The sequence below is a fragment of the Pedobacter sp. WC2501 genome, from assembly GCF_052682415.1.
In genome coordinates, this window is sequence record NZ_JBQZFI010000001.1 from 5,072,519 (window position 1) to 5,130,189 (window position 57,671).

A 57,671-nucleotide genomic window follows, 5' to 3' on the forward strand; every position below is an offset into this window, starting at 1 on the left:
TAGAAATCCTTGGCAAGGTTGATTCCCTTTAAACTGATAATATTAGGTTTACGATCTACATCCAAACACCCTTGGTAAGTAATCTTACCACCTTTCCCATCAGAATAAGTTTCACCTGTTATAGGATTACTATTATCGGAAGCTTCAATATGATTATGGCAATTTAGAATATTATTCCTACAAACATAATCACCACATTTATTATAAGTTCTTTTGGCGTAATCGGTATTTTGATTATTCTTCGTAATCACCACTTCTTTAAGTTTGATGCCAGCAGCCGAAGTGATACTTTGATAATCATTATTTATTACTTTAGCTCTTGTATCTGGAAGTTCAAAGTTTTGCTGTACAATGTATTTCGTGAGTTCTTCCTGCGGGTTATTTATGTGAAGCGAATACAAATCATATCTATCGGTAACCATTCCCAGCCAAACCGGTGTTTTCTGTTCTTTAATCAGGAGATGATCAAATGGAATACTGAATCTGCCTGCACTATCTGTATCCAGAAAATTAAGGTTTTCCCCGGCTATTGTTGTTAAGCCCAAGGGGCTAGTCAATAACTTCTTTCTTCTGGTAATTTCACCATGGTAATCAAAACTCGAAAGCACTTCCTTTTTATTAACAACCTCTTCTTCAGGCCACTTATATCTTCTCCAGGTTTTAACCAAAAATACATCATTCAGATAATCCTGATCCACATACTTTAAACCCATCGGTCGGCTAGGAATTGGTTTTAAATGTTGTTGTAAATAAAAATAATCCATAATGTTCTGGTTATTAACAACTGAAATCCTATTGGCTTGGGTACACGAAATAGAAACTAGTGCCGTCAACGGAGCTTCATTTTTGCCGGTTACATTCAATTTTAAATTCACCTGATCTCTTGTATTATACTCATTTTTATCTGTGGATAATTCGATCTGATTAAGCTGATCATAATGTGCAAAGAAAATCCTTTCGGCCATTGGGCGATAATTGCTATCTAAAATGGTGACGGTATTTAACCCAATTGGCACGGAATCTAATTTAAACCTTATATTTTGGGTTTTGTTAGCCGCTAATATCAAATCGGCGTGCAAAAAAACATCAGCGAAATTATGCACCAGAACATGAACTTTTTGATTATTATTGGCCACCAGCTGTAGCCTGAAATCATTTTCGGCTATTGCTGTACCTGCTGTTAAAACAGCTCCATGTTTTAATGCCGCAGGTAAATGATAACTGTTACCTTCCTGTTCACTTGCAAAAAGTTTAACGTAATATTTTTTTGATGGCTTTGGACAGATCGAAAATGAACCAAGCCCTGTAGAATTGCTCTGGAGGGTATCAATTACCATGTCATTTTCATACAGAATACCCGTTGCTTTTATTGCATTGCCTTCCAGGTCTTTAACTTCAAAACCTACTTTCGAGGTTAAGCGGTCTACCAGGTAACCTCCTTCGGGGTAAAATTGAATCTGATAATTAGACCGGTTCCTTACCGGAAGATTAAACTTGATGTATCTAATATGTTTACCTTTTTTGATGGAGACATTAAGTTGATTATTATCCGCCGTAATTTTATCCGCAGGAAAGTTAATCATCAGTTCACCGATTACACTACTTTTAGCTGAACCGGTGAGCAATGTTTGTTTATCCTTACCGATATGATATTTTATTTCTGCATTTTCAACGAAACGGTTGTCACTGGATAAAATTTTCAACAATGCTATCCCATTTTTGCTCTGCTCATCATAAGCTTTAAAAATAGAAACATTGGCCGTTAATGGATTTACAGTAGTAGATTTAATGACAATGGGCTGCACAAATTCTCCATCTGGCTGTTTATCCTTTTTAATATTGGTATTCGCCACAAAACGATAGGAACCTCCCGGCAGCGAATCAGGCAAGGTAAGCGCACCGAACGCAAATCCTTTTTCAATCAAAAATTTATCCTGTATTACGACGCTACTATCACTATTATTGATAAGCGATAAATAAAGTGTATGGTATTGATCTAAGTTGGTAATGTTTTTTAGCAAGTACCCGCTAAACCAAACCTGATCGTTATTGGTATAAACGGTTTTATCGAAATGGACAAACAAATTAGATTGAGCCGTTTTTAAGCCATAGCGATTAATATTTAACACCACACTATCAAGCTTTACATCCTGCGCTTTTGCCTTTACTAATAAAAGCACAATACAGGTAAAGAGAATTTGAAATTTTGAAAGCATATTTGGATGATATAGCTAAAAATCGAAATTTTTAGCTAGAATCTCAAATTATCTCCAATTAGTGACATAATTTTCAGAACAGTTAATGAAGATTATATGATTTAAAACTTTTAAATTTTAACTATTCCATGCTTCACCGCATACAAAGCCAATCCTGTCCGGCTTTTTAACTGTAATTTTTCGCACAAAGAATTTCTATACCCATCAATGGTACGCGGACTCACAAACATTTCTGCTGCAATTTCATTGTACGTCTTTTCGGTACAGGTATATTTCAGAAACTCCATTTCCCTTTCAGTAAGTTTTACGAAGTCTGATATTTTCGAATTTGTAGCTAACGAACTGAGCGACTGCATGACTTTCCTCGTAACCAGTTCATTATAAAAATATCCTTTGCTGATCACCTCGTCAAAAGCACGTTTAAGTTCTTCAGGCTCGGCATCTTTGAGCACATAACCTTTGGCACCATTGGTAATCATTTTAATAATGGCAGTTTCTGCATCCATGGTACTCAAAGCAAGTATGTTTACTTCAGGATGATTTGTCCGCAGCCACGAAGCTGTGCTATATCCATCCATCTCTGGCATGTTGATATCAAGTAACACGATATCAGGTACATCGTATATTCTTAACTGCCTGATAAAATCTTTTCCGTTAGCAGCCTCAAACAATATGTTGTAGGATGGGAAATAGCTGATTAGAGCGGCCAACCCTTTTCTAAACAAAACATGATCATCAACTAGGGCTATATTTTTAATCTGGTCAGACATAAGGAATAGTTAAGGTAATTTTAGTTCCATTATTAATCACACTGTCGATTGTAGCTTCTCCCATAATCAGTGTAGCGCGTTTTACAATATTCTGAAGCCCCAACCCAGTCTCAATTTTCTCTTTTTCACCTGCACTAAAACCAACACCATTATCCTCGATGGTTATCTTTAGCTGTTCCGAAAAATCAAATCCAATATCGATTTTAGTGGCTTGGGCATGTTTTAATATATTTTGTAAACTTTCCTGCACAATCCGGAAGATGATGATTTTCTTCTGTTCTGCAATCTGCTGTTCGTTACCAGTTACCTCAACCTTGCAAACAATAACTCCTGCCCTGCCTATGCGCTGTAATTCCTGTTCTACCGCCTGCAACAAACTTAACTCCTGGATGCGGCTTGTACTTAAACTTTTTGCGATATCACGTAAATCGGTAAGGGCATTGCCCACATTTCCTTTAATTTCAGTGATCAATGATTTATCACTGGTTTCTTTTTGCTCCAGAATGCTCAATTGTAGTTTAGCCAAACTTAGTAACTGCCCAACATTATCATGTATTTCCTCACTTATCGTTTCAAAAGTCTGCTCCTGCATTTCCAGCCGCGATTGCAATAATTGCTCGCCATATTGTTTTTCGAGTTCTCCTCTCTCTTTTGCATACTGGAATTTCTTTTTCTGAAAATAGAGCATAAAGAAAACGATCGCACTACTAAGTGCAAAAAAAATAATTATACTGGGTATAATTACAAAGAGGACTTCTCTGTCTTGATCGTTCTGCATAAAAAGGCATAGGCAAATAAACAATACATAATGATATTAGTAATCAAATTTAATTTCTTTAGTTTAACGGCTAGTTGCTCGTAATTTTCCGTCAGATAGTGGAACATCCCCATATACGGCACAACGCAGGTGTAATAAACAATTAAACCTATGGCAATCCAGAATTCGCCCTCATTAAAAAGTGATGTAGTTTCTTCTGAAGTTAATTTTTCGTAGCAATAAATAAGTGCAAAGAATATAATAAATGTTCCGCCAAACACAAAAGCATAGCTACTCCACTGTAATATGTTAAAACTGTAAAAACTAAATATATACCAAAGAACCGGGAACATAAATAAGAACATTTTTATTACTTTTTGTAAGTAAACATTTTTGACAATCTGTTTAAAGAAATAGGCATAAAATATAAATTCCACCAAAATAAAAAAATTGTATTGAGGCAGCGTATTTCCCTCATAACCAAAATCTTGTTTAAAGAAAAATACACTAATTTCGAGCAGAAAAGTATAAACACATAACAAAGCAACCGTTTTAAGTTGCTTTGTTAATTTGGGTTGCAGGCAGATACCTGCTACCGAGGAAATTGCTAAAGAGACGAGATATAAATACTTGAGATACATAAATTTAAATATTTATCTAAAATAAGTATTTACTATTGATCTGAAACATCAAGTGCTGCCTTATTATCTGTTGATGGAGGTGGAGTGGGATCTCCGGTATCCATTGTATATAAGTTATTTATTCTATTTATTAGTTCCGCATATCTTTTATCTTTCAATGCCAATAATACAGCATTCCATTTCTGATTATCATATGGAGGAGAAAAGAGTTCCGTCCAAGTATCATCTCCAACAAAAAAAGATTCTCCATTTCGATATAATGTTGCAAATTTTCTAATTAACAAATATTCCTCTTCTTTGTCATCTTTATAAATCTCAACACCTTCTTCATCAGTAAATACAAAAATTACTGTTAGACGCTGCTTATACTTTTGTGGTATTTTTGCGCCTAAAAAACCATCTACAAAATCTTCATTAGTGTAAGAAACTAGTTTTATTTTTAAACCAGCCAATGAATCCTTGTTTAATTGTTCAATTATCATATCTCTTAGCTCTGTAGTTTTATTTAAGTCAAACCACACATGTTTTGTTTCATAACATTTCGCTTCCTGATCCTCAATACTTAGAGTACTTTTTAATTGATACCTTTTCCCATTCACCTGTTGATAGTTTGCTATCCATCTTTCGGCATTAGCTTGAAGAAGCTCATCTATTACAGCACCATTTTTTTTATAATAAGTACCTATATCATGTTTATTAGATGTAGGTGCAAAAATAAAATTAAATCTCCCGCAGTTTTTTTTATCCGCAGCCTCTATTTCGTCTATTTTTTTCCCGAAAGATCCAAAATAGATGCGCAGGCCATCAACATTTCCTGATTTCAAAAATTCACTTATTTGATTCGATAATGCACCTGCCTGCGGAAAATATACTTCTTGAATTTCAGATGCCGCCCCATCTCCTTTCGCAATTTGATTTAGTATGCTAAACTTTTTTTTATCAAACCAATGTTCCCTATCATCACTGATACTTTTTGAAACATAAATACTTGGTAGATCTTTAATTGTGTTTAGGAAAGGATGTAGTTTAAATGCTTTTTTCTCTTTCATAGCTTTTAATTTAGTTTGAGGTTTATAAAATAACTTATACCTAAATATACACTAACCTTATTTGAAATAGAAAATCGAAAAATTGCTAAAAACACTTACAACAAACTTATTTTAAAGCGTTAAAACGCCCAGAATCGCTTCTATCTCAATTTCCGACAATTCTACTTACTTCCATTTATTTCAAAATACCGCGATTTTACGGTAGCGTATTGCGCTTTTCACGCGTATAAATTCTATTGTTTTAACGCTTGATTCGGATATAACATCCATGGTAGTTTTGGATAAGAAAAATAGTCAGACTAAATACCGGCCATTTTTAACAAACCTTACTCCAAACCTAAAACCAAAACCATGACAAAACTCTCATTAAACAAAGTCGAATCTTTTATTAAAGATCTCGATGAAAAGCCTGGACTAAAACAGGAATTTGACGAAAATCCTAAAGATACGCTAATTAAAAACACTGCTTTAAATCCTAAAAATGATGTTTGGATATATAGGCTGGTAGTAATAGCCCTGAGTCTGGTGTTATTGATTATAACTACAGGAATTTTGGTCAATATCGATGCGGTACAAAGATCAAATAATGTAATTACCATTATCACTTCTTTAGGCTCGGCAGCTATCGGCGCATTAGCTGGTTTATTGGCTCCATCACCCGGAACAGAAGAATAGTCTTAAACATTAAAGTCCTATAAAAGAATTTCAAGCCAATCATTTAATTAAATCCAAGCATGACAAAAGGAATTTCACTACACATTGGTCTCAATTACGTAGACCCAATACATTATTCAGGCTGGGACGGCAAACTTAATGCTGCTGAATATGATGCGAACGATATGTATCTAATAGCAAAATCTCAAGGAATACAAGCCTCTAAATTAATTAGAGCTGCAGCAACAAGAAATGCTGTCATTTCGACAATTAGGAATGCTGCAACGATATTAACTAATAATGATTTATTTGTGATCACCTATTCTGGGCACGGTGGACAAGTACCAGATGTAAATGGAGATGAAGATGATAGCTTAGATGAAACATGGTGCTTATTTGACGGTCAGTTAATTGATGATGAGTTGCATGAACTATGGGCTTTATTTCAAAAAGGAGTACGTATTTTAGTTATATCTGATAGCTGCCATAGCGGTACAATTACAAAAATGGCAATGAACTTTACCCAGTTGGTTAAAGGCTTTACGAGAAAATTTATGCCAGATGAAATTGCAGCAACAACATATTTCAATCATCAAGAATTTTATGATAATATCCTCAAAAAGATCATAGGTATAGATCCAGAAAACATCAAGGCAAGTGTGAAATTAATTTCGGGATGTCAAGATAACCAATATTCTTATGATGGTCCTTTTAATGGTCAGTTTACCGGAGCGTTAAAAAAAGTTTGGAACGGTGGAAAATTCAGTGGTAACTATTTGTCTTTTCATAAACAGATTATGAATTTGTTACCAGTCGACCAAACACCGAATTATTACAATATTGGTCAGCAAAACCTCCCTTTTGATAATCAGAAACCATTTCTAATTTAAAAGATTATGAAAAAGATAATTTTATTTATTTCACTCTTTTTGATAACAGCATCATCAATAAGGGCGCAAAAGGCTCTGGATTTTCATGGCCAAAAAATAACAGACTCAAGAATCTATATTATTTTAAATGGTACAGAAGTAGAATGTTTCACACACAGTACAACACAAGATGGTAAATTCAAAATTAAAAACAACGAGAAATTCTCTTTAATGAATGGAAATAACTGCAATATTTATATGGATTGGCTAAATCCGCTGAAATACCAAATTGTTTGGAAAGATAGCACCTCAATTGATGATAGAGATAAGGTGGTTAAAGATTTTGTCTATTTATTAGCAAGTCAATTTGGAACCACATTAACTAGTCTGGCTAAATCTAAAAACATAGAAGAATTGAAAAGGTCGGCACAAACTCCTAAGAGCAAAGGAACACCCTTGTTGGGGCTTGACAAAGGATTTAACAGCTTAGATTTGACTTCATTATTTATTCAACTAAATTTGAGTATTAAAGATTTAACTGAAGATGAAAGAAAAAAGATAAATGAGTTAATACCCTTTTTGGTTATGTTAGATGAAGCTAATAATAAGAATATACCTAACGAGTTAGATAACCTATTTATCGAACTTTTTAATGAAACTGATCCTATTGAAGCTAAAAGCAAGGTTGAAAAATATAAAACCATAAACAAAAACTATGAATTATATTTCAAAAACGATATTGAGACAAATCTCGAATTAATTGGAAATAAACTTGCTGAACTAAAAATATCAAACCAGCTGCTTAATTCATTGGTTAACTTATCTGTAAACAAATTTATCAATGAAGTAAGGTCAAACCTAACAAAGAACAAGGCTTTGGTAAATAAGTTAAATCCAGTAATTACACTCGTTAATAATTCTTTACAAGACAAATCAATCAATCTACTAACTGCAAATTATTATAAGATAAAAGACATCTCGTTCAATGATGGCGAAAAGCTAGAAACATCAGTCAGAATTTCACAATTTAAGTATGACGATGAAAACAAAGATTTTATTAAAGAAAAAGATATTGTTTCAAAAAAAATGCTTTTTGAAAAATATGATTTCTTTGCCATCACTGTTAGTACAGGGCTATTTTATACGAGCAGTACATTGAAAGGCTATGGAGTATCAAATAATGGAAATGGTCAATTTAATATTGTTGAGGACAATATAACAAAAAATGGTGTTGCTCCGGCGTTATTCCTAAATTTCAATTTTGGGGTAAATTCCAGATATTTCTCTCCCTTGATCCAACTGGGCATTGATCCAACTAAAAAAAGGCCTCTTATGTTAGCAGGTGGGGGATTTTCCATACCTAGTGCGAGAATTGCATTTTCAGCAGGTCCCATTTGGACCTGGAACCAGAGTTTGAACAAGCTTTCTGTAGGAAAAACTATAGATTCAACGACGGATCTTGAAAAAGACATCAAATATAAATTTGAGATTGAACCAAAAGGTTGGTATTTAGGAATACAATATAATTTCTGATAATATATTTAAAGTTTAAAGTATCAAACCACCCCAAACAACGCTCCACCCTCCTTACCCATTTCATCAATCTTAGCCTCTACCACTCCATCCTTGATCAATTCGGGTGCGTGGTGGGGCTTTTTTCGTGCATCAATAATCATCGAACCCTTACAGCCCCAATGTTTATTGATCGTAAAATCGTTAATACCATAAATATCTGCTGCCGGATTACTTCTTGTAAAAGTTACCCAAACAAAGTTATCAATCGTTGCAGCGGTAAATTCAGCGTCATCGGCCAATATAATTAACGGCAAGCCTGATAAATCCTGATCTATCAGGGCCATGTTCAGCAACGCTATTTCTGCAGCTGTTTTCTCTGGATTCAGGTATTTATTAGCCGCTAAAACCAAAACGCCTGGCATGGCAATTTTGGGTTGATAAAAAGCATCACTTAGTTTCAATCCTTCAGGAACATGGCTCCACAATTCTCTTTTTTGATTTCCTGCGGCAGCAATCACCACTTTAGAACCACTGTTTAATCCATCTCCACTGTAATCCAGCGTATCAATGGTGGTATTGGTATAAAAATGGATGTCTCTGGTCAAATCTATCCGCTCTAATATATGTTTGATGAAATCTTCAATATGATGTGTACTCAGTTGCTGATTATCTTCTTTAGCCGATATAAAAAGGTACTTGGCTAAACTCAACTGGTTTTTACCCAGAATGTGGTTGGCAATGGTTAAAATCTCCTGTGGTCTTCTTTCTTTTAAATATGGCGTATAACGTTCGCTACCAATGGCAAAAAGCAATGGATGCACACCAGCAGCATCAACCGCATGAACTTCTTTTAAACCATGTATTTCCTGCGGAATGGCTGAACCGGTAATCTCATGAATCAAAGCGCCAAAACTGGTATCCTCCTGCGGTGGGCGACCAACCACGGTAAACGACCATATTGCATCTTTTTTATGATACACATTGTGCACTTTCATTAAAGGAAAAGGATGCGTTAAACTGTAATAACCAAGGTGATCACCAAAAGGTCCTTCTGGTTTGTTTTCGTTGGGATAAACCGTACCGGTAATGATAAAATCGGCATCAGCAGAGATACAGAAACCTTCATCATCATAAAAATAACGGAAGCGCCTGTCGCCAAGAGCACCAGCAAAAGTCATTTCTGACAAACCTTCAGGCAATGGCATTACTGCGGCCAAAGGATGGGAAGGCGGACCTCCGACAAAAACACTCACTTTTAAAGGCTGTCCAAGGGCGTTCGCTTTCGATTGGTGCACCCCTATCCCCCGGTGGATCTGGTAGTGTAAACCAATTTCTTTATCCTGAATATAATCGTTTCCGCCTAACTGAATGCGGTACATCCCTAAGTTGGCATTTAATACACCCGGTTTATCTACGTCTTCGGTATAAACCTGTGGCATGGTAACAAAAGGGCCTCCATCCATCGGCCAGTTTACTATCTGCGGTAACTGACTGATGCTTGTTTTCAAAAACTTATTTTTCGCGGACGGTGTTTTTAAAGGCAGAGCCGATAAAGCAGACATTGCCGAGCCTGCGTATTTGAATGGATTTTTTAACGCCTTTATAGGATCGTTCCTCAAAGAAACCAATTGCTGCACTTTCGGTAGGGTATCTCTAAAAATGAATTTTGATCTTTCTAAAGTTCCGAACAGATTAGAAACCGCAGGAAAAGGACTTCCTTTAACTTTTTCGAATAACAGTGCTGGTCCTTGATTTTCGTAAACCCTCAAATGGATGGCAGCCATTTCTAAATGAGGATCTACTTCTTCTTTGATTCTAATTAAATGACCGTGTTTTTCCAGGTCTGATACACATTCTGCTAAACTTTTGTATGCCATGTCCAAAGATAAATAATTAGACTTTCTATGAAACAAAAAAGCCCCATATAAGCAGATTTTACAATAAAGCTACTTATATGAGGCCTTTACCTACCAATACTCAGTTATTTTTTTCCGGCAAAAGAACGTAACATCCAGGTATTTTTTTCTTTAAACTGCATAAAACGGTTCACCATATCGTTAGAACCATCGTCTCCGGCAGTATCAGTAGCTTCTAAGAGTTCTCTTTCTAATTCGATTAATGCAGCCATATCATCTAAAATAGCATCAACCATATCAAGGTCTTTCATACCAATGGTATCAATCTCTTTGATTTTAGATTCTTTAATATAATCAGCAAAACGGCTATGCGGTGCTTTACCTAAGGTTAATACACGCTCAGCAATTTCATCGATGGTTAGCTGTGCATTGGTATATAACTCTTCAAACTTAACATGAAGTGTAAAAAAATTCTGACCTTTAATGTTCCAATGGCAACCTCTTAATTTTTGATAATGAATGTGGTAATTAGCCAAATAATCATTTAACAGATCTACAACTGGTTTAACTTCTTTCTCGTTTAAGCTTATTTCTTTAGCATCCATTTTGTTATTATTTATAGTGTTTTTGTTGTCAACGTAACAAACCAAATTTATAAAAGTTTTACTCATTTTGTCTCTTGAACAATACGTTATTTATTAAATCGTTTAATATTTAACAAAAACAAAACAAGGATATTATAAATATTTGTATATGAATTACATATCAATTCAAAAAAAATAAAATCATCTTAGTTTTACTTAAAAACCAAAAGCTCAACTTAAGATGGTTAACAATATTATTCGTATAATTGCTCCCTTTCACTTAGAAATTTAGATAAAAATAATGCATAAAATATATTTATCTGCTGTAGTGTTATTTGCACTTAATATTGCAAATGCCAAAGCTAACACAGCAAGAGACTCTATCGGTGTAGAAAATAATAAAGGCAAAAAACTGATCGTTCACCAAACCGTAGCAAAAGACACTTACTATTCTATCGGAAGAAGATACAATGTATCGCCAAAAGATATTATGGCTTTTAACGAAAACAAATATCTACAGGTTGGTGTGATCATCAAAGTCCCTACAAATATTCCTTTTACAGCAACAGGATCATCTAACAATACGCAGACTCAAATTGCTGCAACTGGCAATGTGATTGAGCATACCATTAAGCCAAAGGAAAATTTAAATATGCTGGCCGAAAAATATGGTACAACCATAAATGAAATTAAGGCTTTAAATAACTTAAAAGGCAATAATTTAAGCATCGGTCAGGTTTTAAAAATACCAGCAAAAAACGGAGCGCAGAACGCAGCAACTGAACCGGTTACGCCGCCTGTGAAAAATAATACAGAATCACCTGTAAGCAATACTCAGGCTTCGGATCAAACCATGATCGAGCATACCGTTGCGCGTAAAGAGTTTTTAGGGAAAATTGCCGAAAAATACGGTACTACGGTTGAAGAAGTAAAAAAAGCAAATAATCTTTCGGGCAATAACCTCAGTATCGGTCAGAAACTTAAAATCCCGGCGACAAAAAACATCGACGAAACTAAAGTAGTTTCAGCTGCTGTAGAAGAAAAGCCGACACAAGAGAATAAATCCAACGATACAGCAGGTACACACACCGTTTTAAGGAACGAAACCATTTTCACCATTGCCAGGCAATATGGCGTTACAGCCTATCAGATCAGAACAATGAACAATCTTCCTGATAATGCCATTGCTATCGGGCAGGTTTTAAAAGTTCCTGGTGGCATCATTGCAGATGTTCAGGTACCCAAAGAAAAGCAGGCTGAAACCAAAACAAAAGAAGTACCGGTAGAAGCTAAAGAAGAAAGTTTTATCCATACGGTAGCCACTGGCGAAAACATTTTCTCTATAGCTAAAAAGTATAACTTAACGGCTTATCAGATCAGAACAGCAAATAAACTGGATGATAATAACATCAAGGTAGGCCAGAAACTGATTATTCCTAAACCACCGCAACCTAAATCGGTAAATGATTTATCAAAAGAAGAACAGGAAAATGAACCAGACAGTACTATGGTTAAAGATCCTAAACTTCGCCGCGATCCGAGCGTATATGGTTTAAGTCAGATCGAAGAAAAAGGAGCCGCAGTTTGGATTGAAGATCAAGATATGGACGGAACAAAAATGTTGGTTTTGCACCGTACAGCACCTGTTGGCAGGGTAATTAAAATTACCAACCCAATGACCAACCGCACTACCTTTGCCAAAGTTGTTGGTAAATTTACAGAGAACGAATCCACAAAAGATGTTATCATTGTAATGACTAAAGCTGTAGCCGATTCACTGGGCGCTTTAGACAAACGTTTTTTCTGCAATTTAACTTATAGTGCTCAATGAGTTCAAACAAAAAGCCTTTTATAATTGGTATTGCCGGTGGTAGCGGATCGGGCAAAACATTTTTCTTAAACTGTTTTCTTCATCATTTTAAACAGGATGAAGTAACACTGGTATCACAGGATGATTATTACATCCCTGCCGGAGATATGACACAGGAAGAAAACAAATTATACAATTTCGATCTTCCCTCAACCATTGACAGCGAACAGTTTTTGAGAGATATTAAGCAATTAATGAGCGGTGAAGTGGTTTATAAAAAAGAATATAACTTTAATAACCCTTTGGCTGTAGTTAAAATACTGGAAATAAAATCAGCACCCATTATTATTGTAGAGGGGCTTTTTATCCTCCATTTTAAAGAAATCGCGGCTTTACTGGATCATTCCATTTTCGTAGATGCGGATGAACAGGTTGCTTTAGACCGCCGTATCAAACGCGATGGTTTAGAACGAGGTTATCCGGAAGATGACGTATTGTACAAATGGCACAACCATGTAGTACCCGCTTATAAAGAATACCTGCTACCCTACCGCGAACAATGCAATAAGGTAGTAATGAATAATACCAATGAGCCCGACGAAATTATCGCCATCACAGAAGATATTTCGAATGATTTGAGGAATAGTATTTTGGTGGATATACAGTAAACACCAGAGAAGTCAAGTTTTAAAAACTTGACTTCTCTTTTTTGCGAGGAATCTTCATGCCTTGATAGGGTTTAAAATCCCCATTAAGATTAGCTTCGCTGAGCACTTCGTGGTTCCCGCCTGCGCGAGAATGACGATCATTCTAATTGCCGTGGTTTGTGTCGCCACAAACCACTAATTAATCCAGTCTCATTTCAGGAATTTCACCTTCTACAACCAACCTACCTGCCGTAGATTGCTGTATAAATTCGATACTCACGCCAGGTGCACGCTCCAAAAGTTTAAAACCACCTTCAGGCAAAATATCCAAAACCGCCAGCTCAGTTACAATTTTTTTAATACATTTCACACCTGTTAACGGCAAGGTACATTTTGGTAACAATTTACTTTCACCAGCTTTGTTGATATGCTGCATGGCTACAATGATGTTTTTGGCCGAAGCGACCAAATCCATTGCTCCTCCCATTCCTTTAACCATTTTACCCGGAATTTTCCAGTTAGCAATATCTCCGTTTTCTGAAACTTCCATTGCACCAAGAATAGTTAAATCTACTTTTTGTGCGCGGATCATCCCAAAACTCATGGCCGAATCAAAAATAGATGATCCTGGCAATGTGGTAATGGTTTGTTTCCCTGCATTAATTAAATCAGCATCTTCTTCCCCTTCAAAAGGAAATGGCCCCATGCCCAGCAAACCATTTTCAGATTGTAATACTACATTAATTCCCTTTGGAATATAGTTGGCCACCAGTGTAGGTATGCCAATGCCAAGGTTAACATAGTATCCATCTTTTATCTCTTTAGCGATACGCTGTGCGATCTCTTCTTTTGAAAACATAAATTTTAAATGTTTGATTTTTGATTGATAGAATGAATGATGTGTTAATCTGCTATTGTACCTCAGACTTCCTCACCGTGCGCTGCTCAATTCTTTTCTCGTAGTCTTTGCCCTGAAAAATGCGGTGCACATAAATACCAGGAGTATGAATATAATCCGGATCTAATTCGCCGGCTTCCACCAATTCTTCTACTTCTGCTATAGTGATCTTACCTGCCATAGCCATTACCGGATTAAAATTACGGCTTGTAGACCTGAAGATTAAATTCCCTGCAGTATCGCCTTTCCAGGCTTTTACAATAGCGAAATCAGCATCAAATGCGTATTCCATTAAATAATCCTTACCATCAAAATTACGTACCTCTTTACCTTCTGCAACTTCAGTTCCTACACCTGCGGGCGTAAAAATTGCAGGCATGCCATATCCCGCTGCAAGACAACGGGTAGCCAAAGTACCCTGAGGAATAAGGTCTACTTCCAGTTCGCCGCTTAACAACTGCCTTTCAAACTCAGCATTTTCACCTACGTAAGAAGAAATCATTTTTTTAACCTGACGCTGTTTTAGCATCAAACCAATACCAAAATCATCAACACCTGCATTGTTTGAAATGCAGGTTAAATTTTTTACCTGTTTGTTCACCAAGGCATTTATACAATTTTCTGGAATACCACAAAGCCCGAAACCACCAAGCATTAGGGTCGCACCATCTGATATATCTTTGATCGCCTCTTCAGCTCCAGATACCACTTTATTTATCATTTTATGAATTTTTGGTTAGTCCGCTAAATTACAAATTGCCTTCAAAAATGCAGCATATAAAATTTTTTAAATCTATTAGGAATACAAATTGATTGGAATTAATCTAAATAACTATTACCTTTGTGTTGCAATGATTTACGAGAGAGAAGAAAGCCTGTTTATATTACCTACTGACCCTGAATTCCAGAAGGGGATGGGATTTATCTTAAGCTGCACGGCTGAGCATAAAAAATGTTGTGAGAAATTTAAAAAGGGCAAACGCTGCAAAAAGTGCCCTGGTAATAAAAATAAATAATCTTATTTCGCAATTTCAATAATTTTATCATCATTCCCATTACTGGTACAGAAATAGATCTTTCCTTCCGGTGATTGGCAAACAGCTCGTATTCTTCCATACGTATTCACATAAAAATCTTTAGTCGCTATAATTTTCGTTTGTGCATCATCTAATTTTAACTGCATCAGTTTGGTTCCTTTTAACACCGCTAACAACAACGAATTTTTAAATTGCGGAATATAATCAGAATTGTAATACGCTAAACCGCTTGGTGCGATCGTTGGTGTCCAATTGATTAAAGGCTCTGCAACATTGTTCAAACTGCAGAACGATTGTTCGCCACTTTCATTACAAAAACCCTTGATGTTTGGCCATCCATAATTCCTTCCTTTTTCGATAATATTTATTTCATCATCAGAATCCGGTCCATGTTCAGAAGAAAATATTTTGCTGCCCACCTGAACCAATCCCTGCGCATTACGGTGTCCTAAACTCCAAACTGGATTATTTGGGTAAGGATTATCTGCGGGAATAGAACCATCTAAATTGATCCTTAAAATTTTGCCTGCCAGTGAATTTACATTTTGAGGATTGGCTGTATCGGATCCATCACCGGTACTGATAAACAATTTACCACCGCTGATCAATAAGCGTGAGCCATTGTGTATGGAGGCAGCAGGAATCTGATCGAGTAAAACTAATGGACTGGTTAAATTCCCTCCGCCATAAGTATAACGGACCACTTTAGCCTTATAAGTGCTACCATATCCATAAACCACATAAACATAAGGGTTAGCCGTAAAATCAGGATGTAAGGCCATTCCCAACAAACCACCCTCTCCATTGGTACGTACTTCTGAAATAGTTAATAAGGGTGTAATTTGACCTGTAGAAGGATTCAAACGGCTGATTTTCCCAGCTTTTTCAGTAAACCAGATGAAATTATCTGATCCGTAAACCATTTCCCATGGAAGACTTAATCCTGAAACAACAACTTTTGATTTTAATTCTACATCAGGCAGGGTACCTGGATTTTCATTACCATTGTCAGTCTTTTTGCAAGTTATGGTAAATAATACCACAAAAAGGCAAAGTAAGATTTTTTTCATAACCGTAACATTTTAAAAATAACATAGTTACGGTTATAAAAGTTTTAGTTTTTCTGTATTGCTGTCAGATGTTACCATCTGACAGATTTCAAAAAAAATACTTAATGCCGGATGGTAACATCCTGCACCACAACTAAAGATTTCTCCACTGCGGTCGAAAGGACGATTACACGAGTATTTCCCCCTTACCATCATCCTTGCGCAGACGGGATCTTAGACTCAAGTATTATAAAGCGTTAAGATCCCCAATCAAGTTGGGAATGACGCCTACGTGAGACTTTCATATAGTAAAATACTACAGCAATATCTCCATACGTTGCACTCAGTCGTCGAGATGAAGCTTCTTGGATAGCTCTTCTCAAATCTCACATCTCAACTCTAGTATCTCCCAACACTAATTCAAATACACATAGGTAATGCCGTCTCCGCCCCTATCAGCATGTTCATCCTCCATTCTGTTTACCTGACTATACTTCCGTAAATACTCCCTGATCATTTTCCTCAAAATTCCATCACCTTTACCATGGATCAGTTTAATAGAGGGAAAACCTAGCATAATGGCTTTATCCAGGTATTTTTCAACTTCGAACAGGGCATCTTCTGTGCGCTTCCCACGAAGATCGAGTTCAGCCCTAAAGCCAGAGACTGCCTCATTCATGCGTCCTGCAAAAGAATTGGAGCTGCTCTGAACCACTTTTTTAGCTTCCCGGTTACTCACCTTTTGTACTCGGTTCTTTTTAACGGTAGAACGTAAATCGCCAATAGCCAAAACCAGTTCATTGCGGTTAATTTCTAAAACCTGACCGATGGTTTCACTATCCGTAAATTTCACCAAATCACCAATTTCAATTTCACCGCCCACCACTACCTGTACCGGCTTAGGGCGCTCTTTCGGAATTGTATTTTTAACCAGTTCGCGTTGCAGGTTTTGGCGAAGTTCTTTAGTTACTTCCTTATCAGCCTGTTTTTCCTTGATCTCGGCAATGGTATTTTCTACCAGTTTATTGGCATTTTTAATGATGTTCTGCGCCTCTTGTTTCGCTTCCTTAATCAGATTTTTTTTATTTTCCTCTAAAAACGATTTTAGCTTTTCATTTTCCGCAACCAGGTTCTTGGCTTTATTCTGCTGATTGGCCAAACTTACTTTCGCATCATAAATATTTTTCTTCTCTCTTTCCAGATCCACAAGCATTGTATCAACCCGGTTCTGGTTAGATCCTGTTTTCTCTTTCGCCAGCTGGATCACTTCTTTTGGTAAGCCAATATTCTGTGCAATTTCGAAAGCGTAAGAACTTCCGGGTTTGCCCATTTCTAAAATGTAAAGCGGTTTCATCTTTGCATTATCAAAAAGCATCGATGCATTTTCCAATCCAGGTGTATTTCCTGCAAACAGCTTTAAATTAGAATAGTGGGTGGTAATTACACCTCTCACCTTTTTATTGTTTAACACCTCAAGTACAGCTTCAGCCATTGGTCCGCCAAACTGCGGATCAGTACCTGTACCAAACTCATCAATCAATACCATTGTTTTTGGCGAAGCGTGCTCTACAAAATAACGCATCTTTTTAAGGTGCGCACTGTAAGTACTCAAATCACTTTCTATCGATTGGTCATCGCCAATATCTGCAAAAATATTCTCAAAAATACCAACTTCACTATTGGCGTCAACAGGAATTAACAGACCTGTCTGTAACATAATCTGCAAAAGGCCAACCGTTTTCATACAAACCGATTTACCACCAGCATTCGGCCCTGAGACCAAAACTACACGCGTTTCAGCATCGATATGGATATTTAATGGTGTAACCGTTTTTCTTTCGGCTGCAAAAGAAATTGATAATAAAGGATGCCTCGCATTAATCAGTTTGGTTTTCGGTTCCTTTAATAATCCAGGCATTTCCGCTTCAATATCTAAAGCAAATAATGCTTTTGCACGCACAAAATCAAGCTTGGTCAAGAAACCATGGTAAGAAAGCAATAATGGCGAATACGGACGAAGATCGTCTGTTAATGCAATTAAAATCTTGATGATTTCGCGGCGCTTGTCAAATTCTAAATCGCGTAACTTATTATTTAAAGTAAAAACCTCTTCCGGCTCAATATAAACCGTTTGCCCTGTGGCCGATTCGTCGTGCACAAAACCTTTAAGCTTGCGTTTATTCTCGGCCAAAACCGGGATACACATCCTGCCATCGCGGATGGTTAAACTGCCATCGGCAACCCAATTATTGGCTATAGCTTGCTTGTAGATTGAATCCATGCGCTTACGCACATCTTGCTCCGCCTTCGAAATAGCTGAGGTAATCTCCTGTAATTCTTTCGATGCGTTGGGTTTAATCTTTCCTTTGGCATCGATTACGGTTTCTATTTTACGCAGGATGTTTTTTTCAATCGGCAGGTGCTCAAATAAAGCTTCCAATGTTGGGTATACTTCTGCGCGCTCTTCGAAGAAACGGAGAACAGAAAAGACAGTTTGCAATGAAGTATATACCTGAAACCATTCATCTTCTAAAAGATAAGTTCCTTCAACCCGGATTTTTTCAACCAGCGATTTAATATCAAAAAAGGTATTGATCTGTAAGGGTTCCTGATTTTGCAGGATGCTCTTAAACTCGTTTGTTTGACGTAAAAATTTATCAATCTGATCAAAACGATTCATCACTTGCATCTTTTCCACCATCGTTTGGCCCATAGGGCTTAAACAATGCTTGCTGATCAGTTGCCTGATTTCCACAAAACCTAAACGTTCTAAACAATTTTCGGGATATAACATATTATTGTACTACGGCTGGTGCAGGCATTGCGCTCGCTACCCCAGCTTTTTTTATATTGATAAGAGAATCGGCCTGTTTTTTCTTTTTGGCAATTGCCGCCACCGCTTTAACCTTTGATAAAGAATCCGGTTTCATTTTTTTTCTAATCGCAAGAGAATCGGCCTTAAATTTCTTTGCTATTACCAACGAATCAGTTTTAAATTGTTTTTTCCTAATCATTAAATCGGCTAGCTCCGTTCCTTTTTTTTGCTTAGCCAACATTTTTTGAATGTTTTTATACATAGCTTCAAGCGCTACAGGATTGGTATTATACCAGAGTAAACTTTTATTGTATTGGACAGAATCGGTACCAAATTTTTTATAAATCCCTTTATAATAACCTGCAGCTACCTTCTTTGCAGAATCTACTACATAAATACTGGAAAGATACCCATCAACAATGTGCATATCGTATAAAATCTTTTCCATCTTATCAGGTTTAATAATGCCATCAGGTATACCAGGCTTACATCCAAACCATAATATAGCTGTCATTAAAACCCATATTAATCTCTTCATGCTTAATTTAAATATTATTTTTTGCCCAAATTGCGACAAGGTTATTAATTTTACCAAAAATAGTTATAAATGAGCATAGCTGATAATCTTAAACAATATAAAAGCGAAGTTGAATCAGATGGAGTAAAACTGATTGCAGTTTCAAAAACACAGCCAATAGAATCAATTTTAGAAGCATACCATGCCGGACAACGCATTTTTGGAGAAAACCATGTACAGGAAATGGTTGATAAAGAAGCGCAACTCCCTAAAGATATCGAATGGCACCTCATCGGCCACTTACAGACCAATAAAGTAAAATACATTGCGCCTTTTGTAAAACTGATACACGGAGTAGATAGTTTGAAACTGTTGCAGGAAATCGATAAGCAAGCGAAAAAAAACAAACGCATAATCGATTGTTTGTTACAGATTTACATTGCTGATGAAGACACTAAATTTGGACTTGGCTTTGACGAAGCGATCGAACTTTTGCGTGATGAAACATTTGCTGAATTAAAAAACATCCGGATTGTCGGATTAATGGGAATTGCCACCAATACTAAGAATGAAAAACAGATTACGATCGAATTTCATGAGTTAAAAGTATTTTTTGACGGCATAAAAGTGAGTTTCTTCCGTAAAGAGGATTCTTTTAAAGAAATATCGACCGGAATGAGTGCAGACTATAAAATCGCAATTGAAGAAGGAAGTACGATGGTACGTATTGGTAGCAGTATTTTCGGAAAAAGAGTGATCAAACATTTCAAAAACGATATTTCGGCCAACTAATATGGATTTCAATATCAGATTTGCAACTGCAGAAGATTGTCCAAGAATATTGGAACTGATTAATGAGCTGGCCGTTTATGAGCGGGCTCCTGAAGAAGTAACGGTTAGTCTGGAGCATTTTATTGATGCCGGTTTTGGTAAAAATCCTGTATGGAAAGCTTACGTAGCAGAAGTAAATGATACGATTGTAGGTTTTGCATTATACTATACACGTTACTCAACCTGGAAAGGATGCAGATTATACCTCGAAGATTTTATTGTAACAGAAGAATTCAGGGGAAAAGGCTTGGGCAAAATATTATTCGAAAAAGTAATAGAGGAGGCTAAAAATGGCAACTACAGTGGCATGGTTTGGCAAGTAATGGATTGGAACGAGCCAGCCATCAATTTTTACAATAAATATAAAGCACACTTAGAAAGCGGCTGGTTAAATGCAGCCCTATCTACAGAACAAATCAAGGCATTTTAATATGGATATTTTTAAATTTGGAGGTGCCTCGGTAAAAGATGCGGCAGGTGTTAAAAATCTGGCCAATATAGTTCGCGATTATAAAAAAGGGAATCTGCTGATCGTAATTTCTGCCATGGGCAAAATTACCAACAGATTGGAAGACCTAACCCATGCTTTCCTCTCACAAAATGATGAGGCACATGCAATTTTTGAAGAAATTAAACATTTCCATTTTAGCATCATAGACGAACTATTTCAGGGGAAACACCATCCGGTTTATGATGATGTAGCTAATACCTTTGTAGAAATCGATTGGTTGATTGAGGATGAACCTGATAACAATCCTGATTATATTTATGATCAGATTGTATCCATTGGTGAAATAGTTTCTACTAAAATTGTGGCCGCCTGGTTAAATGAAACGGGGAATAAATCACTTTGGGCCGATGCACGCAACTATATCCAGACCGATAATACGTATAAAGAAGGTAAAGTAGACTGGGCAAAAACCAATCAGATTATCCAGAGAGACTTAGTACCACTTTTAACCGATAATATCATTGTAACACAAGGCTTTATTGGCGGAACGAGCGAAAATTACACCACAACATTAGGTCGAGAAGGTTCTGATTATTCGGCAGCGATATTTGCTTCCTGTTTAGATGCCGCTGCATTAACCATCTGGAAGGATGTTCCCGGGGTATTAAATGCAGATCCCAAATGGTTTGATGAAACGGAAAAAATAGCACAGCTTTCTTATCATGATGCCATTGAGCTTACTTATTACGGCGCAACGGTAATCCACCCAAAAACGATAAAACCACTTCAAAACAAAGGGATTCCACTTTTTGTAAGGTCATTTATCCAGCCAGAAGGCTCTGGGACAGCAATTACCAAAGATAATAACCCCTTACCTATCCCCTCTTTTATTTTTAAGATAAACCAGGCACTGATTTCTATTTTCCCAAAAGACTATTCGTTTATTATTGAAGAAAATCTGAGTAATATCTTTGAACTTTTCCATACACATAGGATCAAAATCAATACCATGCTTAACTCTGCGATCAGCTTTTCGGTAAGTGTTGATGATCATCCTGTTCATATTGAAAAACTGATTAAAGATCTTTCGGAAGAATTTACCGTAAAATATAACAAGGGCCTGGAACTGGTTACCATCCGTTATTACAACCAGCAAACCATCGATCGTGTAACAGTTGATAAAGATATTTTATTAGAGGTGAAGAGCCGGCACACCTGTCAGATGGTGATGAAAAATAAATAGTTAAAAGTCTGGGGTCCGAAGTCGGAGGTCCGAAGATAGGTAACATCTCAATACTTGCTACTTAATACCTGATACTACTCTAAAACAATGAACAATAAACTTTTAGCCAAAGCCGTACAAGATTATATCAGCGCCAATTTAAATGCCGATGTAAATCAGATTGCTCTGGCAAAAAGTCCGTTCGAAGGTATTAGCCCAGCCGAGCTTGCCACACAAATTGCTGCAAAAAAGAAATCGGAGAAGAAATTACCAAACTGGTTCCATACAGAAAACATTTATTATCCGCCTGTACTATCCATCGAACAAACCTCTTCTGAAATTACCGCAAAATACAAATCAAAGCTTGTTAAAGGCGAGACATTGATTGATATTACCGGAGGCTTCGGAATTGACAGTTATTACTTTTCGCAAAAGGTAAAAACAGTTACACATTGCGAAATAAATCCCGAACTATCTGCCATAGCCCAGCATAATGCACAGGCTTTACATGCAACCAATATAGCATTTAAAGCAGTAGATGGCATTGCGTATATTCAAAATAGCGATACTACTTTTGATACGATCTATGTAGATCCAGCCCGAAGAGCTGAAAAGGGTAAAGTTTTTATGTTAAAAGATTGCACCCCAGATATTGCAGGCCATCTGGACATATTATTAGAAAAATCTTCCAGAATAATTGTTAAAACAGCCCCACTGCTTGATATTTCAGCTGGATTGGCCGAATTGAGCCAGGTGAGTGAAATACACATTGTGAGTATAAAAAACGAGTGTAAAGAACTTTTATGGGTAATTGATAAAGATTATAGCGAAGACACGAAAATTATAGCTGTAACGCTAAATAACGAGATTGAAAAATATTTTTCGTTTTACAGGCTGGCTGCTAACGGAGCTGTACAATTTGCCGAAAACTTAAGTACTGGTGAATATTTGTACGAACCGGATGCCGCCTTATTAAAATCAGGTGCTTTTAACTTAATCGGTTCCACATATCAACTTATCAAATTACATCCTCAAACGCAACTATTTAGTGCTGATGTAATCAAAACAGATTTTCCTGGACGTATATTTAAAATCGAGGCCATATTAAACACAGGAGAACTGAAAAAGGAGACAAATTTAAAGGGTAATGTAATTGTTCGTAATTACCCTGCAAAACCGGAAGATTTAGTAAAGAAATATAAAATCAAGTCAGATCAGGAACAATTTTTGATTTTTACAAAGTTGGGCAACGGAGAAAATATCGTTGTTAAAGCTTCAATCATTCAATACTATTAATTTCTATTCTGAATTAATGGGTTGTCATTCTGAACGCAGTGAAGAATCTTTTCCGAAAAAATATTAAATCAAAACCAACTACTTTTTTTTGGAAAGCAGGCTCCGAAGCTTTTGGGATCTCACAGTCCCGCACCCGCTTCTGCAAATGAAAATATCGGCATCCCGCTAAGATCGGGTTTAGCTGGCTTAAATAGTACAGCTATTGTTTGTAAAATAAACCCGACAGACAGCGTTATCCCGATTGGATTATTATATTTTATCTATAGAGGATTTCAATCGGGATTAAGCAAATGGCGGGACTACCGAAACAGAAGCACTACAACTGCTGCTTTTCAAAAAAAATAGGTCAGAACCCATTACATCATATTATTAAGTTGTGATCCTGAACGCAATAAAGAATTTGCGCGTAGGGAGTAACTAACATAAAACCAATCGACCTTTGTGCTAAGGTATGGTCTGGAAGCCAGTATTCATAGGTCAGGGATTCTTCACTACGTTCAGAATGACAAACAAGACACTATAAAATACAAAAAGCCCTTCTCTCGAAAGGCTTTTATAGGGGGTGAAGAAATAATCGTTATATTATTGCTTAAACTTTTTTAACGTTTACTGCCTGTAAACCTTTTCTGCCTTCAGCTACTTCAAATTCTACTGTGTCGTTTTCTTTCAAGCTTTCAATTGCACCTAAAACATCTTTAAAATGTACAAATAAGTCTTTATTGTCTTCTTGTACAATAAATCCAAAGCCCTTTTGCGTATTAAACCACTTAACTTTTCCGGTTGCCATAAAAAAATAAAAAATTGTATAAAATAAATAAACCTTTTACGCTTTGATCAGCATTTCATTCAACCAATTGATAATTAAAAATGGGATAAACAATTAGTTAGAGCGTTAATATTGAAACAAAACTACCAAATATAATAATTTGCACCTATAATGCTTCTCCTTTTTGGACGTTTAACAAGAATGTTGCGTTTCAAAAAGCATGTTGCTCAAATTATTTATTCGGTTGAGGTGTAGTACGTAAATATGGCTTGATTACCTGATGTCCTTTTGGAAATTTAGCCGGAATATCTTCCGTTTTGATGCTGTTAACCACAATTACATCCTCTCCATCTTTCCAATCTGCCGGCGTAGCTACACTATAATTTGCAGTAAGCTGTAAAGAATCAATCACGCGTAACACTTCATTAAAGTTTCTTCCTGTAGATGCCGGATAAGTAATGATTAATTTCACTTTTTTATCAGGACTGATGACAAACAATGATCTAACAGTTAATGTTTCTGAAGCATTCGGGTGGATCATATCGTAAAGGTTGGCAACCGTTTTATCCGAATCTGCAATAATTGGAAACTCGACAGAAGTATTTTGAGTTTCGTTAATATCATTAATCCATCCTTTATGCGACTCCGCAGAATCAACACTCAATGCCAGAACTTTAACATTTCTTTTCTCAAACTCGCCTTTCAATGCAGCAGTTCTACCCAGTTCAGTAGTACAAACTGGCGTATAATCAGCTGGATGAGAAAAAAGCACGCCCCAGCTATCGCCTAAATAATCGTAAAAATCTATTTCGCCAATAGAGGTATCGGCCTTGAAATTCGGTGCGGTATCGCCTAATCTTATACTCATGATATTATTAATTTAATTTTGACTTTAACAAATCTAAACAATACTATAGTAAATACATAGATTTAATATTAATTTCAGACCTCGAAATTACAAATCCAATAAAAAACCCTGAAGAATTTAATCTACAGGGTTTAAGAATATTAATTTGTTTGGGGTATTATTTTTAATATGCCTTAATCATAAATACATAATCTTGTATTTTTTCGATCTGTTTTGTACGTTTTAAACCAGAAAGTAAGCTCTTTTTGTTGGCAGAAAGTTTATTTATACCCAATGAATCCTGGGGAATAGCCCTCATAGCCTCTAAAATATATTTTGATTTAATGGCAAAAGCTGCGCCTTCAGTCTGATCTGGTTTACCACTGATAATACCAACCAAATTTCCGTTATTGTCTAAAACCGGACCGCCACTATTACCCGGATTAACCGAAATGGCTACCTGATACTGAGTGGTATCTCCAATAAAACCATTTTTAGAGCTCACATAACCCTCTCCAAGTACAGCATCGTCTTTTGGATAACCCAAAGTGTATACAATTTCGCCAATGTTACTGGTATTTCTTTTAATGGTATAAGGAATAGAAGATAAGTTACTGAAGTGTTTATCGTTTATTTTAAGAATTGCGATATCGTTCTGAGGATCTGTATAAATCGATTTTACTTTAAATGATTCTCCTTTACTGTTTTGAACATATAAAGAATCGGCGCCATTAATGATATGCAGGTTAGTTAAAATGTAACCATTGGTAGAAATGGCAAAACCAGTCCCACCAAAACTATTCTGAGTACTTGGCTTATCAGAAGTTGCATTGTTATGCTTAATATTTCTGATTAAGCTATTTTGTGTTTTAATGGCATTATTTACCCGATTACTTAATTGTCTGTAGCGCTCTGCCTGTTGAGTACTATGCTGAATAGAGTAGATAGAAACCAGAGAAAGTACAACAAAAGATGCGGCCACTGCAATTGCCGATTTATGTTTCCGCCACAATTGAACTACACGTGAAGGATGAGGCCTAAGTGTAGTAGCCAAACCTTCCACATCAATTTCTGAATGGATATGATTTAATTGTTCTTTTAAGCGCAGCTGTTCTGCAAATGTATCCATAGATGCTAAAAAGAACTTATGTGAAACTACCTTATGATCTACTGTGGCATCATTAAGACGTAACTGTTCAAAAGCTTCCATTTCCTGTGCATTAAGTTTACCTAAAAGATAATCTTCAATAATTGCATCTAACTCCAAATCGTTTCTCATTTCAAATTATGGTTGAAAAAATATTTTCTTTAACCTTTGCAGGCATTTATATTTCTGCGTTTTTGCATTATCGGTATTGGTATAACCAAACTTTTCGCAGATATCCTGCATGGATAAATTGTGGATATAAAAATCCTGAATAATGGTTTTACAAGGTTCGCCCAGGTGATCAAGTGCCGATTGCATTTTTGCAAAAGAAGCGTCTTTCTCTTCATGGTTTTCTACATCTTCTTCAACAGCAAATACATCTTCATAATCGGTAATATTACCGGCTTTTTTACTGTTCAGACTAAGTTTTTTTAGCCAGATACGCCTGCAAACCGAATAAATATAGGTTTTCAGCTTGCTGCTGAGCTCAAAATTACCAGCCTTAATTTTGTTATATAAAATTATTATGCCTTCCTGATAAACATCTTTTGCATCATCTTCATCACCGTTATTGTTTAGGATAAACTGCAAAACCATCGCATAATACGCTTTGTATAACTTGTTAAGTGTATCTTCTGAGTTATTTAGAATACCTAAAATAACCTCTCTATCTGTTGGAACTGAACTCTTTAAACTGTTATTCACTAGTTAATACATTTTTCTATAAATAGTAACCCAATATTAGACAAAAAAATATTTATTGCTACTATAAATGCTTAATACAAACTAAAAGCAAACGGTAACCCAAATCGCCAGAAAAAAATATTTTACCTTTTCTGAAAATTATCGGGTTACCTTTTTACCTTTGCGGCATTAATAAGAAATTAATTACTAAAAAAAATCAAAAATGAAAAATGCATTCAAATTAGGCTTTTTAGCTTTAGCTTTATCTTTATCAGTTGTAGCTTGTAAATCAGAAAAAAAAGCTGAAGGTGCTGATACTACTTTAACTGATTCTTCTACTATCGTTACTGATACTACTGCAAAAGATACTACAGTTAAAGATTCTACAGTAAAAGATACAACTGTAAAAGCTACTACTACTACTACTGAAGTTAAACACTAGTCTAACTTTACCATAAAAAAAGGCTTCTGATGTGTAATCAGAAGCCTTTTTTATTTTTTTCTATTTTTTTTTATTTTTTTGGGTTACCTTTTTTAATAACGGGTATTAACAGTAAATTAATTAATTACTTAAAAAATATTCAAAATGAAAAATGCATTCAAATTAGGCTTCTTAGCTTTAGCTTTATCTTTATCAGTTGTTGCTTGTAACTCAGAGAAAAAAGCAGAAGGTGCTGATACTACAGCTACTGATTCTTCAACTGTAATTACTGATACTACTAAAAAAGATACTACAGTAAAAGATTCTACAGTAAAAGATACTACTGTAAAAACTACTACAGAAAAAACTGAAGTTAAACACTAGTTTAACTTTTTTATAAAAAAGCCTTTGGAAATTCATTTTTTCAAAGGCTTTTTCATTTTAACCCAAAAACGGGTTACCTTTTTACTTTTTGGGTATTAATGGTATATATTAACCCTAAAACATATACCAAGATGAAAAATGCATTCAAATTAGGCTTTTTAGCCCTGGCCTTATCTTTAACAGTTGCTGCTTGTGGCGATTCAACTAAAAAAGCTGATGGCGCTGATACAACAGTGACAGATTCTTCTACAATTGTTACTGATACAACTAAAGTTGATACAGTAGTTAAAGATTCTACCGTAAAAGATACTACAGTTAAAGCTACTACAGAAAAAACTGAAGTAAAACACTAATTTTTTTATAAAATTCCACAAAAAAGGTCACGATTCTGAATCGTGACCTTTTTTATTTAATCAAACCGGGTTACTTTTATAGCTTTTTTGTATAAATTAGCAATTAATTAATTTTAAAAACCAAACAAATTAAAAAACAATGAAAAATGCATTTAAATTTGGCTTTTTAGCCTTAGCCCTTTCTTTATCTGTTATCGCTTGTAAATCAGAAAAGAAAGATGGCGGAACAGATTCTTCTAAGGTTGATTCTACTGTTGTTGATACTACAGTTAAAGATACTACTGTAAAAGACACAACCGTTAAAGACACTCTAAAAGCTGATACAACTAAAAAATAGTTTTATCAAACCATTTGAAAAAGCCTTAGTATACCTAGGGCTTTTTTTATTTTAGGCAGCTAGACCTTAAAATCCATCAATTGTCGTAAATTTGCGGCAAAAATATAATCCGCATAATGAATTTAACATCACTACAAGCTATTTCACCTGTTGACGGCCGTTATAGAAAAACTACCGAAAGTTTAGCTGCTTATTTTTCTGAAGAAGCACTAATTAAATACCGGGTTTTTGTAGAAATCGAATATTTTATCTCGCTCTGCGAAATCAACTTGTCTGGCTTAGAAAATTTTGATCGAAATCTTTATGCTGAACTACGCAAAATCCACGAAAATTTCTCAGAAGCAGATGCTTTAGAAATTAAAGAAACTGAAAAGGTAACCAATCATGATGTTAAAGCGGTTGAATATTTTATCAAAAGTAAATTTGATGCTTTATCTCTCCAAAACTATAAAGAGTTTATCCATTTTGGCTTAACCTCTCAGGACATCAACAATACTGCCATTCCTTATTCTATTAAACTGGCGCTGAACGAAAGTTACTACCCGGCGATTGGTTCTTTAATCGAAAAAATAAATGCCTTGGCGACAGAATGGAAAGATATTCCGATGTTGGCACATACCCACGGACAACCGGCCTCTCCTACAAAATTAGGGAAAGAGTTTTTGGTTTTCGCTGACCGTTTGGCTATCCAAGTGGAAAGTTTGAAAAACATCCCTAATAGTGCAAAATTTGGTGGTGCAACCGGAAACTTCAACGCCCATCACATTGCGTACCCAGAAGTAAACTGGGTTGATTTTTCGAATCAATTTGTAAATGAAACATTAGGCTTAACCCGTGCGCAACATACTACGCAGATTGAGCACTACGATCAGTTTGCAGCCCAGTGCGATGCTTTAAAACGCATCAATAACATCATTATCGATTTGGATAGAGATATCTGGACTTATATTTCAAAAAACTATTTTAAACAAAGGATCAAAGCCGGAGAGATTGGTTCATCGGCAATGCCACACAAGGTTAACCCGATCGATTTTGAAAATGCAGAGGGAAATGCGGGAATTGCAAATGCACTTTTCGAGTTCTTTGCTGCTAAATTGCCGATTTCGCGTTTACAGAGAGATTTAACAGATTCTACCGTATTGAGAAATGTCGGTGTCCCTTTTGGACATACTTTAATTGCCATTAATTCAACTTTACGTGGATTAAATAAGATTTTATTAAATGAAGCTGCTTTACATGCAGATTTAGATGAAAACTGGGCAGTTGTTGCCGAGGCTATTCAAACAGTTTTAAGGAGAGAGAACTACCCTAACCCTTACGAAGCCTTAAAAGAATTAACCAGAACCAATTCAAAAATCAATGCAGCAAGTATTGCCGAATTTATTGAAGGTTTAGCGGTTTCGGAATCTGTAAAAGTGCAGTTGAGAACCATTACACCTTTTAATTACACCGGCGTTTTTTAGTAAAATTAAATTGACGTTAAGCAGACAGCCAATAAAGGCTTTATTAGTGAGTAATTGTTAATTTTGTTTATTCAAATTGATTAAGACATGACGATTAACGTATATACAGAACAAACTCCGAATCCAGCGACCATGAAATTCATGGTAAACAAACTGTTAATAAATGGCAGTGAGGATTTTGCGACTAAAGAGAGTGCTGAACATTCGCCTTTTGCTAAAGAGTTATTTAAGTTCAACTTCGTTTCCGGCGTTTTTTTCGCCAGTAATTTTGTTACCATTACCAAAACAGATGATGCAGAATGGGCTGATATCGAAGCTATTCTAAAAGAATTTGTTAAAGGTGCTGTAGAATCTGAATTAAAAATTAAAGAAGCAACTACCGAAGAAGCACCTGCTTTTGAAGGTACGGAAACTGAAATTAAAATTCAACAGATTTTACACGATTATGTACGCCCGGCTGTTGAACAGGATGGTGGTGCAATTACATATAAATCTTTTGATGAAGGTGTGGTTACTGTAGAGCTGCGTGGTTCTTGCAGTGGTTGCCCGTCTTCTACCATTACGCTTAAATCAGGAATCCAAAACTTATTACAGAGAATGGTACCTGAAGTTACAGAAGTAGTTTCTGAAGCGCTTTAAAATTGTGCATTTTTCATAGTATATATAGTAAAAGGTCGCGATGAGAATCGCGACCTTTTTTTATGCGCTCTTCTTTGTCGTCATGCTGAACTTGTTTCAGCATCTTTCCTGCTAGGTTAGATCCCGAAATAAATTTACTTCGTAGCTTTCCGCTTCACTACAGGTCAGGTGACGTCACGATCATTAAAAATACTGTTTAATCGCAGTTAACATTTCAGCAGTAAGTTTACCATTAGTAGCCAATATCTCTCTTTTTTCAAAGTAATCATTTCCACCAGAGAAATCGTACACTTCTCCTCCTGCCTGCTGAACAATAAAGCACCCGGCTGCAAAATCCCATTGCTGCAGGTTATATTCAAAGAAAGCATCAAAACGTCCACAGGCTGTATACACTAAATCTATTGCCGCCGCACCAATTCTACGTACCCCATGGCTTTTCTGCATCATTTCGGCTAATAATTTTAAGTATTTCTCTTGTTTATCAAACTGGTAATATGGGAAACCTGTAGCCAACAAGCTCGATTTTAGATCAGGATTGGTAGAAACGCTAATTTCTTTCTTATTCATAAAAGCAAGTCCGCCTTTATACGAATAGAACATTTCTCCCCTATTTAATTCGTAAACGACACCAATTACAGGTAATCCATCTTCATAAAGCGCTACGCTAATGCCATAAGCCGGAATACCATGGATAAAATTGGTTGTGCCATCCAAAGGATCGATGATCCAGGTGTAGGTTTTGCCTGTCCGGTTAATGGTTTTCTCTTCCGTTATAAAACCTGCATCAGGAATTAATTTTTCAAGATTTTGAACCAATTTCTGCTCTGCTGTTTTGTCAACATAAGAAACCATATCATTTAACCCTTTGTATTCTATTTTCTGAACATCGAACTGCAAGGCCTCTTTACGGATAAAATTTCCGGTAAGCTTTACAATCGAGATCACTTTATTGCATAGTAATTCGTAATTCATAACTATTTAACAACTAAATAAGGTTGTTGTTGGATTTTAATTGAATGTATAAGGCTGTTTACTGGGCTAGTTGGTTCTTGTTCCTTAAAGCATAAGCACTTAGCGCAATCCCACCGACTACAAGAAAAGTTGAAATCATTTCTGCCTGCGTAAAAGACAAACCAAAAACATGGTATTTTGAGTTTACCCGGATTAATTCGATACAGAAACGCTCAACACCGTTTAAGATCATATAAATACCAAACATTAAACCTGGTGCTTTTATTTTATCCCTGATACGCCATAAAAAGGCAAAAAGAATTAAACAGATAATTACTTCGTAAATCGGTGTTGGATATACACCTTGTGCGAGTTCATTGCAAAATTTCCCGGTACAACCAGGAATGGGAATGCCTTCTCCCACTACATTGTTCGGGTATTTATAAGACCACAACCAATCTGGAAGCCATGAAAATGGCTTAGGATTAGAATTTACAATCCCCCAGTCTCCGTCGCCGGCTAAGTGACAACCGATACGGCCTACAGCATAAGCAAGCATCATCCCTGGCCCACCTACATCAAGCATATGCAAGGGCTTAATGCCGTTTCTCTTAGCGATAATTAATACAGCTGCACCACCACAAATTAAACCACCGTAAAAAGTTAAGCCACTAAACGACAATAACCGTTCGATGGGATGTTGAATAAAATCATCCCAATACTCCAGGTTATCAAAAAACTTTGCTCCTAAAAACCCCCAGATAGCCGCCCAAACAATCAGATTACTCATGGTTTGGTAAGGATGAATAGTTACCTGTGTTTCTTTTGGCTTATCTAGTTTGTGCTTATTCTTTTCGGTATAATCCCAGTAAGCAAATAAACCTGCAAAAAATAAACCACCAATTATATTTCCTTTGGTCGACATTAAAATCGACTGTGCATCGTTTACAAAAAGTCTATAGTTTAATAATGCAAAAACCAGTTTATAACCAATAACAAAGCCAAAAAGGCCATTCATGATTAATTCTGATGTAGTAGCAGGTTTGCCGATTACTACTGTTTTTTTTATTGGATGGAGTATGCCTAGCGCTTCTTTACGTTTAAGCTCTTTGGTAAATGCCCAATAACCGGCAACAAAGGCAAGCGCTACAAAAACACCAAATGTATTAAATGGAAGCGGTAAATTAATGCCGAATAAGTATTCTAAGAAATGTGAAACGGTAGGAAACATACAAATAATTTGTTGCGAAGATAGGAAAGAAAGCGCAAAGCTGAAAGGTTAAAGACCAAAGCTTAAAGACTAAAGCGGAAAGACTAAAAACCAGCGTTTAAAGCTGGGAGAAAGAGGTAAAAATCTATTTTTCTATTGGAAAAGATTGATACTGTGTTTCATCGGTTAGTATAGTCCTGCTCTACACTATACTCTCCAGATTGAAAACTTTTGAAACAAGCAAACCTTTCATAGTAAAAGATTCTTCACTACGTTCAGAATGACACTAAAGGACATTTGACTGAAGACTTCTGACTAATGACTTTGGACTAAACTAATGATGTGCGTGAACAGATTCCAAAAACCAATAATCTTCCTTTTCCACTCATTTGTCATCCTGAACGCAGTGAAGGATCTATATTGTGATGGTAAAATGTTTTATTATCTAAGCGGTTTCAGCGGTTTAAACTTTCATAGCAAAAGATTCTTCACTGCGTTCAGAATGACACTAAAGGATATTTGACTGAAGACTTAGGACTAATGACTTTGGACTAAACTAAGCCCCAGGACTAAACTAATGATGCGCGTGAACAGTTTCCAGTTCTGCCACTTCTACTTCTCCATCAGCAGTAATTTCTAAAAGCTTAACCGCTTTTAATTCATTTACCATAACAGGATCGTATTTGGCACGTACTTTTACATAGTTTTTAGTAAAACCATGCATGTAACCCGATTTTTGATCTGCTTCAAAAAGCACTTCTGCTTCAGCACCAATTTGAGATTCGTAAAAAGCCCTCCGCTTTTTATCAGATAAAATATGAAGCATTTTACTACGCTCATTACGTTCACTTCCTGCCACAACACCTTTCATTTCGGCTGCAGCTGTTAATTCGCGTTCGGAGTAAGTAAATACGTGTAAATAAGAAATATCAAGTTGGTTTAAAAACTGATAGGTATCTAAAAAGTCTTCTTTCTTTTCACCAGGGAAACCAACAATTACATCAACTCCAATACAACAGTGCGGCATTACCTCCTTAATTTTGGCAACACGCTCAACATACAAATCGCTACGGTAACGACGGCGCATTAAACCTAAAATTTTATCAGAACCGGATTGCAGGGGAATATGGAAATGTGGAACAAACCTTTTAGAAGTGGATACAAACTGAATGATCTCATTGCTCAATAAGTTTGGCTCAATAGATGAAATACGGATTCTTTCAATTCCTTCTACCTCATCTAAAGCTTTAACCAAATCAAAAAATTTATCTTCACGCTGGCCATTTCTGATTCCGAAATCACCAAGATTTACGCCGGTTAATACAATTTCTTTAACACCGCTATCTGCAATCATTTTTGCACGGTTCACCACGTTTTCAATGGTATCGCTACGGCTTGCACCCCGAGCTAAAGGAATGGTGCAGTATGTACAAGGGTAATCGCAACCATCCTGTACTTTCAAAAAAGTACGTGTTCTATCGCCAATCGAATAAGAGGCAATAAAATTATGGTTTACTTTCTCTATATTTTGCTGATGAATAAGCGTTTTAGGCTGTTTGGTTAAATCGGTAATATATTCTACTATCCTGAATTTTTCTGCAGCACCCAGAACCATATCAACGCCTTCTATTTCGGCAATTTCCTGTGGTTTTAACTGTGCATAGCAACCTACAATGGTTACAAAGGCATTTGGTGAATACTTTAAAGCTTCTTTAACAACTTTGCGGCACTTTTTATCGGCATGCTCGGTAACAGAGCAGGTATTGATCACATAAACATCGGCCTGATCCTGAAATTCTACCACAGCATAACCTGCATCGGTAAATAAGCGACCGATGGTTGAGGTTTCGGAGAAATTGAGTTTACAACCTAATGTATAAAATGCGACCTTTTTCATTGAGGCTGCAAAGATAACAAAATAGATGTGAGTATTATGATATGAGATTGGAGATTAAAGGTAAATTACAGTTAATTAACAATGCTGTTTGTGGTTTTCGATTTTCAGCTAATTATAAACGATCGGGTGAAAACTGCTAACTGAAACTTATTTCTCCTGCCACCGGTAACTTTCCTGTTCGAAACCTGCCAGATCCAATACCCTGCTGATTACTGTTCCGGCCACTTCTTCGATGCTTTTAGGCAGACTATAAAAAGATGGATTAGCCGGACAAATAATGCCACCGGCTTCGGTAACTGTTTTCATATTGTTGATGTGGATTAAGCTAAAAGGTGTGTCGCGTACTACGGCAATCAGTTTTCTACGCTCCTTTAGTACCACATCTGCAGCCCTTGAAATCAGATCGTTCGATATTCCGTGTGCAATACGTCCTAATGTCCCCATTGAGCATGGAACGATGATCATTGTATCGTATTTTGCCGAGCCTGAAGCAAAAGGTGCGTTAAAATCATTTTTATTATAAAAAGTAAAGTTTTTATAATCGTTATAGTTTTGATTGCCGAGTTCAAATTGCCAAACCTCTTTGGCATTATCGCTCATTACCACACCAACGGCTTCTATCTTATCTTTTAATTTTAATAACTGATCAAATAAAACCTTTGCATAAACTGAACCACTGGCGCCGGTAACTGCAACAATCACTTTCTTTTTCATCATAACACAAAAGTAGTTTTTCTAAATCTATTCAAACAAAAAAGGGTCAGAACAATGTCCTGACCCTACATCTACCTATGAAAAACATACCCTCGAAAGGGTAAGAACAAATATATATAAATTTTTAAAAAAATGTAAGTGAGAAACATTAAATCGCTTAAATCAAATGTTAAACTCAAAAATAAAACACAAACAACTGATTATCAGATCAATAATTTTTTATTAAAATAGGCAAAAACTTTTTTAATACTTAAAAAGACTCACTTTTTAGCAGAATAACGCTTAATACTGTCTTATAAATCAGTCTTAATTATCTTATAATGATATAATTCAAGTTTTAGCTTATCATTTTACAACCTTAACTTTACAATTTTTTGATATTTGTATAACATCATTTTATCTACACTCCTAAAAATCATATACAGATTTTTAGAAACAGATAAGAACAAACCCATACGCCTGAAATATTTTATAGATTACAGTTTAAGGGTTCCAAATTAAATAATGGAATGCAACAGCTTACAATAAAATTATTTCACTTATAATTTATACCAATTTGTATGATAAATGTTAGATATTCCTTAAAAATCGGTTGGCGATTAACTGTTTAAGGATTATATTTGGGAAAGTGTCACTCAAATATATGATAGATTTAGCTTCTCCATTTTTAAAAGCACTATTAAAACATTCTACAAATCCTATAATCATTTTTAAAGTAAAGCCGATATTGGTGGTAGTAGAACATAACGATGCTTACCAGGCTTTAATTGAGCGTGTGGGTGGAAAATTAAAATTATATGATATCGACATTATCCCAAACCTCTTATCTGATGCTGAAAAGAATATTTTAATTAAAACAGTTCAGAAAGTTAGTGAGCTTAAGACAAAAAGTACGCTAATTATTCATCCCATCTATTCCAACTCGCCAAACGTGAATTGGGAATTGGAATTTTCTCCAGTATTACAAAATGACCGTCCGGTTGAATACCTCGTTTGTTCATTAAGGGAAATTCCAATGGATGAAAATGACATTGAGCATATTTTATTTGAACTTTCGGAAAGTGAAGCACGTTTTAGGGGATTTTTTGAGCAGGCACCTTTAGGCATGTGTGTATTAAAAGGTCCGGAATTGATTACGGAATATGCAAACGATAATATTTTAAAACTTTGGGGTAAATGCAGAAAAGAAGTTATCGGATTACCTTTAGAAGAGGCACGGCCGGAATTTGAAAAAGAGGAGGCGCTTGTAAAACGTGTAAAAGACATTTTCAAAAACGAACAGCCATTAACACTCAACGAATTAAAGCTCTCCACACCAGTTTCAGACGGTTATTTCATCGCTTTGTATGAACCTTTAAAAAATGATAAAAACGAAGTAACCAGAATTTTAGTGATTATCAAAGACATTACAGAGCAGGTAAACTTTAAAAAAGAATTACTTAAGGCTAAAGATATTTTAAAAATAGCCATGGATGCATCAGAAATGGGCTCGTGGAATATCGACTTAGAAAACAAACAGATACTACTGTCAGAAAGGGCGCAGCATATTTATGAGCTGGAAAATAACAGGTTGGGCATTGAGGAAGCCAAAGCATTGATCAGCCCAGAATATATTGGACGTCTTACAAGCGGTATCAGGCATGCATTACACCACCGAAATGCTTTTAACATCGAATACCAGATTAATTTGAAAGGTATAAGTGCAAAGCGTAAATGGTTAAGAACTGCCGGAAAAGCCTATTATAATGAAGAGGGGAAAGCCGTTTATATCGCTGGAGCAGTTCTGGATATTACGGAACATAAACAGGATGAAATTAGAAAAAATGATTTTATTGGTATGGTAAGTCACGAACTGAAAACCCCTTTAACATCTTTAAGTGCCTATGTACAGCTTTTACAATATAAATTTAAAGAAACGGATAACGACTTCTCCAATCAGATACTGGATAAGATAAATATTCAATTAAAGAGAATGTCATTAATGATTGATGGTTTTTTAAACGTATCCTTATTAGAATCTGGTAAAATTTCATTAAACAAAACAAATTTTAACCTTATTGATTTAATTAAAACCATTGCTGAAGAAAACAGAATGGTTTTACCGAGCCATTTTATCCAGGTAATTGGTCCTGAAGAAATGATGCTACATGCTGATATGGACAAAATTGGCAATGTAATTAATAACCTGATTGGCAATGCAGCAAAGTACTCGAGAAAAGAATCTTTAATTGCAATAAAATGCGAAATACAAAAGGATTATCTGGTTGTTAGTGTAGAAGACGAAGGTATAGGCATTAAAGAAGATAATATACCAAAACTTTTTGACCGTTTTTACCGTGTAGAAAGTTCTGATACTAAAACAATTGCAGGATTTGGAGTTGGCCTGTACATTTGTGCCGAAATAATTCAAAGGCATGGGGGGAAAATCTGGGCAGAAAGTAAGTTGGGACAAGGTTCTACATTTTATTTCAGTTTACCCATTGCAAAAAATCAATAAGTATTAAAGTATTTTATTTCTGCGCATACGAAGTTAAGCCCCTATCTCTTCCATTTCTAACTTAACATTAACTGCCACCAGGCCACGCTCTTCTAAGTCAATTTCAAAAGTTATTTTCGAATTTATAGTAATTTGATCGGCTACATTCTCTAAATGAAAATGAATGTCCTGGCCATTTTCATCAATAATGATTCCTCGTCCATTTTCAAAGTCAATCTGAGCAACATCCCCTTTCCTCGTCTCACACATTACAGTTTTTTTTATAAATAATGGACAATTATAGGGATTTTACGTATAATTAAAAATACGAAAAATACTTTTTTTGAACAACTTAATAATAGTAACTGACAGGTTTTTTGTTACTAAAACGAATTAACAAAAGGGAAAAGACGATTTCGATTTTATTCCACATCAATAAATTACTCCTTATGTAACTGTTTTACAACTTTTTGTTGTAGATAAAAAAGCCAAATTATGGAATCAGATCCGGCTTACGCATTTGACCACTGAATTAATCATCTCCATTATAAAAATTTAACAGAAACTCCCAGCACCAAAAAAGAAGTCGTCTTATTAGATGAAGAAAAGATTGAAATTAATGTGCTAACCGATTAAGCGTAATTTCTGATTTTTAAAATCTGCCCTAATGGTATTAAATGGAAAAAAGAAAGCACTCCATAAAAAAAGGGTTGGAAAATTAATTCCAACCCTTCGTGTGCTTAATTATAATAACCTTTTATTTTTGAGATTGCTCAGGCGCTTTTCCGATCAAATCCATAAACTGATCTAGTTTAGGTGTAATGATAATCTGTGTACGCCTGTTTTTAGCTTTTCCGCCTGGCGTATTGTTGTCGGCAATTGGATTAAATTCTCCACGTCCACCAGCAGTTAATCGCTTAGGGTCAACGGCATATTTCGTCTGCAATACCTGTACTACTGATGAAGCACGTAAGGCACTTAAATCCCAGTTGTTACGGATATTTGTTTGAACAATTGGCACATTATCAGTATTACCTTCTATCAGCACATCATAGGTATCGTAATCTTTAATAATTTTAGCAATTTTGCTTAAAGTTTCGCCAGCTTTATCAGAAACTTCATAGCTACCTGATTTATATAACATGTTATCAGCTAAAGAGATGTAAACTACACCTTTAAGTACCTGAACATCAACATCACCCAACTCTTCACGACTTAATGACCTTGTTAAGTTATTAGTTAACACCATATTAAGTGAATCACTTTTGTTTTTAGCATTCACTAATTGTTTGATGTATTTGTTTGAGCTATTAATCTCATCAACCAGTTTTGAAATGTTAACATTTCCCTGGCTACTCGAGTTTAAACATTTGTTTAAAGCATCTTGCAGTGCAGTTACATTGGCTTTTTCTGATGCGATCTGCTCTTCTAAACTTTTAACCCTACTCGTGCTTCCACTAAGCTCACGCTGGCTATCCTGGTATTTATTACTGAGCTCCTGATTTCTATCTCTTAACTTGGCATACGTATCCTGAAGTTCAGCATACTTCTTATTGCTTACACAACCTGCAGCAAGTGCAAGAGTAAAGAGCATTATGGGAATTGATTTGTATAATTTCATAATATTACTTTATTTGTTACTACTACATCAGCAAATTCCTTGCCGTAAGTTTTACATCGCCCGCAGCTGATGTTAAAAGGTGTTAATTTTTACCGAATCGAAGCTCGCCAATGCGTTATATGTTCTTAATCCTATACTCCCCGATTGGTATTGATTATCTGTTGCCGAAAGCACAGGCTGAACTGATCCATTAATAAAAACATCAAATTTATTTGCCTTTGCCACTATCTTTAAGGTATACGTTTTGTTCATTTCAACAGGATATTTTCCTGAACTTATTACCGTCCATTTTTGCCCGCTGGCTTTTCCAAACATTACAGTTCTATTAATTTGATCTAAGCCAACATAATACCCTTGGTAAGCATCGGCACCAATAGCAGGATTAGAAACCCTGAACATTAAACCAGCATCACCTGCGGTATTGATTTTAAGATCTGCCTGATAAACAAAATCTTTAAAGTCTGTTCCATTGGCCACATATTTAGATCCCTTTATTCCGTAGCCGCCAGAGCCTGCATTTGATGCAGCGTTCATCTGTCCATCTTTCCAAAACCAGCCACCGCCATAAAAAACCCAGTTGCTGGCCATTCCCTGATCAAAGTTTTCGACCAAAGTTTTATTTACTTTTTTTGCCTCCCCGATTACAGGAAAACAGCTTAGGCGGATATTTTCAGATCCGTATGGTACAAGGATAACTTCTTCCTGTTTTTCAGCTGATGCAATTGGACTAAAGGGCACATCAAAAGCTGACACTTTATTGTAACCTAAACCCCATGACGGAATCTTTTTTGCCCGAACCTTTATTTTAACCGGTGCATTTGCAGCAATAAAAGGGTTTTCTGGCATTTCCGATTTTACCACACTAGCCTTACTTAAACCATTTTTATCGATCATCAAACCATAATTCCATGCTGATTCCGGATGAATTTCGTAATCTGTAAAGCCAGCAACAGGATGTGTTTTGGTTACCTTGTTTACCGCTTTAATTTCCAGTGCATATACAATAGGTCCGCGTTCTACACTTAAAGAATTATTTACCTGCGTCCTGGTAGTAATTTCCATTGGAAAATTCAGTTCTAATTGATCTTGATTTTTCCATTCGCGGTCTATAGTAAACATTTCTCCAGCTTTTACGCCTTCTAATGTAGCTCCATTTAACCTGATGCCTGGTTTTACACTCCAGGCTGGGATTCTTAAAGTTAGTGGAAATGATGTACTGGCGGCAAGTTCTACTTTTAACCTGATTTGTTCTTCGAAGGGGTAATTGGTTTCTTCGGTAATTTTTATTTTTTTATTTTCTGCTACCACAGTTTCTATTTCCATAGGGCCATAGGTAATTACTGCCAAACCTTTCTCCGGAGTAGCTACCACACTACTTTTTACAAAATAAGGCCAGCCCATGTGCATATTATATCGGCAGCAGCCATAGCCTGAATATGGACTGGAAACAATACCTGTAGCATAATCCTGATTAAAACCATGCTCGCCATGAATACTTTGTACCTGATTAGGTAATGTGTAATAGGAGTGATTTTTAAAATCCCGGCTAAACTGCGCAGGCAAAGCATTAAAAGCCACTTTCTCCAACTGATCGCCAATTTTTGCATCGTGAATAACCTTTGCCGCAGTTTCTAAACTCTGCATCCATTCTACCACGGTACAGGTTTCTACCCCTTCTGTGCTGCTTGTGCCTGCCAGAAATTCAGTTCCTGAACCTAAACCTTCGGGCTGACCGTGATCGTGCATAATATGTGCGATGCCTTTAGAGAGTGCTTCAAGATTAGATGGAAGATCTTGAAGTTGCGCATAAACTACAGGAAATTTTAAAGCCTGAGCCACATTAACCATATGTTTTGGTTGAAAATCGTCACCGAAAAAGTAAAATTTATTATTGCTATAAATATCAATCCAGGGATATGCCTGTTGCTTTAACTTTTCTACAAGTTTTAATAAATCCTGATCACCGGTTTTATTGTAAAGCCAAATGGCAATTTCCATGTTATCGCCTGCCCTTGCTTTGCCCCATTCTTTTAACGGATCGGCATCAAGATTGGCAAGTTCATATTTAAAATATTTGGAGAGAAATGGAATAACCCTTTTATCATTTGTGGCTTCATAATAGCTTTGCAAAGCATACATCATTGGCATGCGCGGCCACCAATCTTTCATTTTCGGTGGACCAAATAATCCGTTGGCTTGTTGATTGTTTAAAGTCCAATCGATATACTTTTGCGCTTTCGCTTTTAATATAGGATCATCTAACGTGTAAGCCAATGCGACTAAACCTTTAACATAATAGGGTACTCGCTCCCATCCATTTCCATCGCCTCCCAGCCAATCGGAATTTTTTCCAAGATTATCTTTTTCAGGGTACAGCACTTCAGCCATTCCGGTTGCACCATCTCTTTGTTGTTCCAGCTGCTTTAACAACCATCCCTTTGCTTTAATACTGCCTATTGGTAATTGCACATAAACCTGTTGTTTTAACGGCGCTTTATTAAATTCAGTTAAATTTTGGGCACGTAAAGTATGGACAGACAGACAAGATACCACAAAACAGATAGATGTAATTATTCTTTTCATAAAGAGATATGGTTAGATAATATTTTATAAAACTAATAAAAATGAACGAATATTAAAACGATTTAGTAAGTATGTATTACGTATGAAATCTTAAGAGAAACTGCTTTCAGTAATAAACTTCAGAAAACACAAGAAAAAAATTAATGATTGGAGAATTTTAAAGCGGATTCGATTAGAAGTATCGTCCTTTCGACCGTAGTGGAGAACCCGAAGGCTCTGCGAAGCAAAATCTTTAAATTTGACTTCTTATAACATAGTTGAGAGATCTCTCCACTACGCGGTGCTTCGGAGATGACGACTTTTCTATTGGAGTCCGTCAATGATAACTTAGTCGAAGGGCATTTATTTACGATTTATCAATATCAAGAGTCTTCGACTCCGCTCAGACCGACAACTGCGCAGTGCTTAACTTAATGACATTGAGCACTCACTTCACAAAAGATAGTAACTAAAAGAAGGACTATTCTGACCGAAAAGCATTAAACCTGCTTTACGAAAAATTCATTTTTTTACGCAAATGCTTTACAACTATTTATTTCTTTGCAAAGGTAATTCCTAGCCACGTATCTGTTCTAAATGGCGACGCTGGTAAGCCATCGTTACTAACGAGGTTACAAACAGGATTATTTCCCCATGCATAACGAACGGCAACAGGGTTTGCTACCTGATCGCTACTGACGATAATCTGATTTCCCTTGATATTTGCTTTGGCCCAGTGAAATTTCTTATCTGCTCCGGCGATGGCAAAACCTGTAAGTGCTGCGCCATCTGCGGCTTTTAATCCATTTTCTGTATTGCTGAAGGTTAAAAGAATCTGTTTTCCTTCAATTTTATTTGATTGATAAACGGGGCCGGAATAATTTACTTTTTGGCCGTATGTTTTAGCCAGGGCAATTAATGCCAATCTTCTACCTACCTCTTGTTTATTTTTAGGGTGGATATCTTTTGCATCACCAATATCAATAATTGTGGCCATCCCCGTATTTGGCAAAGCGAGTGTTTTTTGCTGCGCCTCCCTAAGTTCTGCCCAGGCAGATTGCGTCGGTACATTATCGATCTGCATAAAATTAGCCAACTGAACAAAATAGAACGGAAAATCGCCCTGTCCCCATTTTTGACGCCAATCTTTGATCATTGTTGGAAATAACTCGCGGTATTGGTAAGCTCTGTCAGCATTAGCTTCTCCCTGATACCAAATAGCACCTTTAATGGAGAATTGGCGGTAAGGATGAATCATAGCATTGTACAAAACTGTTGGACGGTTAGCGCCATTTTCTTCGTAGGGCTTAGGCTCAATATTTTTAAAATCCAAACCTATTTTATATTTCCATTCACCAGCCAATGAAATTTTCCCGGCATCACCATTTGTTAAATTTAAATCTTTAGCGTCACCGTATAAGCCGCCCCCTCCTCCACTATCAAAAACCCTGACAGTAATCGTATTATCACCTACTTTGAGCAAATTAGCAGGTATTGTATATGTTCTTCCAACGTTATAGCCTACTGTTTCGCCCACTTTTACTCCATTTATAAAAGTAATATCGTTATCATCAATAGTCCCCAAATTAAGCTTTACCCTGTTCGTTTTCCAATTTCCTGGAATGGTAACCTTTTTTGTAAACCAAACCACACCATCAAAATCTTTAAGTGCCGCGTCCTCCCATAAGGTCGGCAAAGTCATATTTTTCCAATTGCCACTTTCTTCTAAAGCCCATTTCATCTGCCCGTCTTGATTACCTGAATCTTTATCTGTGGTGATTTTAACCCAATTAATCAATTTTTGCTCGTAAGAAATTGTTGATGGATTTTTAACGGTTTTCTGTATCTTATCAACTGCAGCAGAAAAATCTGCCATCTTTTTTAACGACTCGGCGCTCGTCCAGGCTTCGGCAATTGTACCGCCCCATGAAGTGTGGATCAGGCCAATAGGGATTTTAGTTTTTTCATACACTTCGCGGGCGAAGAAATATGCGGTAGAAGAAAACTCCGCAATATATTTTGGACTGCATTCCTGCCAACCACCATTGGCCACTTTAGCATCATTAAGTGGAAAATTACTGGTAACATGTTCTGTCTGCAATAAACGGATATTGGGATATTTAGCTTCGGCAATTTCTTTTTCGCTATTGAGGATTTTGCCCCAGCCTGCCAGCGGCATTTCCATGTTCGACTGCCCGGAACAGATCCATACATCGCCAATTAATACGTTACTGAGCACCAGCAACTCCCCATCTGATATAGTTATGGTATACGGCCCTCCGTAACCTGGTGTTGCCACTTTTGTTTTCCAATTACCATTAGCATCGGCAATAGCACCATAATTAATTTTATTCCAGGAAACCGTTACTTTAACTGCTTTACCTGCATCTGCTTTGCCCCAGATTGCCGCATTGGTTTTCTGCTGTAAAACCATGTTATTACTAAAAACTGAAGGCAATAAGATTTTAGCTTGTGTAAAAGGAGATATGCAAAGTAATAATGCAAGGAGAAGTATAGATATTAACCTGTGGGCGCTCATATTTAACCTATTTTTTGATGATTAGAAAACGAATGTACGTTTTCTACCGATTAACAACAATATATAAGCCTGCTGCAAATAAAATTTATGGCTAACGGGACAAATTCATACAAATTAGTTTGGGTAAGAACATCATTTTACTTATTTTGCAGGTCTTAAAGAACAGCGCCGGATTTAATAATGATGATCCCAATGTTCTCTCAAATAAAAAAATTAATGGTTAAGATTTTCATAGGCGGCCTTCCTGACAATATCCAAGAGATGGATTTGGCAATATTGGTTAGCCTTCATGGCAGGGTAGAAACAATTAAAGTTGTTCGCGACAGGGCAACAGGTAAATGTAAAGGCTACGCTTTTCTGGAAATTTATAGTCTTCCCGATGCCAAAAACATCGTATCAACCTTAAATGGTGAAACATTTAAAGGTAATGTCATTACAGTTAAAATATCTGAAGAGGAAAGTGGCGCTAAAGCAGTAACGCCAAAACCTAACCCAGCTTTTAAAAGTAAAAGGCCTAGGTTACAACGCTAGTGTATTAAATCGGCTTTTACTGAAAGGCTCAAGAATAACCTTACTATGGTGGTGAAAAAACTCGCAACGAAAGATAAAGGATAATTTTGTTTTTTAACCACCGAGTTCACAGAGTAGAAATCACTGAGAAAACAGACGTTTTTCACACCTTATTCTTCGGAAATTCAATCCCTGGCTTTCGGACTACTTGCATTTATCATTAAGAAATTAAGGTAGTTAAAAAAACTTTGACAATCATACAGGCATCACGCACAAAGATTGTCAAAGTAAATAATCGGACTTATTTCTTTAATCATTATGTAATAATGCAATTAAAACTTTGACAATCTTAAAGGCATCACGCACAAAGATTGTCAAAGTAATTAATTGTTGATCTAAATCGTTTACCAATATACACTTTACAGTGCAACCAATAAGCCGATGATAATTAAAGGTTTTAATTAAATAAACTGGTTCCGTTATCAGTTTGAACAGTATAAGCATCCAGCTTGAGCCCGAATTGTAATAAATATTTTGAAGATAGCTCTTCTATTAAATCCGCAATTTTTTCTTCTTTAACGATATTGATGGTACAACCACCAAAACCACCTCCCATCATCCTGGCACCCAGCACGTAATCTAGTGGTTTAACGGCTTCAACCAAAAAATCCAATTCCTTACAACTTACTTCATAATCTTTGCTTAAACCTTCGTGCGTTTCGAACATCAGGTTCCCTAGCCCCTGCAGATTACCGTTTTCAAGTTGTTCTGCCGCTGTTAGTAAACGCCCGATTTCTTTCACTACAAAGCTGCACTTTGTAAATACTTCTTCATCTTTTGGCCTTACATGCGCTTCTAACATACTAAGGTCTACATCGCGTAATGTATTTACATTGGGGTAATGTTCTTTTACCCAGGCTACACCTTGCTCGCATTGGGCTCTTCTTTTATTGTAAGCCGAATCAGCAAGGGCATGTTTTACATTTGTATTTAAAAGCAAAAGCTTGTAACCATCTAATTTTAACGGGATATAAACGTGTTTCATCGATCGACAATCAAGCATGATGGCCTGGTCTTTTTTACCAAATACAGAGGCAAACTGATCCATAATACCGCAGTTAACACCGGCAAAAGTCTGTTCAGCCTTTTGAGCAATTAAAGCAATATCTATTTTTGGAACATCAAGCGAAAAAAGCTGATCGAGCGCAAATCCGGTAGCACATTCTACAGCTGCAGACGACGATAGACCGGCGCCCAAAGGCACATCACCATCAATATAAAAGTTAAAGCCTCCTAATTGGTAACCTCTTTCTTTTAACTGATCGGCAACACCTAAAATGTAATTGGCCCAACTATTCTCTGATTTTTTCAGGCTTTTGATTGATGAAATATCAAATTGCTGATAACTTTCGGAAAATAAATGTACTTCATCATCTTCTCTTTTTGATATGGCTACATAAATAGCTTTATCTATAGCAGCAGGCATTACAAAACCGCCATTGTAATCGGTATGCTCGCCAATAATATTGATTCTTCCTGGCGAACGCACTAAAATGGGTTCGGCATTGAAAAGTCTTTTAAACGTACTTTTTAAATGTTGTGCATTCATTGTTAAATTTTTAGTCTTCAGCCTTGCTGATTTTATAGTGTGTTGTAGACATTTCTTTTAAACCGTTGGCGGCAAACTCAGGGGTAATATCCCGTTGAGGGTTGGCAAGCATCTCGTAACCGACCATAAATTTTTTAACTGATGCCGAGCGTAATAATGGCGGATAAAAATGCATATGCCAATGCCATTCTGGGTAATAACCATTGTTTACCGGAGCCTGGTGCATGCCTGCCGAGTAAGGGAAAGATGTTTCGAACAGGTTATCGTATTTAGTTGTTAATACTTTAATCGCTTCGGCTAATGATTTCTTTTCCGCTTCGCTAAACAATTTGATGCTATTTACATGTCGTTTGCTGATGATCATGGTTTCGTATGGCCAAACTGCCCAAAAAGGCACCAGTACTGCAAAATGATCATTTTCAAATATAATACGTTCGTTTTTCTTTTGTTCCAGCTTTAAATAATCGGCAAGTAAACTTCTTCTATGGATGGCATAATAAGTTTTCTGTCGCTCAGTTTCTTTGGCAATTTCCAATGGGATATCGCCCTGCGACCAGATCTGTCCATGGGGGTGTGGATTACTACAACCCATTATTTCGCCTTTGTTTTCGAAAATCTGAATGTATTTGATCCAATCGTTTTCAGCCAGGCTATTAAATTCATTTTGCCAAACATTTACCACAGCAGTTATGGCTTCGACACTCATTTCAGGAAGTGTGAGGTTGTGTTTCGGACTAAAACTAATGACCTTGCAAAGCCCACGCTGGTTGTTGGCTACCAATAAATCATCTTCGTTCATATCACCGGCAGGCGTGTCTTCAAGCAACGCAGCAAAATCATTATTAAAAACAAAACTCTCCGCATATTCTGGATTGCTGTCACCATCTGCCCTACCGTTTCCCGGGCATAAATAACATTTAGGATCGTATTCTGGGCGGTTATCTGGTGTGATGTCTTCAACCTTACCTTGCCACGGTCTCTTGGTGCGGTGTGGTGATACTAACACCCACTCACCGGTTAATATGTTAAGCCGGGTATGTGGATTACTGTCAAGTTCGAATGTTTGGTTCATTTTATTTTTCAACTGGTTAGAAAAAAGAGAGCCACTTGGCTCTCCTATCTAGTCGGCCAAATTATAAAATTATTATTAATTGTCAAAACGACAATTAATAATAATTTTTATTTTCGTGAAAATTTGAACATATTAAGCCCTTTAAAACCTTGATAAAAAATGATTGAATATTCTAGGCAGCCACATTATCTTGTTGCTGTTGATTGCATCGTGTTTGGATTTGACGGCGAACACCTTAAAATTCTATTGGTTAAGCGGGGCTTAGAACCCGAAATAAATAAATGGAGTTTAATGGGAGGTTTTGTAGGCGCTGATGAAAGTCCAGATGATGCAGCAAATAGGGTACTCAAAAAAATGACAGGTTTAGAAGGCGTTTACCTGGAGCAGATGCAGATTTATGGAGAGCCCAGTCGCGATCCCATCGAAAGAACGCTTTCTGTTGGCTATTTTGCCCTCATTGACATCCACAAATATGAGGCACAGTTAAGTGACGATTATGAGGCCGAATGGTTTTTGATTAACGACCGGCCAAAACTTATTTTCGACCATAACCAAATGGTTACTGATGCGCGCAAAAAATTAAGGTATAAAGCTGCACTTCATCCAATATTATTCGAAATGCTGCCTAAAAAATTTACGATTCCACAACTGCATATTCTTTTTGAGGAGGTAAACGACACTAAAATCGATACCAGAAATTTTAGCCGCAAAATTACCTCTACAGGCTTATTAATTAAGCTGGCCGAAAAAGACAGAACAGGTTCTAAAAAAGGCGCATTCTATTTTAAATTAGATAAGAAGAAATATAATGCCAATTCGCAGGCTTTCTTAAACTTAATGCCAAATTTAAAGGTTTAAATTAATTTATAATATGATTAGCCTATTGTTCTTTATAATGATAGGTTAATCCTCCATCTACATAATAAGTTGATCCGGTTACATAAGCCGCATCATCAGAAGCAAGAAATGCCACTACTGCGGCCACATCTTCTACCTTACCCATTCGTTTTAACGGGATATTCTGAAGTACTTTTTCCAGCTGTTCTTTATTGTTCAATAAATCCTGATTGATCGGTGTTGAAACAGCTCCGGGAGCTACATTATTAATCCTGATATTAAACTGGGCTAATTCTGAAGCAAGATTTCTGGTTAACATCTTTAAACCTCCTTTACTTGCGCAGTACGCAGCAAAATGTGGAAATGCGATTTCTTCGTGTACAGAACTCATATTGATTATCGTTCCGGCCACTTTGATTTTTCTACAATAATTTACAAACGACTGGATGCTAAAAAAAACACCTTTTAAGTTGGTATTCATGATCAGGTCGTAATCTTCTTCTGTAACTTCCCAAAAGCTGGCTTTTTTTTCTACACCCGCATTGTTGACCAGGATATCTAAATGGCCAAATACTGCTACGGCATCGGTAACCAATTTAGTGGCTGCGTTGGCTTTACTTAAATCGGCTTCCAAAAAAGTTGCCTTTCTACCCATATCCTGTATTTCTGTGATAAGTTTTTCGCCTCGCTCATCAAATTTATGACCATTTAAAATAATATCACAGCCATCTTTGGCCAACCTTAAGGCACATGCAGCGCCAATTCCCTGACTGCTTCCGGTAATTAAAGCGATTTTGTTTTCAAAACGGTCCATAGTAAAATGTTATAATACATAAAGGAAAATTGATGTGAATATGTTTGAGTAAAACTGAAGTTATTAACAGGATTAATACATTAAATGTAAGTTCTTAAAAAAAACATCGTTATAGCTGTAATCATTTATTAGTATGTTTGGGTAACAAACACACAATAAACTTAAATTAATCTTAAAACATGAACATTACCAAAAACCTTTTATTTACTACGCTCCTAGCTTTGTTTACGCTAACCATGTATTCTTGTAAAACAAAAAAACTGGCGGCAAAACCTGCTCCAGCACCTGTTGAAAAGCCTGCACCACCAGTAGAAGAGAAAAAACCAGCGCCGGTACCAGAGAAAGAAGAAGCACCTGCTCCGGTTGAAAAGCCCAATTTTAACTTAGATAACATCCAGTTTGAGTTTAATTCATTTGTACTTAAAACATCATCATTCTCAATTCTGGATAAAGCAGTAGCAGAAATGAAAAAATCGCCAGATACAAAATTTATTCTTAATGGTCATTCATCTGCTGAAGGCACACCCGAGCACAACATGCAACTTTCTGTAGACCGTGCAAATGCCGTAAAATCATACTTTATAAACGCCGGTTTAAATGGAAATAATTTCACTGTTGTTGGTCATGGCGAGAAAGAGCCGATTAGCAGCAATAATAGCGAAGAAGGTAGAATGCTGAACAGAAGAACTGAAATAAAAGTTCAGAACTAATTTTCAAAATATAGAAAAGGACCATGATTTAATATCTATGGCCCTTTTTTATTTACACAACCTCCCGGACTTGTTTAAGCCCTCTAATATGCATCATTAACACATATCAATAGAAAATTCGTCAATTACGATGGAAACGATCAAGCAGCTTTCCTGCTGTGATTTAGCTATAAAGATTGCTTCGACACTAAAAACACTTCTGTTCTATGACTGCTATTACAGCTATAAGGTTTTGGTTTTTAACCCTTTTCGGTCTTCTAATACATTCATCTGCCTGTTTAAGAGCAAAATCCTGTGCCATTTAATAAAGCACAGGATTGGAGAATGACCAGCAATAAGATTATTTTTATTTTTAATCTATTACTAATGAAACATATAACGCAGTAAAAATTAAGTTACCTTGGCACTTCTCTTAAAAGTACCCTTAAACTGATAGGTTATTCCAGAAACGGTATAATTATAAGTTAGTGTAAAAATTTTAGATATGGGATTATATATTCCTGAGCCAGCCGTGATAACTAAATTACCCCATGGTGTTATGGTAAGCGAATTATCATCATTAACTCTTATTTTTATGCCATTAGCTGCCGCGTTTGTTACATTTTCCTCGGTAGAGAGGTGGTAAAAACGTACAGTGCTATAATCTATTGCTTTTAGGGTTCTCGTTAGTGATAAAGTTACTGTATCGGCCGGCAATGCATTTACAAGTTTGTAATACTTGCCCTGAGCCTGGTACACATCCGAGTAATCATTTATTAAAGATAAACCTACAATTAGTACACTATCTGCTTTTCTGATCGAAATATAATTCGGGTCGGATACAGATGCTATTTTTACTGTAACGGCATATAAAGAGTCGGGATGTAAAGTAGCCGTTTTTACACGTAAAGCGGTTGTACCATAAACCTCGCCTGCTTTAATGCCCACTGTTTTGCTGGGCATGCTATAAAAGCTGTTATTCAATTTTTGATACTTGATATCCTCGTTTCTAAAAAGATAAAGGAAATTATATCTGGTGATAGGATCAGTTCCTGCCTCAGTAAGCGAAACAGATATATCACGATCAATATTTTCGCTTCCACCAGTGGCTACAGATACATTGGTTACCTGTTCCTGATCGGCCGTTTTAGAATAGGGTAATTTTACAATCGAAAGCCCTTCGTTATTCGATTTGTTTGATCCGACAATATATACTTGTTTTATATATTGTTCATGATCTAACGGATTGCTCTCTTTCTTACAGCCACTTAAAATGGCAGTAAGCATAAGCGGAAATATAATAAATTTTAGCTTCTTCATTAGTATAAATTATGATCACACAGATGGGCTCTAATTGATGATTGAGCCACCTGAATGATATGGTTTTAATTAATTAAACATGACAATTGATGTTACCAGCTAGGATTTTGTATCAATTTTGAGTTTTTGTCCATCGCATCTTTAGGTATAGGCCAGAAATACATTTTAAAGCTCCAAACTCCGTTGGTGAGTGTTTCGCTCAGCGTAGTACGGGTATAATACCTGTCTCTCTGGCTGCTTGTAGCTTTGATATTCATTCCGGTTACCGGTTTGCTGTATGCAGCAGGTGCATCCATCCATCTTCTTAAATCATGATAACGACGACCTTCGCAGGCAAACTCTACTTTTCTTTCTAATTTAATTGCGTTTCTAATGCTTTCCTGGCTAACTAATTCTTCGCTGGTTAAGCCCGGCAAACCTGCTCTAAAACGCACACGGTTAAACGCTGACTTGATTTCCTCCAGGTTTCGATCAACCACAATCCCTGTAGTAGGATCAGTGTAAGAGCCATTCATTTCATTTAGAGCCTCGGCATAGTTTAGCAAAACTTCGGCATATCTAAAAATCGGGAAAATTTTATTCGTAATAGATCCGGTTGCCTGCATATTATCAACAGGGTGGTTGTATTTGATACAGGTATAACCTGTATGATTATAGTCATTCGGATAATTTACAGTTGGTGCAGCCGAACCATTTGAATAATAAGTTATTTCTAAATTTTTATACGCCCCCGCTCCTGTATAAGAAGTTCCTTTCCAGTAAGAATGTGAAAAACCAATGGTAGCATAAAAACGTGCTTCTCTATTGTTATACATTTTAGCGGTATTTGATACCAATTGAACGTCAGAAATGGTTTTTGCCGTGCCAATTGGCTGGTAAGCATCATTGCTCCCGGGATAAGGGAAGATAGCACTTGATTTATTGATATCAAATCCATCTTTCATTTTATAGGCATCCACTAAATCTTGGGTAAGGTTTAATCCGTTACCTCCCGCCAGCTGTGCAGGAGAAGATAACCATAAAGGTGAGTCTCCACCCGTAGGGTTAGATCTTGTACACCAAATTACCTCACGGTTACTGTTAGCCGGAACTTCGCCAATAAATGTATACTTATACGAACGGTAAGGGTCTATTCCACCAGCTCCATTTGGATAGGCGGCCGTTGGCACATTGTAGGCTAATGGTTCCGTATCTGTACTGGCCGGATATGTATAAAGCTCATACATACCGGTTTGCATAATCCGTTTTGCGGCAGCAGCTGCTCTCCCCCATTTATTGTTGTCTTTGGTTTGGGAAATAAATGGTTTTCCGTCAGCACGTGTCCAGCCGGCATACGACTGATTGCCGTTATACATCGGGCTAGCCGCTGTTAACAGTAATCGCGATAATGTGGCTAAAGCTGCACCAGAGGTTGGCCTGTAAATATCAGCAAGAGCCTCTTTAGTAGCAGGCAGGTAACTATTTGCCAGTTCCATGTTTTTCACAACATAGTTAACACAGTCATCAAAAGTAGCCCTTTCCTGCGAAAGAATATCTGTATTGCTGTTAATATCCAAAAGATCATCTGGTGGAATTACTGCCGGACCATACTGCTGAAGTAATAAATACATAAAATATCCTTTGAGAAAATACATCTCGCCTAAATACTGGCGCTTTCCGGTGACAGACAGGCCTCTGGTTTCATCTATTCTGGCAATCACGGTATTCGCCTTTCTGATACCTTTATACCAGGTAGCATAATTATTAAAATAGGTATTAGCGGTATATGGTGTAATTTCACCTAATAACAACTTGATGCCAGCATGGCGGCTATCATTCCACGAAGTAAAATTTTCATCAGAAGAACCTTGAAATGGTGCCCATGAATTAGTCCATAATTTATCCTCATCAGGAAGATAGGAGGCAATACCATTAACGTAGGTCAATAATTTATCCTGATCAACAAATACGCTATCAATATTGGTCAAATCGTAAAGGTACTCATCAACATTAAGGTAATCTTTTTTGCAAGAATTTAAGCCAATGCAAGTAACACAGGCCAAACATATTATTGCGAATAATATTTTGAATTTCGAGTTCATCTGAATAAGTTTTAAAATGATACAAACATTTGCAAAGTGTACATTCTTTGAAGCGGATAAACAGCACCGTTGCTTGATGCCTGCTCTGGATCCCAAAGCTTAACTTTATCCCAAACGGCAAGGTTATCGCCTACAAAACTGAATGTTGCAGAAGAAATACCATAACGTTTTAATAATGGTGACTCCCAACGGTAGGCAATCTCAGCATTTTTTAGCCTAATGAATGAAGCATCTGCCTGCCAAAAAGTTGAAGAACGATTATTATTGGCATTTTCGCCATAGGTTAGGCGAGGGAAACGTGCATTTGGATTTTCGGTGCTTGTTGTGCCCGAATAGGAAACTGGTGTCCAGCGATTTGCCTGATTACCCACAATACTAAGCACATTACCGGTAGACTCGCCCTGAAATGGATAATAACCCGAACCTCCAAGAAAATAACTCACCTGATTCTGACCGGTAAAGAAAATATTAAAAGACCATTTTTTCCAGGTTAATGAAGTGGCAAAACCATAAATTACACGAGGTATGCTAGAATAATCTAATGGCACAACATCATCAGTATTAACTACTCCATCACCATTTACATCTTTATACTTAATATCTCCGGGTCTGTAATTAGCCATAAAAGTTTGTGTTGGGCTATTGGCAATATCGTCCTGATCTTTAAATAAACCCAGTGCAATTAAGCCTCTCTGCACACCATAAGGTACATCACTATAAGATTGGTAAGGAAAATTCACACCTGTTTGCTCCCAATGGGTAACCTTATTGCGCGAGAAGGTAAAGTTGCCTCTCAAATTTAAGGTAACATCTTTTCCAATCGACTGAAAATATGTTAAGTTACCATCTGCACCCCAGCTTTTCATCGACCCCACGTTGAGGTAAGGACTTTGTGCTGTTCCCACCTCTTCCGGAATAGTTACCCTTTGCTGATAAATATCATCAGCTTTTGTTAAAAACCCGTCAACGGTTAAATCAAATTTGTTTTTAAGGAATTTAACGTCAATACCCAAATCGTATTTGGTTGAAGTTTGCCATTTCAGTCCACTGGTACCTACTTTAGTCTCGATAATTGTTGTTCCCCAATCGTTGGAACCTGTAGATAGAATGGTTTGATATGGAAACCTAACCAATAAATTGTTGTCATTGGTGATTTTCGCATTACCAACTTTACCCCAGGATCCCCTGATTTTAAAATAATCTATAAATGGCATTGATCTTTTTACCCAATCGTATTGTGTGGGAATCCAACCAGCTGATAATGCAGGGAAGAAACCATATTGTTCACCTGGTTTAAAATTTTCGGAACCAGAATAACCTGCATTTGCCTCAAGTAGGTAAGTATCTTTGTAAGAATAAGTAGCACGGCCCGAAAGCGCCTGGTAACGTAATGGAATAATACTCATATACGAACTCTCGTATGCTGTTAGCGAAGAGGTAATATCCTCCTGCCTGTAAACATGTAGTAAGCCCGTAAAATTATGTACTTTATTAAGCACCTTATTGTAGTTTACCTGACCTTCGATATACATCTGGCGGGTAATTAATGAGCTTTGACCGTAACCGGCATCAGAACTTGCTATAGTTCTGGTGGTAATCAGACTACCATCATTTGCCCTTCCGCTAGCCCTATAGGCAGCTTCACCAATTTTTCCATGGGTTGAAGTATTGGTACCGTAATATGTCCAGGAGAACAAACCTCTTGCCGTTAAACCTGGTGTAATAAATTTCAGATCTTGTTCTAAACTTAATTTTGCATTAACTGTATTGGCGTTTGTTTTTTTAAAGCCGGTATAGTTTAATAAAGCGTAAGGCGATAATGAAGTACCGTTGCTTCCAAAAGCTGCAAGTTGCCCGTTCGAATACCTTAGCGGAATACTTACTGGTGTGATATTGGCCTGAGAGCTCCATAAAAAGCTATTGTCTGAATTAAATGCTGGCGCATTCGACAGGGTAATGGCATCATCGAGGTTAAGGGCAAGTTTGGTTGTTTTGGTTAAATCAACATCAATATTGGCACGGAAATTATATTTATTGTAATTGGTATTGGCATCGTATTTATTTGCTGATTGATCCTGATTGAAAATTCCCTCTTTATTGAGATAACCCAAACTCATATAATAGCGAGCACTTGTACCTCCACCGGAAATGTTTAAATTATATTGGTTATACCTGGAATAATCTTTAAGGATAACATCTCTCCAATTGGTATTAGGGTAAAGATCCGGATCTAAACCAGTTTTAAAAAGCTCGAGTTCTGTAGGGGTATAAACCGGACTTAATCCACGTACCACCCTGGCTTCATTAGCTAATTGAGCATAACCTGTTGCATCTACGTAATCAGGCATACGAGCCGATTGTGTCAGGGTACTATTTAACTTAAAATTTAATTTCAAGTTACCTGCCTTACCTCTTTTGGTGGTAATTACCACTACACCATTGGCACCACGTACTCCGTAAACGGCTGTTGCCGAGGCATCCTTTAATACCGAAAAGCTTTCAATATCTGATGGGTCAATATTATTTAAATTGCCTTCTACCCCATCAATTAAAATCAGTGCAGAAGAACTTGCGCCAAAAGTACTGATACCACGTACCCAAAACTCAGAGAAATCATTTCCAGGTTCTCCGCTACGGGTTACCGCAATAATCCCGGGAACGCGGCCGCCCAACATGTTACTTACAGATGTTGCCGGAACCTGTAATTCTTTTACATTTATAGTACTAATGGCACCTGTTGTGGTTATTTTACGTTGTGTGCCCAAACTTACTACCTGCACTTCGTCAAAATCACTTACTTTAGCTTTTAAAACCACTTTAAGCTTATCTTTTGAGGCATTTGGTGTAATCTCCAATAATTCGTAACCAATGTAAGTAAAAGTTAAGGTTACATTTTTATCCAGGTTGGTTAACTTAAACCTTCCATCGGTATCGGAAGTTGTACCGATTTTCGTATTACCTTTTACAAAGATGGACACCCCCGGAAGCTCCTGCCCCTCTTCGTCCATTACTGTACCAATTACTGTAATTTTGGCATTATCCTGTGCCTTTACAGCAACATTCAAACAGGCCAATACTCCTATTAAAATCAGATATAATATTTTTTTCATGAATTCTGTTCTGCTTAATTTCATTAATAATTTAAATCGCATACCGCTCTGGTGTTATTCGATTGCCAGTCTACGAATCGTACATCCCCAGCTTTCACCGATAAAGAGGTTATCATTAGCATCAGCTTGAATGCAGTAAGGATAATTAAAGCTAGATAACAGCGGAGCACCATTAGCGCCTCCGAATACGCCTGCAATACCTGCAATGGTAGACACGTAGCCAGATTTACGATTGATTTTCCGGACCAGGTTTGTGTTGGAATCCAACACATAGATGTTTCCTTCACTATCTACGCAAATGCCTGCCGGTGAATTAAAAGAGGCATCCTTACGCGGTGCATCTAATTTACCCAAGCCATTAAAGCCAGCATATTCCTCGACCGTTTTACCGTCTTTACTTACCTTGTAAACGCCATTTAAACCTTGTACAGTAAAGTAAAACGAAGCATCAAGCTTACTGTAAACCATGTAACAATAATCAGTTGTTCCAACGTTTCCGCAGGCTGGGTTTAACACTTCTACATTCGTTGGTTTGGCAATTTCCAATCTACCAAAGACACCATTTTTATCTCTGAAATAAAGCCATTGTTCAGTGTCATCCAAGGCAGCAGCAAAGATAAAACCCGCAGCAGCAGGAATTTGGGCAGAAAGAATCTGTGGTTGCCACAAATTACTTTTTTCGTAAACGTATACTTTATGTGGGGCAACTTTACCAATTGAATACATTTTTGTTTTAGCCACATTTAATGCTGGCTGGGTACCGTCGAAACCAGTTTGAAGCGTAGAAATTTTGTTATCGTTTACCGATATATACCTTACGGTGCTAGAAAGTGATTCAAAACTGATCAGCTCATCATTTCCTAGTGCCGCAATGCCAAAGGTTCTTTGGATCCGTCCATCAGACAGCGATCCGTTTATCGAACCGGCAACCCCCGAAACCCCAGCAATGTTCGATACACTTTCGGCTACTGTGTACAAGAAATTCCTTTTAGCCGAAGTGATATTTGTTCCAATAGCAACTTTAATGCTGTTAATGCCCCCATTTTGCTTAGGTACCAAACAATAAATTGTTTCGTTGTTTATACCAACAACAGTAGCCACTCTATCTTTTTCATTATCGGTAAAATAAACTTT

General features: G+C 36.7%; 51 protein-coding genes (2 of these 51 running past the window's edge). 20 read left to right on the forward strand and 31 right to left on the reverse strand.

The annotated features are described in order from the left end of the window. The 5 genes from ACUN24_RS21380 to ACUN24_RS21400 all read right to left on the reverse strand — a co-directional run. Nucleotides 1-2,216: the 5' portion of a hypothetical protein gene (locus tag ACUN24_RS21380; RefSeq protein WP_445564360.1), read on the reverse strand. It extends 199 nt beyond the left edge of the window; the window shows 2,216 of its 2,415 coding nt (coding positions 1-2,216); the start codon lies at nucleotides 2,214-2,216; the stop codon falls past the left edge of the window. 110 nt (nucleotides 2,217-2,326) lie between these two features. After that, nucleotides 2,327-2,986, reverse strand: coding sequence for a response regulator (locus tag ACUN24_RS21385; protein ID WP_445564361.1), 660 nt, complete (start codon nucleotides 2,984-2,986; stop codon nucleotides 2,327-2,329). Then, a complete protein-coding gene (locus tag ACUN24_RS21390; RefSeq protein ID WP_445564362.1) occupies nucleotides 2,979-3,764 on the reverse strand; it encodes a sensor histidine kinase in 786 nt (261 codons plus the stop codon). Before ACUN24_RS21390 ends, ACUN24_RS21385 begins: the two co-directional genes overlap by 8 nt. Continuing rightward, nucleotides 3,728-4,384: a hypothetical protein gene (locus ACUN24_RS21395; RefSeq protein WP_445564363.1), complete on the reverse strand. Its 657-nt coding sequence runs from the start codon at nucleotides 4,382-4,384 to the stop codon at nucleotides 3,728-3,730. Before ACUN24_RS21395 ends, ACUN24_RS21390 begins: the two co-directional genes overlap by 37 nt. A gap of 32 nt (nucleotides 4,385-4,416) precedes the next feature. Next, nucleotides 4,417-5,433, reverse strand: coding sequence for a hypothetical protein (locus tag ACUN24_RS21400; protein ID WP_445564364.1), 1,017 nt, complete (start codon nucleotides 5,431-5,433; stop codon nucleotides 4,417-4,419). A gap of 351 nt (nucleotides 5,434-5,784) precedes the next feature. Here ACUN24_RS21400 and ACUN24_RS21405 point away from each other — a divergent pair, with 351 nt between their 5' ends. The 3 genes from ACUN24_RS21405 to ACUN24_RS21415 are packed head-to-tail and all read left to right on the forward strand — an operon-like array spanning nucleotide 5,785 to nucleotide 8,489. Continuing rightward, nucleotides 5,785-6,108 carry a hypothetical protein gene (locus ACUN24_RS21405; protein WP_445564365.1) on the forward strand — a complete coding sequence of 108 codons (324 nt, stop codon included), beginning with the start codon at nucleotides 5,785-5,787 and terminating at the stop codon, nucleotides 6,106-6,108. Nucleotides 6,109-6,167: 59 nt separating this feature from the next. Continuing rightward, on the forward strand, nucleotides 6,168-6,977 hold the full coding sequence (locus ACUN24_RS21410) for a caspase family protein (protein ID WP_445564366.1): 810 nt from the start codon (nucleotides 6,168-6,170) through the stop codon (nucleotides 6,975-6,977). Nucleotides 6,978-6,983: 6 nt separating this feature from the next. After that, a complete protein-coding gene (locus ACUN24_RS21415; protein ID WP_445564367.1) occupies nucleotides 6,984-8,489 on the forward strand; it encodes a hypothetical protein in 1,506 nt (501 codons plus the stop codon). A 23-nt stretch (nucleotides 8,490-8,512) separates the two neighbouring features. Here the strand turns inward: ACUN24_RS21415 and ACUN24_RS21420 are convergent, their stop codons facing one another. After that, nucleotides 8,513-10,348 carry a UbiD family decarboxylase gene (locus ACUN24_RS21420; RefSeq protein ID WP_445564368.1) on the reverse strand — a complete coding sequence of 612 codons (1,836 nt, stop codon included), beginning with the start codon at nucleotides 10,346-10,348 and terminating at the stop codon, nucleotides 8,513-8,515. A gap of 104 nt (nucleotides 10,349-10,452) precedes the next feature. Continuing rightward, nucleotides 10,453-10,932 (reverse strand): Dps family protein, encoded by a 480-nt coding sequence (locus ACUN24_RS21425; protein ID WP_121283466.1) that lies wholly within the window; start codon nucleotides 10,930-10,932, stop codon nucleotides 10,453-10,455. A 280-nt stretch (nucleotides 10,933-11,212) separates the two neighbouring features. Here ACUN24_RS21425 and ACUN24_RS21430 point away from each other — a divergent pair, with 280 nt between their 5' ends. Next, nucleotides 11,213-12,742, forward strand: coding sequence for a LysM peptidoglycan-binding domain-containing protein (locus ACUN24_RS21430; protein WP_445564369.1), 1,530 nt, complete (start codon nucleotides 11,213-11,215; stop codon nucleotides 12,740-12,742). Further along, nucleotides 12,739-13,389 (forward strand): uridine kinase family protein, encoded by a 651-nt coding sequence (locus ACUN24_RS21435; protein WP_445564370.1) that lies wholly within the window; start codon nucleotides 12,739-12,741, stop codon nucleotides 13,387-13,389. The genes ACUN24_RS21430 and ACUN24_RS21435 overlap by 4 nt, the downstream gene beginning before the upstream one ends. Before the next feature lie 178 nt (nucleotides 13,390-13,567). Here the strand turns inward: ACUN24_RS21435 and ACUN24_RS21440 are convergent, their stop codons facing one another. From ACUN24_RS21440 to ACUN24_RS21460, 5 genes are all read right to left on the reverse strand, one after another. Continuing rightward, nucleotides 13,568-14,227 carry a CoA transferase subunit B gene (locus tag ACUN24_RS21440; RefSeq protein WP_057934284.1) on the reverse strand — a complete coding sequence of 220 codons (660 nt, stop codon included), beginning with the start codon at nucleotides 14,225-14,227 and terminating at the stop codon, nucleotides 13,568-13,570. A 52-nt stretch (nucleotides 14,228-14,279) separates the two neighbouring features. Beyond that, a complete protein-coding gene (locus tag ACUN24_RS21445) occupies nucleotides 14,280-14,987 on the reverse strand; it encodes a CoA transferase subunit A (RefSeq protein ID WP_445564371.1) in 708 nt (235 codons plus the stop codon). A gap of 297 nt (nucleotides 14,988-15,284) precedes the next feature. Next, nucleotides 15,285-16,373, reverse strand: a complete 1,089-nt coding sequence (locus tag ACUN24_RS21450; RefSeq protein WP_445564372.1) for a PQQ-dependent sugar dehydrogenase — start codon at nucleotides 16,371-16,373, stop codon at nucleotides 15,285-15,287. 394 nt (nucleotides 16,374-16,767) lie between these two features. Further along, entirely contained in the window at nucleotides 16,768-19,146 is a 2,379-nt protein-coding gene (locus ACUN24_RS21455) for an endonuclease MutS2 (protein ID WP_445564373.1), read from the reverse strand. 1 nt (nucleotide 19,147) lies between these two features. Next, complete coding sequence (locus tag ACUN24_RS21460) at nucleotides 19,148-19,762, reverse strand: DUF4296 domain-containing protein (RefSeq protein ID WP_445564374.1); 615 nt, start codon at nucleotides 19,760-19,762, stop codon at nucleotides 19,148-19,150. A gap of 12 nt (nucleotides 19,763-19,774) precedes the next feature. Here ACUN24_RS21460 and ACUN24_RS21465 point away from each other — a divergent pair, with 12 nt between their 5' ends. The 4 genes from ACUN24_RS21465 (at nucleotide 19,775) to ACUN24_RS21480 (ending at nucleotide 23,484) form a co-directional block, all read left to right on the forward strand. Further along, entirely contained in the window at nucleotides 19,775-20,476 is a 702-nt protein-coding gene (locus ACUN24_RS21465) for a YggS family pyridoxal phosphate-dependent enzyme (protein ID WP_445564375.1), read from the forward strand. A gap of 1 nt (nucleotide 20,477) precedes the next feature. Beyond that, nucleotides 20,478-20,945, forward strand: a complete 468-nt coding sequence (locus ACUN24_RS21470; protein ID WP_445564376.1) for a GNAT family N-acetyltransferase — start codon at nucleotides 20,478-20,480, stop codon at nucleotides 20,943-20,945. 1 nt (nucleotide 20,946) lies between these two features. Further along, nucleotides 20,947-22,209, forward strand: coding sequence for an aspartate kinase (locus tag ACUN24_RS21475; protein ID WP_445564377.1), 1,263 nt, complete (start codon nucleotides 20,947-20,949; stop codon nucleotides 22,207-22,209). Between the two features lie 87 nt (nucleotides 22,210-22,296). Further along, nucleotides 22,297-23,484, forward strand: a complete 1,188-nt coding sequence (locus ACUN24_RS21480) for a class I SAM-dependent methyltransferase (RefSeq protein WP_445564378.1) — start codon at nucleotides 22,297-22,299, stop codon at nucleotides 23,482-23,484. Nucleotides 23,485-24,073: 589 nt separating this feature from the next. Here ACUN24_RS21480 and ACUN24_RS21485 read toward each other — a convergent pair. The 4 genes from ACUN24_RS21485 to ACUN24_RS21500 all read right to left on the reverse strand — a co-directional run bounded on the left by ACUN24_RS21485 (nucleotide 24,074) and on the right by ACUN24_RS21500 (nucleotide 26,949). Then, nucleotides 24,074-24,271, reverse strand: a complete 198-nt coding sequence (locus ACUN24_RS21485) for a cold-shock protein (RefSeq protein WP_445564379.1) — start codon at nucleotides 24,269-24,271, stop codon at nucleotides 24,074-24,076. Between the two features lie 211 nt (nucleotides 24,272-24,482). Next, nucleotides 24,483-25,118 carry a peroxiredoxin gene (locus ACUN24_RS21490; protein ID WP_445564380.1) on the reverse strand — a complete coding sequence of 212 codons (636 nt, stop codon included), beginning with the start codon at nucleotides 25,116-25,118 and terminating at the stop codon, nucleotides 24,483-24,485. 163 nt (nucleotides 25,119-25,281) lie between these two features. Then, nucleotides 25,282-26,376, reverse strand: a complete 1,095-nt coding sequence (locus ACUN24_RS21495; RefSeq protein WP_445564381.1) for a trypsin-like peptidase domain-containing protein — start codon at nucleotides 26,374-26,376, stop codon at nucleotides 25,282-25,284. 6 nt (nucleotides 26,377-26,382) lie between these two features. Next, nucleotides 26,383-26,949 carry an RNA polymerase sigma factor gene (locus ACUN24_RS21500; RefSeq protein ID WP_121283153.1) on the reverse strand — a complete coding sequence of 189 codons (567 nt, stop codon included), beginning with the start codon at nucleotides 26,947-26,949 and terminating at the stop codon, nucleotides 26,383-26,385. Between the two features lie 202 nt (nucleotides 26,950-27,151). On the opposite strand from ACUN24_RS21500, the gene ACUN24_RS21505 reads away from it, so the two are divergent. The 6 genes from ACUN24_RS21505 to ACUN24_RS21530 all read left to right on the forward strand — a co-directional run bounded on the left by ACUN24_RS21505 (nucleotide 27,152) and on the right by ACUN24_RS21530 (nucleotide 30,525). Beyond that, entirely contained in the window at nucleotides 27,152-27,370 is a 219-nt protein-coding gene (locus tag ACUN24_RS21505) for a hypothetical protein (protein WP_116251788.1), read from the forward strand. A gap of 144 nt (nucleotides 27,371-27,514) precedes the next feature. Further along, nucleotides 27,515-27,733 carry a hypothetical protein gene (locus ACUN24_RS21510; protein WP_116251789.1) on the forward strand — a complete coding sequence of 73 codons (219 nt, stop codon included), beginning with the start codon at nucleotides 27,515-27,517 and terminating at the stop codon, nucleotides 27,731-27,733. 131 nt (nucleotides 27,734-27,864) lie between these two features. Continuing rightward, the gene (locus ACUN24_RS21515) at nucleotides 27,865-28,086 is read left to right on the forward strand and encodes a hypothetical protein (protein ID WP_132396248.1); all 222 of its coding nucleotides are present in this window, start codon (nucleotides 27,865-27,867) and stop codon (nucleotides 28,084-28,086) included. Between the two features lie 139 nt (nucleotides 28,087-28,225). After that, entirely contained in the window at nucleotides 28,226-28,423 is a 198-nt protein-coding gene (locus ACUN24_RS21520; protein WP_193425629.1) for a hypothetical protein, read from the forward strand. Nucleotides 28,424-28,539: 116 nt separating this feature from the next. Next, complete coding sequence (gene purB / locus ACUN24_RS21525) at nucleotides 28,540-29,886, forward strand: adenylosuccinate lyase (RefSeq protein WP_445564382.1); 1,347 nt, start codon at nucleotides 28,540-28,542, stop codon at nucleotides 29,884-29,886. An 87-nt stretch (nucleotides 29,887-29,973) separates the two neighbouring features. Further along, nucleotides 29,974-30,525, forward strand: coding sequence for a NifU family protein (locus tag ACUN24_RS21530; RefSeq protein WP_057934267.1), 552 nt, complete (start codon nucleotides 29,974-29,976; stop codon nucleotides 30,523-30,525). Between the two features lie 183 nt (nucleotides 30,526-30,708). On the opposite strand, the gene ACUN24_RS21535 is transcribed toward ACUN24_RS21530, so the two are convergent. From ACUN24_RS21535 to ACUN24_RS21550, 4 genes are all read right to left on the reverse strand, one after another. Next, entirely contained in the window at nucleotides 30,709-31,497 is a 789-nt protein-coding gene (locus tag ACUN24_RS21535; protein WP_445564383.1) for an inositol monophosphatase family protein, read from the reverse strand. A gap of 58 nt (nucleotides 31,498-31,555) precedes the next feature. After that, nucleotides 31,556-32,707: a prolipoprotein diacylglyceryl transferase gene (locus ACUN24_RS21540; protein ID WP_445564384.1), complete on the reverse strand. Its 1,152-nt coding sequence runs from the start codon at nucleotides 32,705-32,707 to the stop codon at nucleotides 31,556-31,558. 553 nt (nucleotides 32,708-33,260) lie between these two features. After that, nucleotides 33,261-34,583 carry a tRNA (N(6)-L-threonylcarbamoyladenosine(37)-C(2))-methylthiotransferase MtaB gene (gene mtaB / locus ACUN24_RS21545; protein WP_445564385.1) on the reverse strand — a complete coding sequence of 441 codons (1,323 nt, stop codon included), beginning with the start codon at nucleotides 34,581-34,583 and terminating at the stop codon, nucleotides 33,261-33,263. A gap of 147 nt (nucleotides 34,584-34,730) precedes the next feature. After that, on the reverse strand, nucleotides 34,731-35,300 hold the full coding sequence (locus ACUN24_RS21550) for a UbiX family flavin prenyltransferase (protein ID WP_445564386.1): 570 nt from the start codon (nucleotides 35,298-35,300) through the stop codon (nucleotides 34,731-34,733). Between the two features lie 640 nt (nucleotides 35,301-35,940). Between ACUN24_RS21550 and ACUN24_RS21555 the strand changes: the two genes are divergently transcribed. Then, on the forward strand, nucleotides 35,941-37,794 hold the full coding sequence (locus ACUN24_RS21555; RefSeq protein ID WP_445564387.1) for an ATP-binding protein: 1,854 nt from the start codon (nucleotides 35,941-35,943) through the stop codon (nucleotides 37,792-37,794). A gap of 33 nt (nucleotides 37,795-37,827) precedes the next feature. Here the strand turns inward: ACUN24_RS21555 and ACUN24_RS21560 are convergent, their stop codons facing one another. The 4 genes from ACUN24_RS21560 to ACUN24_RS21575 form a co-directional block, all read right to left on the reverse strand. Continuing rightward, entirely contained in the window at nucleotides 37,828-38,043 is a 216-nt protein-coding gene (locus tag ACUN24_RS21560; protein WP_445564388.1) for a hypothetical protein, read from the reverse strand. A gap of 487 nt (nucleotides 38,044-38,530) precedes the next feature. Next, entirely contained in the window at nucleotides 38,531-39,394 is an 864-nt protein-coding gene (locus tag ACUN24_RS21565; protein ID WP_445564389.1) for an OmpA family protein, read from the reverse strand. A 72-nt stretch (nucleotides 39,395-39,466) separates the two neighbouring features. Next, nucleotides 39,467-41,977 carry a beta-L-arabinofuranosidase domain-containing protein gene (locus ACUN24_RS21570; protein WP_445564390.1) on the reverse strand — a complete coding sequence of 837 codons (2,511 nt, stop codon included), beginning with the start codon at nucleotides 41,975-41,977 and terminating at the stop codon, nucleotides 39,467-39,469. A 532-nt stretch (nucleotides 41,978-42,509) separates the two neighbouring features. After that, nucleotides 42,510-44,390, reverse strand: coding sequence for a sialate O-acetylesterase (locus ACUN24_RS21575; protein WP_445564391.1), 1,881 nt, complete (start codon nucleotides 44,388-44,390; stop codon nucleotides 42,510-42,512). Between ACUN24_RS21575 and ACUN24_RS21580 the strand changes: the two genes are divergently transcribed. Both ACUN24_RS21580 and ACUN24_RS21585 read left to right on the forward strand, forming a co-directional pair. Next, nucleotides 44,389-44,520 carry a hypothetical protein gene (locus ACUN24_RS21580; RefSeq protein WP_445564392.1) on the forward strand — a complete coding sequence of 44 codons (132 nt, stop codon included), beginning with the start codon at nucleotides 44,389-44,391 and terminating at the stop codon, nucleotides 44,518-44,520. The two genes, ACUN24_RS21575 and ACUN24_RS21580, sit on opposite strands and share 2 nt — an antisense overlap. Nucleotides 44,521-44,711: 191 nt before the next feature. Then, nucleotides 44,712-45,026: an RNA recognition motif domain-containing protein gene (locus tag ACUN24_RS21585; protein ID WP_445564393.1), complete on the forward strand. Its 315-nt coding sequence runs from the start codon at nucleotides 44,712-44,714 to the stop codon at nucleotides 45,024-45,026. Nucleotides 45,027-45,462: 436 nt separating this feature from the next. Here ACUN24_RS21585 and ACUN24_RS21590 read toward each other — a convergent pair whose 3' ends face one another. Further along, the gene (locus tag ACUN24_RS21590) at nucleotides 45,463-46,614 is read right to left on the reverse strand and encodes a galactokinase (RefSeq protein WP_445564394.1); all 1,152 of its coding nucleotides are present in this window, start codon (nucleotides 46,612-46,614) and stop codon (nucleotides 45,463-45,465) included. 10 nt (nucleotides 46,615-46,624) lie between these two features. Then, nucleotides 46,625-47,686 carry a UDP-glucose--hexose-1-phosphate uridylyltransferase gene (locus tag ACUN24_RS21595; RefSeq protein ID WP_445564395.1) on the reverse strand — a complete coding sequence of 354 codons (1,062 nt, stop codon included), beginning with the start codon at nucleotides 47,684-47,686 and terminating at the stop codon, nucleotides 46,625-46,627. A gap of 159 nt (nucleotides 47,687-47,845) precedes the next feature. On the opposite strand from ACUN24_RS21595, the gene ACUN24_RS21600 reads away from it, so the two are divergent. Further along, entirely contained in the window at nucleotides 47,846-48,544 is a 699-nt protein-coding gene (locus tag ACUN24_RS21600) for an NUDIX hydrolase (RefSeq protein ID WP_445564396.1), read from the forward strand. Between the two features lie 22 nt (nucleotides 48,545-48,566). Here ACUN24_RS21600 and ACUN24_RS21605 read toward each other — a convergent pair whose 3' ends face one another. Next, complete coding sequence (locus tag ACUN24_RS21605; protein ID WP_445564397.1) at nucleotides 48,567-49,337, reverse strand: SDR family NAD(P)-dependent oxidoreductase; 771 nt, start codon at nucleotides 49,335-49,337, stop codon at nucleotides 48,567-48,569. 179 nt (nucleotides 49,338-49,516) lie between these two features. Here ACUN24_RS21605 and ACUN24_RS21610 point away from each other — a divergent pair, with 179 nt between their 5' ends. Next, nucleotides 49,517-50,047: an OmpA family protein gene (locus ACUN24_RS21610; protein ID WP_445564398.1), complete on the forward strand. Its 531-nt coding sequence runs from the start codon at nucleotides 49,517-49,519 to the stop codon at nucleotides 50,045-50,047. Nucleotides 50,048-50,437: 390 nt separating this feature from the next. On the opposite strand, the gene ACUN24_RS21615 is transcribed toward ACUN24_RS21610, so the two are convergent. From ACUN24_RS21615 to ACUN24_RS21630, 4 genes are all read right to left on the reverse strand, one after another. After that, entirely contained in the window at nucleotides 50,438-51,346 is a 909-nt protein-coding gene (locus tag ACUN24_RS21615) for a BT_3044 domain-containing protein (protein ID WP_445564399.1), read from the reverse strand. 92 nt (nucleotides 51,347-51,438) lie between these two features. Further along, the gene (locus ACUN24_RS21620) at nucleotides 51,439-53,427 is read right to left on the reverse strand and encodes a RagB/SusD family nutrient uptake outer membrane protein (RefSeq protein WP_445564400.1); all 1,989 of its coding nucleotides are present in this window, start codon (nucleotides 53,425-53,427) and stop codon (nucleotides 51,439-51,441) included. An 11-nt stretch (nucleotides 53,428-53,438) separates the two neighbouring features. Next, nucleotides 53,439-56,537, reverse strand: a complete 3,099-nt coding sequence (locus ACUN24_RS21625; RefSeq protein ID WP_445564401.1) for a SusC/RagA family TonB-linked outer membrane protein — start codon at nucleotides 56,535-56,537, stop codon at nucleotides 53,439-53,441. A gap of 54 nt (nucleotides 56,538-56,591) precedes the next feature. Continuing rightward, nucleotides 56,592-57,671: the 3' portion of an IPT/TIG domain-containing protein gene (locus ACUN24_RS21630; protein WP_445564402.1), read on the reverse strand. The gene runs 240 nt beyond the window's last position; only the last 1,080 of its 1,320 coding nucleotides appear in the window; its start codon lies off the right edge, out of view; the stop codon is at nucleotides 56,592-56,594.

Excerpts from the sequence above, each read along its gene's own strand:
- ACUN24_RS21385 (WP_445564361.1), bottom strand. The coding sequence starts at position 2,986 with ATGTCTGACCAGATTAAAAATATAGCCCTAGTTGATGATCATGTTTTG.
- ACUN24_RS21390 (WP_445564362.1), bottom strand. The coding sequence starts at position 3,764 with ATGCAGAACGATCAAGACAGAGAAGTCCTCTTTGTAATTATACCCAGT.
- ACUN24_RS21395 (WP_445564363.1), bottom strand. The coding sequence starts at position 4,384 with ATGTATCTCAAGTATTTATATCTCGTCTCTTTAGCAATTTCCTCGGTA.
- ACUN24_RS21400 (WP_445564364.1), bottom strand. The coding sequence starts at position 5,433 with ATGAAAGAGAAAAAAGCATTTAAACTACATCCTTTCCTAAACACAATT.
- ACUN24_RS21405 (WP_445564365.1), top strand. The coding sequence starts at position 5,785 with ATGACAAAACTCTCATTAAACAAAGTCGAATCTTTTATTAAAGATCTC.
- ACUN24_RS21410 (WP_445564366.1), top strand. The coding sequence starts at position 6,168 with ATGACAAAAGGAATTTCACTACACATTGGTCTCAATTACGTAGACCCA.
- ACUN24_RS21415 (WP_445564367.1), top strand. The coding sequence starts at position 6,984 with ATGAAAAAGATAATTTTATTTATTTCACTCTTTTTGATAACAGCATCA.
- ACUN24_RS21420 (WP_445564368.1), bottom strand. The coding sequence starts at position 10,348 with ATGGCATACAAAAGTTTAGCAGAATGTGTATCAGACCTGGAAAAACAC.
- ACUN24_RS21425 (WP_121283466.1), bottom strand. The coding sequence starts at position 10,932 with ATGGATGCTAAAGAAATAAGCTTAAACGAGAAAGAAGTTAAACCAGTT.
- ACUN24_RS21430 (WP_445564369.1), top strand. The coding sequence starts at position 11,213 with ATGCATAAAATATATTTATCTGCTGTAGTGTTATTTGCACTTAATATT.
- ACUN24_RS21435 (WP_445564370.1), top strand. The coding sequence starts at position 12,739 with ATGAGTTCAAACAAAAAGCCTTTTATAATTGGTATTGCCGGTGGTAGC.
- ACUN24_RS21440 (WP_057934284.1), bottom strand. The coding sequence starts at position 14,227 with ATGTTTTCAAAAGAAGAGATCGCACAGCGTATCGCTAAAGAGATAAAA.
- ACUN24_RS21445 (WP_445564371.1), bottom strand. The coding sequence starts at position 14,987 with ATGATAAATAAAGTGGTATCTGGAGCTGAAGAGGCGATCAAAGATATA.
- ACUN24_RS21450 (WP_445564372.1), bottom strand. The coding sequence starts at position 16,373 with ATGAAAAAAATCTTACTTTGCCTTTTTGTGGTATTATTTACCATAACT.
- ACUN24_RS21455 (WP_445564373.1), bottom strand. The coding sequence starts at position 19,146 with ATGTTATATCCCGAAAATTGTTTAGAACGTTTAGGTTTTGTGGAAATC.
- ACUN24_RS21465 (WP_445564375.1), top strand. The coding sequence starts at position 19,775 with ATGAGCATAGCTGATAATCTTAAACAATATAAAAGCGAAGTTGAATCA.
- ACUN24_RS21470 (WP_445564376.1), top strand. The coding sequence starts at position 20,478 with ATGGATTTCAATATCAGATTTGCAACTGCAGAAGATTGTCCAAGAATA.
- ACUN24_RS21475 (WP_445564377.1), top strand. The coding sequence starts at position 20,947 with ATGGATATTTTTAAATTTGGAGGTGCCTCGGTAAAAGATGCGGCAGGT.
- ACUN24_RS21480 (WP_445564378.1), top strand. The coding sequence starts at position 22,297 with ATGAACAATAAACTTTTAGCCAAAGCCGTACAAGATTATATCAGCGCC.
- ACUN24_RS21485 (WP_445564379.1), bottom strand. The coding sequence starts at position 24,271 with ATGGCAACCGGAAAAGTTAAGTGGTTTAATACGCAAAAGGGCTTTGGA.
- ACUN24_RS21490 (WP_445564380.1), bottom strand. The coding sequence starts at position 25,118 with ATGAGTATAAGATTAGGCGATACCGCACCGAATTTCAAGGCCGATACC.
- ACUN24_RS21495 (WP_445564381.1), bottom strand. The coding sequence starts at position 26,376 with ATGAGAAACGATTTGGAGTTAGATGCAATTATTGAAGATTATCTTTTA.
- ACUN24_RS21505 (WP_116251788.1), top strand. The coding sequence starts at position 27,152 with ATGAAAAATGCATTCAAATTAGGCTTTTTAGCTTTAGCTTTATCTTTA.
- ACUN24_RS21510 (WP_116251789.1), top strand. The coding sequence starts at position 27,515 with ATGAAAAATGCATTCAAATTAGGCTTCTTAGCTTTAGCTTTATCTTTA.
- ACUN24_RS21515 (WP_132396248.1), top strand. The coding sequence starts at position 27,865 with ATGAAAAATGCATTCAAATTAGGCTTTTTAGCCCTGGCCTTATCTTTA.
- ACUN24_RS21520 (WP_193425629.1), top strand. The coding sequence starts at position 28,226 with ATGAAAAATGCATTTAAATTTGGCTTTTTAGCCTTAGCCCTTTCTTTA.
- purB (WP_445564382.1), top strand. The coding sequence starts at position 28,540 with ATGAATTTAACATCACTACAAGCTATTTCACCTGTTGACGGCCGTTAT.
- ACUN24_RS21530 (WP_057934267.1), top strand. The coding sequence starts at position 29,974 with ATGACGATTAACGTATATACAGAACAAACTCCGAATCCAGCGACCATG.
- ACUN24_RS21535 (WP_445564383.1), bottom strand. The coding sequence starts at position 31,497 with ATGAATTACGAATTACTATGCAATAAAGTGATCTCGATTGTAAAGCTT.
- ACUN24_RS21540 (WP_445564384.1), bottom strand. The coding sequence starts at position 32,707 with ATGTTTCCTACCGTTTCACATTTCTTAGAATACTTATTCGGCATTAAT.
- mtaB (WP_445564385.1), bottom strand. The coding sequence starts at position 34,583 with ATGAAAAAGGTCGCATTTTATACATTAGGTTGTAAACTCAATTTCTCC.
- ACUN24_RS21550 (WP_445564386.1), bottom strand. The coding sequence starts at position 35,300 with ATGATGAAAAAGAAAGTGATTGTTGCAGTTACCGGCGCCAGTGGTTCA.
- ACUN24_RS21555 (WP_445564387.1), top strand. The coding sequence starts at position 35,941 with ATGATAGATTTAGCTTCTCCATTTTTAAAAGCACTATTAAAACATTCT.
- ACUN24_RS21560 (WP_445564388.1), bottom strand. The coding sequence starts at position 38,043 with ATGTGTGAGACGAGGAAAGGGGATGTTGCTCAGATTGACTTTGAAAAT.
- ACUN24_RS21565 (WP_445564389.1), bottom strand. The coding sequence starts at position 39,394 with ATGAAATTATACAAATCAATTCCCATAATGCTCTTTACTCTTGCACTT.
- ACUN24_RS21570 (WP_445564390.1), bottom strand. The coding sequence starts at position 41,977 with ATGAAAAGAATAATTACATCTATCTGTTTTGTGGTATCTTGTCTGTCT.
- ACUN24_RS21580 (WP_445564392.1), top strand. The coding sequence starts at position 44,389 with ATGTTATTACTAAAAACTGAAGGCAATAAGATTTTAGCTTGTGTAAAA.
- ACUN24_RS21575 (WP_445564391.1), bottom strand. The coding sequence starts at position 44,390 with ATGGTTTTACAGCAGAAAACCAATGCGGCAATCTGGGGCAAAGCAGAT.
- ACUN24_RS21585 (WP_445564393.1), top strand. The coding sequence starts at position 44,712 with ATGGTTAAGATTTTCATAGGCGGCCTTCCTGACAATATCCAAGAGATG.
- ACUN24_RS21590 (WP_445564394.1), bottom strand. The coding sequence starts at position 46,614 with ATGAATGCACAACATTTAAAAAGTACGTTTAAAAGACTTTTCAATGCC.
- ACUN24_RS21595 (WP_445564395.1), bottom strand. The coding sequence starts at position 47,686 with ATGAACCAAACATTCGAACTTGACAGTAATCCACATACCCGGCTTAAC.
- ACUN24_RS21600 (WP_445564396.1), top strand. The coding sequence starts at position 47,846 with ATGATTGAATATTCTAGGCAGCCACATTATCTTGTTGCTGTTGATTGC.
- ACUN24_RS21605 (WP_445564397.1), bottom strand. The coding sequence starts at position 49,337 with ATGGACCGTTTTGAAAACAAAATCGCTTTAATTACCGGAAGCAGTCAG.
- ACUN24_RS21610 (WP_445564398.1), top strand. The coding sequence starts at position 49,517 with ATGAACATTACCAAAAACCTTTTATTTACTACGCTCCTAGCTTTGTTT.
- ACUN24_RS21615 (WP_445564399.1), bottom strand. The coding sequence starts at position 51,346 with ATGAAGAAGCTAAAATTTATTATATTTCCGCTTATGCTTACTGCCATT.
- ACUN24_RS21620 (WP_445564400.1), bottom strand. The coding sequence starts at position 53,427 with ATGAACTCGAAATTCAAAATATTATTCGCAATAATATGTTTGGCCTGT.
- ACUN24_RS21625 (WP_445564401.1), bottom strand. The coding sequence starts at position 56,537 with ATGAAAAAAATATTATATCTGATTTTAATAGGAGTATTGGCCTGTTTG.